Here is a 57671-nt window from a genome sequence, read left to right on the forward strand (position 1 = left end):
AAAACCGTTTGGGGGGGGGGGTGAACCCACATTTGGGTGTGTACCCCCCACCCCTAGAGCAGGATATTGTTGAGCTCGTTAGGCTGTGCGATTTTTAAGGTAGAACTGAATAAGACCCCGAGTCGATGAATCTTGCTGTGCAAGAACCTCCCGATCTCCACCAACGGCTGGAGCAAGCTGTAATGCAAGCTCTTTACCAAGTTCAACACCCCACTGGTCGAAGGAGTCAATACCCCAGACAACACCTTGAACAAAGGTGATGTGCTCATAGAGGGCGATGAGCTGTCCAAGGACAGAAGGTGTTAGGCGTGAAGCCATGATAGAGGTTGTTGGGCGGTTACCCGTAAAGACACGGGCGGGGACAATTCCTTCTGCGGTTCCTTCTGCGCGAACCTCTTCTGCGGTTTTACCAAATGCCAGCGCTTTAGTTTGTGCGAAGAAGTTTGCGAGGAAGAGCTCATGAACGTCTTGCTCACCATCACGAGTTGGGTGAATGGGGTTTGCAAAAGCAATAAAATCTGCGGGGATAATTCGGGTACCCTGATGGATGAGCTGGTAAAACGCATGTTGTCCGTTGGTGCCCGGCTCTCCCCAGAAAACTTCGCCGGTGTTGTAGATAACGGGCTGTCCGTCTGCAGTGACGCCCTTACCGTTAGATTCCATGGTGAGCTGTTGTAGGTATGCAGGGAAACGGTGCAAGTACTGGTCATAGGGGAGTACTGCGTGGGTTTCTGCACCCAAGAAATTGACGTTCCAGATGTTGAGCAATCCCATGAGTGCAGGAACGTTCTGAGAAAGTTCGGTGGTGCGGAAATGCTCGTCAACGGCATGGAATCCAGCAAGGAATTCTTCAAAGACTTGTGGGCCAAGGACGATAGTAAGGCATGTTCCAATGGCGGAGTCTACAGAGTAGCGGCCTCCTACCCAGTTCCAGAATCCAAAGGCATTTTCGGGGTCGATGCCGAATGCTTCCACCTTATCGAGTGCTGTAGAAACTGCTACGAAGTGGCGTGCTACTGCTTCACGGTTTTCTTTGCCTTCCAGTGCTCCGGCTGCTGAAAGTTTTTCAAGTAACCATTCACGGCATACGCGTGCGTTAGTGAGGGTTTCGAGGGTGCCAAAAGTTTTGGAAGCGACGATGAATAGAGTGGTTTCGGGGTCGAGGTCGCTGACGGTCTCTGCTGCGTCGGTGGGGTCAATGTTTGAGATGAAGCGTGCTTCTAGACCTTGTTGTGCATAGGATTTGAGCGCTTCATAGACCATGACGGGGCCAAGGTCTGATCCGCCGATACCGATATTGACGATGGTTTTAATGCGTTTTCCGGTGACGCCAACCCATTCGCCTGAACGAACGCGTTCAGCAAATGCATAGACCTTAGTGAGGACGTCGTGTACGTCTTGGTCAATATTTTGTTCGTCAACAACCAGTTCTGGTGTTGCTCCTTGTGGGCGGCGTAGAGCGGTGTGCAAGACGGCGCGGTCTTCGGTGACGTTGATGTGTTCGCCGGCGAACATTGCGTCGCGGCGTTGTTCTAGCTGTACTTGCTGAGCTAGCTGAGTGAGCAGTTCGAGGGTCTGCTCGTTGATGAGGTTTTTGGAGAGGTCTACGTGAAGGTCTGCCACTGTGAAGCTGAGTTTTTCTGCTCGCTGTGGGTCCTGTTTAAACCACCCGCGGAGGTTTGGTGTGAGTTCTTGATGGTGACGTGTGAGGGCTTCCCATGCTGTGGTTTGAGTGGGATTTACGATGTTGTTAGTCATAATTCTTATTTTCCTCTCTTGTGGGTGCTCTGCCTAGTTCTCAAGGAAGAAAAACTCATTTAGTGATAGGGGACATATTTTCCGAGGTGTTTTCTAATAGATAGTGAGCCTACTTAATAAATTATAAGTAATCTGATGATTTAGTAGATATTAATTCATATTTTCGATATGCTGGACGAGCTAGCCCTGTCCATACAGGGTTTTTTATTAACGAATAACATACACAGTTCGTAACCAGAGATATAAGGCAATAACACATATGGCTAAGACTGAAACTTCACTACCTGAGGGGGCTCCAGACTTACGCAAAGCAGACGTAAGTCAAGAAACCCGCGCCAATATGCGCGCCGGAAACCTCTCCGGTAAAGTATTCTGGCCCGCTGCCGTTATTATGGCGGTTTTTATCGGGTTCACACTCCTCTTCCCCCAAAAAGCTAAAGGAATTTTTAACGCACTACAAAGCGACGTTATTAACTACTTCGGCTGGTACTACGTCGCAATCATCGCATTCTTCGTCATCTTTGCGCTCTACCTCGGGTTCTCCCGCATGGGCGACGTCAAACTCGGAAACGACGATGACGAACCCGAATATTCCTTTACCACCTGGTTTGCATTCCTCTTCGCTGCAGGCATGGGTATCGGTCTGGTGTTCTATGGTGCAACAGAACCTCTCATGCACTACGTCACCCCACGCCCCGGCGTGAGCGGTAATGAACAACAAGTAGCACAAGCCGCAATGAGCCAGTCCTTCCTGCACTGGGGCTTCCACCCTTGGGCTATCTATGTCATCGTAGGTTTGGCTATTGCATACTCTGCACACCGTCTCAAATTGCCGCTATCTATCCGATACTCCCTCAAACCGCTACTCGGTGATCGAGTCAAGGGCGGATGGGGTGACGTCATCGACATCGTTGCACTCGTGGGAACACTCTTCGGTGTCGCAACATCCCTCGGCCTTGGCGTGATGCAGATTGCTGCTGGACTTGGCTACCTCAACATTCCTGCAGATAACGAGCTATGGCTTGTGGGAATCATCATCGTTCTTATGGGCATTACCCTCTTCTCTGTTGTGACCGGACTCGAAAAAGGCATGAAGCTCCTCTCTAACGGAAACCTCATGCTTGCAGCTATCGTCTGCATTTTCGTTCTTGTCGTTGGACCAACCATCTTCTTACTCCGAGAATTTGTTGGCTCCATCGGTAACTACCTCCAAAATATGGTCTCCATGACCTTCGATACCCTCGCACTATACGGCGATGAGGGCGAGAAGTTCCAAGCTGCATGGACCACCTTCTACTGGGGCTGGTGGATTTCATGGTCACCTTTCGTTGGTATGTTCATCGCACGCGTTTCTAAAGGACGTTCCGTTCGCGAATTTGTGATGGGCGTTCTGATCGTTCCAGCGCTCACCTCCTTCTTCTGGTTCTCCGTACTTGGTGGAACTGCACTGCATCAAGAGCTCTTCGAAAACAAGACCCTTCTTGAAGCAGACGGAAGTGTCTCTGCTCAAAACGCACTATTTAAGATGTTCGAAAACCTTCCAGCTGGTACTGCCCTTACTGTTGGCGCAGTTCTGCTGATTACGATTTTCTTTGTGACATCAGCTGACTCTGGTGCGCTCGTTCTGGGCATGCTCTCAACCAACGGTTCACCTGAACCCAAGACTTGGATTCGCGTGTTCTGGGTTGTCGTAGCAGCAGCTACCGCAATCGTCTTGATTCTTGTGGGCGGGCCAGACTCCCTCACGGCAATTCAAACCATTGCGATTTTGACGGCCTTACCATTCTCCGTCGTGATTATCATGATGTGTATCTCGCTCTATAAAGCATTGAGCTATGAGCACCGACTCTTCGTTCGTGCTCAGCGTCGTAATGCTCGAGAAGAAATTGCCGCAGAACTACACGAACGTATCGGCGAAACCGTGGATGAGATGGTTGCTGAAGGCGTCGAAGCGCAAGTTGAAGCGCACGTCGAAGCCCACATGGAACAAGCCATCGAAAATGCGGTCGATCAGGCTCTGGACCAAGCTGTTGGCCAAGCTGTTGACGCGAAGGTTGAAGCTGCGGTGGAAGAAGCCGTGGAAGAAGCTGTCGCCTCAGTCGTTGATGATGTGACGATGCAAGTCGAAGCAAATACTGCAGCTATCAAGAAAATCACTGATACACAGGCTCTTCGCATGGTAAGTGCCGAAGAAGTAGAAGCAGACCGCTCTGCTAAAACTTCTCGAAAAATGCCATGGAGCTCACGTAAAAAATAACACGTAGAACTCTACATAGAGCGCTCACCTAAAGTCAGGGCGGGTACCCATAAGAAAAACTTATGGGTACCCGCCCTGCGACTTTAAACAAAACTATGAGCTAAATCTTTTAGGGAGTTTTATCACCGTAGAGGGTATCTGAGTATGAAGACAGGTATGATGTCACTAAGCCCTCTTTACAGGGTGCTCATTTTTTGTGTGGGTACTACCAAATAAATTGTTCTTGAGTGGGCATCTTTTATTCCCTAGATTTAAGCGAGACTTATACGCATGTCTGAAAACACCGCTTCGCGCAGCGACCTGCGCAACGTAGCAATTGTGGCGCACGTTGACCACGGCAAAACTACTATCGTTGATGCAATGCTGAAGCAGACCAACGCATTCTCTGCACACGCTGACGTTGAAGACCGAGTGATGGACTCTGGTGACCTCGAAAAGGAAAAAGGCATCACCATTTTGGCAAAGAACACCACCGTGTTCTATGATGGCCCTTCTGCACAGGGTGAAAAAATTACCATTAACGTTATTGACACCCCCGGCCACGCTGACTTCGGTGGTGAAGTCGAACGCGGACTCTCCATGGTCGATGGTGTTGTCCTATTGGTTGACGCCTCTGAAGGGCCTCTTCCTCAGACCCGCTTCGTGCTACGTAAAGCACTAGCGGCAAAACTACCTGTTATTCTTGTGGTCAACAAAGTAGACCGCCCCGACGCGCGTATCGACGAAGTCGTTTCCGAATCCATGGACTTACTCCTTGGTCTTGCCTCCGACCTCGCTGATGAGGTTCCCGACCTCGACGCAGATTCCTTGCTGGATGTGCCTATCGTCTACGCTTCCGGTAAAGCTGGTGCAGCGTCGATGAACCAGCCAGCAGACGGCGCTCTTCCTGATAACGATGACCTCGAACCTCTCTTCGAAACCATCATCAACCACGTTCCAGCGCCAACCTATGACCCCACAGAGGTTCTTCAAGCGCACGTTACCAACCTCGACTCATCACCCTTCTTGGGACGTCTAGCGTTGTTGCGTATCTTCAATGGTCGCATCAAAAAAGGACAGACCGTTGCATGGGCACGTCAAGATGGCCAACTCAAGAACGTTCGTATCTCTGAACTCTTGGTTACTAAAGCGCTTGACCGCGTACCTGCTGAAGAAGCTGGCCCTGGCGAAATTGTGGCAGTTGCAGGTATCGAAGACATCACCATCGGTGAAACCCTCACCGACCCTGATAACCCTAAAGCGCTCCCACTGATTACCGTTGATGACCCAGCAATCTCGATGACTATCGGTATTAACACCTCTCCTCTTGCTGGTAAAGTCAAGGGTGCTAAAGTCACCGCGCGTCAGGTTAAAGACCGTCTTGATAAAGAGCTTATCGGTAACGTTTCTTTGAAGGTTCTTCCTACTCAGCGTCCTGACGCATGGGAAGTTCAAGGACGTGGCGAACTCGCGCTTGCTATTTTGGTGGAGCAGATGCGTCGCGAAGGTTTCGAACTGACTGTTGGTAAACCTCAGGTTGTTACCAAGACCATTGACGGTAAATTGCATGAACCTATGGAACACATGATTATTGACGTTCCAGAAGAGTTCCTTGGTGCCGTAACTCAGCTGATGGCAGCACGTAAAGGCCGTATGGAGAACATGGCGAATAACGGCACCGGCTGGGTTCGTATGGAATTCTCTGTGCCAGCTCGTGGCTTGATCGGTTTCCGTACCCAGTTCTTGACTGAAACTCGTGGTGCAGGCATTTCTTCCTCCTACTCAACTGGATATGAGCCTTGGGCTGGAGACATCGAATACCGTACTAACGGTTCGATGATTTCTGACCGTGCTGGTGTTGTAACACCTTATGCCATTATCAACCTTCAAGAACGAGGCACGATTTTTGTTGAGCCAACCTCCGAAGTCTATGAAGGCATGATTATCGGTGAAAACTCACGTGCCGACGATATGGAAGTGAACATCACTAAAGAGAAGAAGCTAACGAACATGCGTTCTTCTACTGCTGATAACTTTGAGAATATGACTCCGCCTAAGAAGCTCACCCTCGAAGAATCTCTTGAATGGGCACGTGAAGATGAGTGTGTGGAAGTTACTCCTGAAGCTATTCGTATTCGTAAGGTGATTCTTGATTCCAACGAACGTATTCGTGAATATCGTCGTCGTCACCGCGACTAATTAACACAGTATTTGGGTAGAGCTTCGCCTGTGGGATTGAAGTTTAACACCTTGTCAGTGAAGGGGTTACCATCAGTGATGGTAGCCCCTTCACACTATACCTGTACACGCTAGAATTACTACTGTAGGAGGGTTGAACGTATGCTGTCTCAAGAGCAAGACTCCACACCGTATTATCCAGAACAAGGCGACACAGTCCGCGAAGACGCTGTATTTTCTTTACTGCCTGAGGGGCTAGAGGTGCATGAAGCGCGTGTCCTTTTCGTTCATGCTCACCCTGATGATGAATCTACCTCTACTGGTGCAACAATGGGGTTTTTAGCAGATTCTGGTGCTCAAGTAGACTTAGTGACGATGACTCGCGGTGAATTAGGCGAAGTAATCCCGAGTGAGCTTAAACATCTTGAAGTTGGGCAGCAACAGTGCACTGATGGCGGTCAGGCTCTGGGAGAGTATCGTTCTGGTGAATTGCGTGAGGCAATACAGTCTCTGGGTGTTCATGAGCACCTCTTTTTAGGTGAAGGTGTTTCTGCTGGAAAAGATACGCCATCAGTCTTCTACGACTCTGGAATGGTATGGGGTGCTAACGGTCGCCCTGAAGCAAACCCGCAGGCTTCTTCTGGCTGCTTGACGAAAACTTCTTTAGATGTTCAAGTTCAGGCTCTAATGCGTGTGATTAAACATTATCGACCGCATGTTGTCGTGACATATGATGCTGGGGGAGGGTACGGTCACCCTGATCATGTGAGAACTCATGAAGTGAGCTTGGAAGCTGTCAAGAATCTTGAGGGCACTCCCGATGCTCCTTGCCTATTGTGGGGGTTGGAAGGAGACTATTCTTCTGAGGATAACCGAGTACAGGCTGTGATTGAGGGGTCTCTTGTGCGTAAACGTGAGGCTATGGCAGCTCATCGTACTCAGGTGATTATTACCGCTGAAGATAGCTATCAGTTCTCTAATTTGGTGACTCAAAAAATATCTGCTCGAGAAACGTATCGGCTCGTGTGGTCTGCTTCAACAGTAGAGCTGTCTTCCTCATCATAGGAGAAGAAAAGATGAAACAAACTAAGGTCAATTCGCGTTCGTTTTCAGATGAGGATCGTCAAAACGTCGATGTGTATCCGACAGCATTGAACTCCGTCATCACGGCAATTGCTTTAGGTGTTATTACTGGATTTATGGGGACGATGTATCATGCTTCCATCTGGTATGCGCCGAATGCTTCATGGTTTGTGCCGTGGGGGAGTTGTGTAGCTATTGTGATGGTGTTTTGTGCGAGTTTATGGAGTGCGTTGCGGTCTGGGGCTTCATGGGGCGGAGCCTTGGTTGGCATTGTAGCTTTTATACTCATTGGTCTTTTTGCTTTCGGTAAAGAAGGCTCGTTATTGGTGCTCTTGAACCCCCAAGTTCCGGTGGGAATTGCTGGTGTGATATGGACTTTTGGTGCTTTGGGTGCTGCTCTTATCGCTCAGCGTGTGGCACGTTCTTTGTCATAATTTTTCCAGCTGAAACTAAGCTAAGGCTAAGCTAAGTTATTTGATAAAGAAAATAACTCGGTGGTAAAAACTATGTCAGTTCCACCACTAAAGTCTTCAGTTTCGACTCAATCGGACTACCATAGGTAGAGGTTTTGCACTACAAGGTGCTTCTAAGAATCCGCCGTACCGGCTCAGAAAGGCTATTGCATGACTTACGTTATCGCCCAGCCTTGCGTCGATGTCAAAGATCGCGCATGTGTTGAAGAGTGCCCCGTAGACTGCATCTACGAGGGAGAGCGTACGCTATACATTCATCCCGACGAATGTGTAGACTGTGGCGCGTGCGAGCCCGTATGCCCCGTAGAAGCAATCTACTACGAAGACGACGTCCCTGAAGAATGGTCAGAATACACCGCTGCCAACGCAGACTTCTTCGACGAACTCGGCTCTCCTGGTGGGGCTGCACGTCTAGGACCAACCGGCAGCGATGTCGCGTGGATTGCTGGACTCCCGCCACAAAACCAAGACTAAAATAATTCTTATCAAGAGCTTCTGTGCGCAACCACTAGCGCATAGAAGCTCTTTTTTCTTGACCACAAAGATTTCTTGATATGAAATATCTTTTAGGCAGAGCCTCCTGCAACGATAAGATATGAGAACACCCCAAATACCGACCTATCTACTGAGGAAAAGTTCATGCCTACATTCGGTCTTAATCTGCCAGAATACCCCTGGGAACAACTCGCACCCTACCGAGAAATTGCAGAACAATATCAAGGTCCTCTTGTCAACCTCTCAATCGGCACGCCCATCGACAGCACACCCTCTGTTGTACGAGAGGCATTGGCGAATATGTCGGATGCACACGGATACCCCACCACACACGGCACTGTGCAACTTCGAGAATCTATCGCTTGCTGGTATGAACGCCGTCGTTCAGTAACAGGGCTGAACCCCCAACAAATTATGCCAACAGTAGGCTCAAAAGAACTGATTGCATGGTTGCCATTTCTTCTGGGTCTAAATACACAAGATGTTGTTGTACGCCCGCGTATCGCGTACCCAACCTACGACATCGGAGCACAACTAGCAGGAGCCCAACACGTTGCTGCAGACACTCTAGAAGAACTCGATGAGGGCACTCGTTCTCGAGTCAAGCTCATCTGGGTTAACTCACCGTCAAACCCTACCGGTGCAGTAACGTCTCTCGAGCAGATGCGAACATTAGTTGAACAAGCACGTGAGCTCGGTGCAATCGTTGCATCAGATGAATGCTACGCCGAACTTGGTTGGGGTCAATGGGATGCTCAGCGGGGCGGAACTTCTGTTCCCTCGTTGCTCGACCCTTACGTCACTCAAGGAAGTTTTGAGAACGTGCTGAGCGTCTATTCGTTGTCTAAACAATCTAATATGGCTGGTTATCGAGCCGCTTTTGTTGCCGGCGATGAGCAGCTCATTCTCAATCTCGTTAACTCTCGTAAACATGCCGGAATGATTGTTCCTGCACCGGTGCAATCTGCAATGATTGCAGCGCTAAACGATGAGCAACACGTCCAAGCACAAAAAGACTTGTATCGTGCTCGTCGCGAGCTACTTCTACCCGCTGTGCAAAACTTCGGTATTCAAGTCGAAGAATCTGAAGCGGGTCTTTATCTATGGGGTAGTGCCGGCGAAGATACGTGGACTACTGTCGAACGTTTTGCTCGTTTAGGTATCCTCGTAGGACCAGGCGTCTTCTATGGTTCTGCAGGGGAAGGATACGTGCGTATTGCTTTGACCGGAAGTGATGAGGACATCAACCATGCGGTAGAGCGTCTGCGTCGATAAATGTCATTTTGACTAGAAAAATACGCAACAAGCCCACATGAATGTGACTTATAACATTCTTACCTGTAGGGTGTAATAGAGATTACTTTTAGTGCTCTCGGTAGAAAAGCCACCACCATGGCATACACAGCTTCCCACAATATACAGCTGCTACCGAGACACCACAATTTCTCGATACACGGAGGAAAGAATGTCTGAAAACCATACCGCTGTGTTGCACTATAACGACACCGCACAGGAGCTAAGCTACGTCACCCCTACCGAAGGCAACGGCGCATTTGACATCGCAGGGCTGATGAAAAACACCGGTCAAGTCTCCTACGACCCCGGATTTATGAACACCGCAACCACAAAATCAGCCATCACCTACATCGACGGTGACGCCGGTATCCTACGATACCGTGGATACCCCATCGAAGAACTCGCCGAAAATGCCAGCTTCTTAGAAGTAGCGTATCTGCTCATCTACGGTGAACTACCCACCGTCAAAGAATACGAAGACTTTGACACCATGGTTCGCCGCCACACGATGGTACACGAAGACTTCAAAATGTTCTACGCCGGATTCCCACGCGACGCACACCCGATGGCAGTGCTCGCCTCCTCCGTCTCAACCATGTCCACCTTCTACGCAGATTCCCTAGACCCCTTCGACAAACGTCACGTAGAAATATCAACATTCCGACTTCTCTCTAAAGTCCCAACACTTGCAGCGTACGCCTATAAAAAATCTAAAGGCGAACCCTTCATGTACCCACAGAACAACCTCAACTACGCTGAAAACTTCTTGAGGATGTGCTTCGGGTTCCCCACCGAAGACTACGAAGTAGACCCCGTTAAGGCTAAAGCCCTAGACACCTTGCTCTTATTGCACGCAGATCACGAACAAAACTGTTCAACATCTACCGTGCGCATGGTCGGATCAGCACAAGCCAATATTTTCGCCTCCATCTCTGCTGGTATCAACGCACTCCACGGGCCACTGCACGGAGGCGCAAACGAAGCTGTATTGAACATGCTACGTAGCATCCAATCAGAAGGTATCAGCCCTGAAGCCTTCATGGAAAAAGTCAAACGTAAAGAAGACGGCGTACGCCTCATGGGATTCGGCCACCGAGTCTACAAGAACTACGATCCGCGTGCTCGTATCATCAAAAAAACTGCTGACGAAGTGCTCAATAAACTAGGTGGCAACGACGAACTGCTCGACATTGCCCGAAAACTAGAAGAAAAAGCACTAGCTGATGACTACTTTATCGAACGGAAACTCTACCCCAACGTAGACTTCTACACCGGACTTATCTACAAGGCCATGGGATTCCCCGAAGAAATGTTTACCGTTCTCTTCGCCCTTGGCCGTATGCCAGGCTGGATTGCCCAATGGCGTGAACTCATCCACGACCCCGAAATTAGAATCGGGCGCCCACGTCAAGTGTACGTTGGAGAACCACTACGGCACTACCCCGGAAGCCAAGAGAACCACTCCTAAACGGGACTAGCCGTTCCGTATTCGTATCAAGAGATAAAAGGTTGGGGGTCGATAGCATCAACGCTATCGACCCCCAACCTCTTAACGGAAGCAGATATAACGGGTCTTATAATCTCGTATTATTGCCCATAACCTTGAGGATTATTCTTCTGCCAGTTCCAGTGGTCATGTACCATCGTGTCAATATCACGACGAGCAGACCAACCCAAATCAGCAAGAGCAGATGATGGATCAGCAAAAGACACTGCCACATCGCCCGGACGACGTGCAACTATACGATAGGGGAGCTCCTTGCCACAGGCTTTCTCAAAGGCGTGAAGAACTTCAAGTACCGAATAACCATTACCAGTGCCTAAATTCCAGGTGCGTACCCCGCCATGAGTAGTGATGTAGTCAAGAGCCTTCAAATGGCCGTCAGCCAAATCAACAACGTGGATATAATCTCGAACGCCGGTACCATCGACCGTGGGGTAGTCATTACCGAAAACATTTAAGAATTCACGACGGCCCACCGCAACTTGCGCAATAAAGGGCACCAGATTATTCGGGATACCGGAAGGGTCCTCACCGATTTTGCCAGACTCATGCGCACCGACAGGATTAAAATAGCGCAAAAGAGCAATATTCCAAGACTCATCAGAAGCACCTAAATCACGGAGCATATCTTCAATATGTTCTTTAGTGCGACCATAACAAGACTGGGCGTCCATATTAATTTTTTCGGTTAGAGGCATCTCTTCCGGCTCACCATACACCGTAGCAGAAGAAGAAAATACGATAGAACGGCAGCCAGATTCTTCCATTGCGTAGAGAAGATTCAGCGTACCCGCCACATTCGTTTGGTAATACCACAACGGTTTCTCAGCAGACTCACCCACAGCTTTAAGCCCTGCAAAATGAATGACAGCTTCAGGCTTTTGCTCCGCAAAGAGTTTCTTCATCGCCGGCATATCAAGCAAATCAACCTGATGGAAGGCAACCTCTTTACCGCTGAGTTCACTGACTCTACGTAAAGACTCCTCAGAAGAATTCGCAAGGTTATCCATCACAACAACCTCATGACCAGCATTTAACAACTCTAAAACAGTGTGTGAGCCAATGTATCCGGCACCACCAGTAACTAGAATTTTCATTTTTCTCCCTCAATAGAAGTCTTCAACAACAGTCAACGAATCCGATCAAGACCAAACTCTTCTTTTAACTCTACTGTTTTTCTGCAATTTTATTCTCAGAAACTCTAGAAGACTTTGTACTACATCTGTAGCCACAACAAAGGACGAAACACCCCAAGCACCACCTAAGGCGTAGTATCAGATAAATACTACGCCTTAGATCAGCTCATGATTAGTTTGAATGTAAGTCCGCATTAAGCTGAACCGTATTATTCGCACGAGGTAATACCTCAATTGCACCAGAAACTGAATTTCGGCGGAACAAAATATTAGAAACACCAGATAATTCGGCAGCCTTCACCGTCACAGGATCTTGACCGGGCTGCAATAAGGTCACCCGAGAACCAGCTGTTACGTATAAACCAGCTTCAACGACACAATCATCGCCAAGAGCGATACCGACACCTGCCTCAGCACCAAGCAAAGAACGTTCACCAATGCTGACACGTTCGGTACCACCACCAGAGAGAGTACCCATCGTAGAAGCACCCCCGCCAATGTCAGAACCATCGCCAACAACGACACCTTGAGAGATGCGTCCCTCTACCATCGAAACACCTAAGGTGCCAGCGTTGAAATTGACGAATCCCTCGTGCATCACCGTAGTACCTTCAGATAGATGAGCGCCAAGGCGTACTCTATCCGCATCACCAATACGGACACCTGCCGGAACAACATAATCAATCATGCGAGGGAACTTATCCACGTGAGAAATCACAAGATTCCCACGAGCACGAAGACCAATCTGAAGATCTTGAATTTCACTGGCAAGCACCGGACCAAAGTTCGTCCACGCCACATTAGCTAACTGCCCAAATAGACCATCAAGATTAATGTTATTAGGGGCTACCAACGTATGCGATAGCAAATGTAACCGAAGATAAGCGTCAGAAGCATCAGCCGGTGCTTGATCTATATCAATACGTACAGAAACAATCTCGGTGCGCACATTACGAGACTCATCAGAACCAACCAACGGTTCTAATTCTGACCGAAGATCAACAGGAGTCTCTCCCAACGTCGGACGAGGAAACCACGTATCAAGGACAGTTCCAGCGTTTGCACCCTGACAAACAACTGTTGCGATACCAATTCCAGAAGCTAAACGTACATTATTATCACTCATACCCTCTAGTGTAGTTTGTTCTAGCGGTACGTTAAAGCCAGTATCACCGACTGAGAAAAGCTCACAGAGAACAACGTCAAAGATCTACAGCTGAGTAAGATAAAACCTATGAACGAAGATAACCGAACCGAACACAACACAAAGAGCAACGTCCTCAACATTTCCGGTGACGTGGCAGAACTAAGTGCTCAAATTATCGATATTTTTTCAGTTTCTAGCCATGAGCACGAACTCGCCGACGCCGTTGAAACCTCCTTGCGCTCGCTCGAGTATTTATCGGTCACTCGTGACGGTGACTCTATCATTGCTCGCACCCAATGGGGAAAGAAACAGCGAGTTATTCTTGCCGGTCACCTTGATACTGTTCCACTGCCTCAGACCCCAAATTCTAGAGGAACAGTACCCTCCCAATGGTGCGAAGAGAACGGGGTGAAAAAACTTTATGGTCGGGGCGCTACCGACATGAAATCAGGTGTTGCCGTACAACTGGCTTTAGCGGCAGCCCTACAACACGCCCAATACGATATCACCTATGTTTTTTATGACCATGAAGAAGTTGCCAGTGAACTATCCGGTTTAGCACGGTTAATGCGTCATCACCCTCATCTTCTCAACGACGCAGATTTCGCAGTTCTTCTTGAACCCACCCATGGAACTATTGAAGGTGGTTGTAACGGAACCATGCGTTTTTGGATTCATTGTCAAGGTGTCGCCGCACATTCTGGGCGGTCATGGGTCGGAAAAAACGCAATTCATGCAATGAATGATGTGCTGACCCTCCTATGCTCCTATGAAGCTCAAACTCACGAAGTTGAGGGGCTAGCTTATCGAGAAGGGCTCAATGCTGTCCAAATTTCTGGGGGAGTAGCCGGTAACGTCATTCCTGACCAATGCTCAGTGCACATCAATTATCGTTTCTCACCAAAACACACTCTTGAAGAAGCTACCACTCATATGCGCGAGGTCTTTGCCGGATACGAACTTGACTTTGTTGACCAATCTGCAGCTGCCCGCCCAGGACTTGACGCTCCTCTGGCGCAAGAACTGATAACTGCCGTCGGAGAAGAACCTAAACCTAAATACGGTTGGACCGACGTTGCTCGTTTTTCTCAGATGGGTATTCCTGCAGTGAACTTTGGGCCCGGAGATGCCTTACTTGCTCATACTGATGATGAACATGTTGACGTTGAAGAAATCTATCATTGCTTTACGAGCCTCAAAGAGTGGCTATCACAGAAATAGCTTCTTCTCTTTGGGCATAGAAAAAGCTTTGGTGTTGTCGGCGAAGTGATCGTCGATAACACCAAAGCTTTATGCATAAGAAGCTAAAAAAACTTCTAGGCTTTAGGCATCTTAAACATCTGAATGGTATCGGGGTTCGGATTATCAACCTCACCTGGAACACCATCAGATTTTTTAATACCTGAGGACGAACGTGAGCTCAAGAAACCAGATAGCCAGCTTGCAAACATCGTCAAAGCAAAGTTGATGATGATAAAGAGTACCGCTGCTAGGAGTAGGCTCTGGAGAATATTGCCTTCACCCGAACCAAATCGACGTGCTGCGGCAAGAAGCTCTGGGTAAGAGATGATATAACCTAAGGCAGTATCTTTGAGAATGACCACAAACTGTGAAAGCAATGAAGGCATCATCGTGAGCATTGCCTGAGGCATCAAGATATTGCGAAGAACCTGACCAGGAGTCAAGCCAATTGCTACGCCGGCTTCTCCTTGGCCTTTAGGGAGCTGTTTGACGCCTGAACGAAGTAATTCAGCGATGACTGAACCGTTATACAGTGTCAATCCGAGAACTACCGCAATAAAGGGAAGCTCTGAGGGAGAGAACACGGAGAAGCGTCCCAAGAAGAGCCAGAAGAAAATCATCATGATGAGTACGGGAACTGCTCGGAAGAACTCAACAACTACTGTGCCGATAGCACGTACAAAAGCGTTTTGAGCCAGACGCATATACCCAAAAATCATTCCAAAAATCACTGAGGTAATTACAGCGATAAAGGCCGCTTTAAGGGTTGAGATAATGCCGGGGATAAAGTACGATTCCCACGCACGATAGGTGAAAAGTTCTGTCCACTTTTCGGCTTCAAGCTGCCCTTGACGGTTCATGACCATAAGAACATAACCGAAGAACGCAAGCAACGCGATAATTGCAATGATGTTGAAAGCTCGTGTGAGCGCTCGACCGCGAGGGCCTGGAGTATCAAAGAGGACCGAAGTCGTTTGCTGAGTTTTCATCGTTTCACCGCCAATTTACGTGAGGACCATGTGGTCAATAAACCGATGGGAACAACGATGATGACGAATCCTGCTGCAAAGACCATGAAAATCACAAAAATCATGTCTGAGTTGAATTCAATCATGGATTTCATCATGCCCGATGCCTCTGCTACTGAAGCAACTGTTGCCACTGTAGAGTTCTTTGCAAGCGCAATCAACGTGTTGCCCAAAGGAGTGATGGAACCGCGTAACGCCTGAGGGAAGATGATATGACGAGCAGCGGGGAAGAATCCTAACCCAATGGCTCGTGCCGCTTCTGCCTGTCCGATAGGAACGGTATTGACGCCAGAACGGATGGCTTCACACACAAAAGCTGCATGGTATAGCGCCAAGACAATTACTGCGTAGAGGAAGAAGTTCATCTGAAAATCTGAAACCAGCTGTAGCTGGAACTGTGTCCACACGCCCAAAATAGCGAGGGTCATCAGAATAGTCAACGGCGTATTTCTGAAGATATGAACATACGCTGTTCCTGCTAATTGGAGCGAAGGTACCGGCGAAATTCTCATGAGAGCGAGAATGGAGCCGATAACAAATGATCCAATAGCTGCCCAAAAAGTGAGCTGTATATTAACCCAAAACGCACCAAGCACATCATAGGTGCTAAAGAGCGTGGAGAGCTGTTCGCTAAAAGTCACGTTAGTCTCCGTAAATCTAAGAATGAATGGTTAGGATGTGGCGCATGATGTGCCAAGGTGAGGAGGATTAAGCTCCTTGTTATAGACGAAACCTGAGTCACCGACGTTCTTAGCCAGTGCCTTTTCCCATTCGCCAGTTTCTACCATTTTGTTAATAGCTTTATTAATGGCTTCGCACTTATCGCTGCCTTTGGGCAGGCCCACTCCATAGCGTTCGTCGGTGAAAGTGTTGCCGACGAGTTTGAGGTGTCCTTTATTTGCTTTAGTGGAGCCGAGTCCAGCAAGAATGATGTCATCGGTGGTTACCGCATCAACCATTCCTGCGTTGAGCGCCACAACGCAGTCTGAGTAGGAGCCTTGTTGAACAAGCTGAACGCTTGAGGCAAATTTGTCTTGAATTTTCTTTGCCGAAGTTGAACCTGTTACAGAACATAGGTTCTTTCCGTTGAGAGAATCAGGACCTTTAATGTCGTTGTTATCTGCTTGAACGAGAAGATCTTGGCCTGCAACAAAGTAAGGGCCTGCAAAGTCGATAGTTTTAAGGCGAGATTTTGAGATGGAGTAGGTCGCAAAAATCATGTCTACCTGACCGTTAGTCAGCATATTTTCGCGGTTTGCTGAGGGCGACTCAACCCACTCGATACGGTCTTCTGGGTAACCAAGTTCTTGTGCTACGTAGCGAGCTACATCGGTATCGAAGCCGGTGTAGTTTTTGCCATCTTGGTAGCCTAGTCCAGGCTGGTCGTATTTGATGCCGATGCGTAGCTTATCGCCTTCTGATGAGTTTGCTGCACATCCAGAAAGAACGAGAGTAGCACTTGCTGCAAGAGCAAGAGTCTTCACGGCGTTACTTTTGAGGCGGTGAATGACGCTCATACTACCTCCTAATTAGTGGTTGAGAATTTTGGAAAGGAAATCTTTTGCACGCTCAGACTTGGGGTTGGTGAAGAACTCGTCTGGGGTTGCTTGCTCGAGGATTTCTCCATCTGCAAGGAAGACGATACGGTCTGCTGCTTTACGTGCAAATCCCATTTCGTGAGTTACAACAATCATGGTCATACCTTCACGTGCAAGGGATACCATGGTGTCGAGAACTTCGTTAACCATTTCTGGGTCGAGTGCACTAGTTGGTTCGTCAAATAGCATCACCTTAGGTTGCATTGCTAGAGCACGGGCGATAGCAACACGCTGTTGCTGGCCGCCAGAGAGCTGTGCTGGAATTTTATGAGCTTGGGACTCAACACCCACTTTGGTGAGTAATTCCATGGCTAATTTATCTGCATCTGCTTTGCTCATGCCACGAACTTTACGTGGACCAAGAGTGACGTTTTCGAGGATTGTTTTGTGTGCAAAGAGGTTAAAGGACTGGAAAACCATTCCTACTTCTGCACGTAGCTTTGCGAGTTCTTTGCCTTCTTCTGGAAGGAGCTTTCCGTCGATACGAATTTCACCGGAATCGATAGTTTCAAGACGGTTGATGGTACGGCATAGCGTAGATTTACCAGAACCAGAGGGTCCTAGCAGAATAATGACCTCTCCTTTGCCCACCTCAAGATTGATATTTTTGAGAACGTGCAAATCGCCATAGTGCTTATTGACCGATGTGAGCTGAACAAGCGAATCGTTCACTAGGTTCCTCCTGACGAAAGTAGATATGTCTGCAGAGAAAAGTCCCTATGTGATAAAGAGGGAATAGTCGTTGAGAATGCAGACACCTGAAATATACAGTTCTACCGTACACGGGCTTATGTAACTTGCATGTTACAGATGACGCTTATTGTTACGGCAGAGTTTTATTAAGCCAAAAATCGTGAGACTGAAAACAGTCACGGAATACAAGCTTAGAGCGGTCTGTCTCATCATGAGAAGCGCGCTTAAGATAGCTTAGAGTAAAACACATAAATTTTTTCTCAATGGGGGAGAAAAACGAGAGGAAAACGATGAATTATCTTCTAGTCGGAGTCACTTTTCTTGTTCTTGCTGTGACCATGATGGGTGTTGCAGTGCTTGGTAGCGACCGACTCTATCCTCTTCGTAAAACCCTAGTTCACATGGGAGAAGATGGAATTGATTTTTATCAGCATCCCTCTGCGCAAGTCGATGAACCTTCAAAAACTTTTGCTGAATATCAAGAGTTCTCTCGTGAAGAATTAATCACCGCACTTATTAAAACAGAACATGATAATCTCGCATTGCGAGACGCATTGGCTGAGAAAGAAGCCTCCTCCAGCCAATAATTAGCGCTATATGCCGAGAATTTTCTAACGTTAAACACTGCAACATCATGTACGAAAAATGAGGGACTTCACCTCGCTATGCATCAGCTCACTCATCGAATGAACACCTATCTACAGGCTTTTAGCGCATATCTGTATCTTCTATGCTACAGATTCTTCACTTATTGGCAGCACCTGCATTGGGGCGCCCAAGTCCTAAGTATTTTTGCGCTAAGCCGTCTTTGGGGCTGGGTTATTTTTAGCGTCGTCGGCGCGCAAGATCAATACACTCCATGGAAAATAGGGCCAATGTCCTATCTCGAATTTATCAGTATCTGGGACTCTGGCTGGTACGAACGAATAGCCCTCGACGGGTACCCTCATACACTACCCACGAATAGCGAAGGCACGGTGACCCAAAATACTTGGGCGTTCTATCCGCTCTACCCGATGAGCGTAAAATTCATCCAAGAACTTACTGGTAGCGCATACTATCCAACAGCTATAGCGCTAGCTACCGTATCGGGATTTATTGCCTCCCTTGTGGTATATCTCCTCTTTAACCGTTCTATCAGCTGGTGCAGACAGCATCGCCTACACCTGAATAACGGTTCTAGTCGTGCTGTAGAGTCTCCACACCATTTAGCGTTATGGGCTACCGCTGCTTTTGCGTGGGCGCCAGTAGCACCTATCCTTCAAGTGCCTTATGCTGAAGCGCTAAATATGGTGTTTCTTGGGCTGACTCTCTACCTCATAATGGCCCAACGATGGGCACTAGGGGCAATAGCTGGAATCCTCGCCGCTTTTTCTCGCCCAGTAGGGGTACCATTAGGGGCTTTAGTGGGAATATGGTGGCTTATCTGCATGTACCGTAGCTATCACCAAACACCACAAGCACATTCCACCGTCAGTACGTTACGTGGAGTTCTTATAAAACATCTCGGACAAGGTGTTAGCGCAATCAGCATATGTGCGGCTGCTATCTCTTGGCCTCTTATTGCATGGGCTTATACCGGAAGAATCGACGCATATACCGCAACAGAAACTGCATGGCGGCAGAGCCATCTTGTCCTATTTCAGCCGTGGATTGCTCAAAGCCAAGAATATTTTGGGTTAGCGGGTGTTCCTGTGCTCATCATGAGCATTCTCGGCTTTATTTTTCTGATGGCCTCGCGATATGCTCGTCGTGTATTACATCCGGTGCTTAACCTCTGGTGTTATAGCTACCTGATATATCTTCTGCTGTTCCTATACCCACAAAGTTCCACATTCCGGCTTCTCTTGCCGTTATTCCCCGTAGTTTTGGTCTTTATCGGGTTGAGTGGTTCACGAGCATATAGAGTTCTTTGGATCGTCGCTTCAGCTATCTTTCAAAGTGTGTGGGTTGGCTGGCTCTGGCATTGGAAAGAGCTACCTGGTGGGGGAGACTATCCACCTTAAAAGTTATGAACGCTGAGGAATACTACGATAACTGAGCAACATAACGAGACAATAAACCTCAGCTAGTTTATTATGGTTGCTGTCACATGAGTTTGAACCATGACCATGGGACTCATTATTAAGGAGTAAAAAGATGGCTGCCCAGAAACCACGCACCGGTGACGGACCTTTAGAGATTCTCAAAGAAAACCGGAGCATTATTGTTAAAATACCTCTTGAAGGAGGCGGTCGACTCGTACTTGAAGTATCAGAACAAGAAATTGAAGACCTCAAGAACTGTCTCAAAGATTTTGACCAACCCAGCACTTCATAAAAGCACCATATAACGCCGTACTGCCGTGAAAACTTCTTCGGTTTTCACGGCAGTTTTGTCGCCCGAACACTTTTGACAAAAATAACAGCTCTTGAACTGTTATGCCTCACCATGCTCAACAGCAGAGCGTATCGCTCATATTTTTCTGGGCAAAGATGATGAACTATGCGACGCTTGACGGTTTTCTTCCGAATTAACTGGTAATCTTCCATATTGTGTTCGGTATTAACGGAATGGAATTTATCGTCCTTGTAATCCTGGTGTTCGTGGTCATCGGGCCAGAACGCATGCCTGAGTACGCCCAAAAACTCAAAGAAGGCGTTAAATGGGTTCGCGCCATGGCGTTTGAGGCAAAAGACGACCTCAAAGAAGTCATGGGGGATAACCCGCTAGGCGACTTTGACTGGAAACAATATGATCCACGCCAATACGACCCGCGAACTATCGTGCGTGAAGCTCTCGCTGAAGACGATGAAGAACGCGCACGTCTGGCAGCAGCACGAGAAGCTGAGAACAAACCACCAGCACAAAATACTCAGCGTTTACCTCAAGGCGCATACGCACCTTTCGATATTGAAGCTACTTAAACCGATACCTTCTCACAATACTGTATTCGCTCTTATCCTCTAGCTAGGCAAAAACCCATCATCGCTGGCGAAAACCTTACTATTCTTAGAGAAGAACCTCCTTAGACGTTGAACGGTAACGGTTTACCATTCAAATTCCGCGCACGATGCGATAGTTGACGAGCAATACGGTTAATAGATTGAGCCGTTTCTGAGCTCGTATCAGCCCAGACCAGAGGCACACCGACGTCCCCTCCCGTCCGTAGAGAGACATCTAAAGGCACAGAACCAAGAAGCGGAACATCATACCCTAATGTCGCAGAAAGACGCTCAGAAAGCTTCACACCGCCTCCTGCGCCAAAAATATCAAGCATCGACCCATCCGGCATACGCATCGCTGCCATATTTTCAATAACACCAGCAACCTTCTGCTGAGTTTGAACACTCATCGTGCCAGCACGCTCTGCAACATCAATGGCAGCACTTTGCGGAGTAGAAATCAACACCAACTCTGCTGTCGGTAAAAGCTGAGCCATCGAAATAGCAATGTCACCCGTACCCGGCGGTAAATCAAGAAGAAGAATATCAATAGCGCCAAAATGAACATCAGTCAAAAACTGCTCTAAAGCACGATGAAGCATCGGACCACGCCACGCCACCGGCTTATTACCAGCAACAAACATGCCCATAGAAATGACTTTGACACAGCCAGAGCCCTGCCCCGAAACATTCTCTGGAACAGAGACCACCGGCGGAAGAATCATATCTTCAAAACGTGTCGGAGCTTGTTCAATACCAAAAAGACCGGGAATAGAGAAACCATGAACATCAGCATCAACGACCCCCACCGATAGCCCATCAGCTGCAAAAGATGCCGCAAGGTTAGCCGTCATCGACGACTTTCCCACACCGCCCTTACCTGAGACCACCGCATAGACACGAGTCAAAGAATCCTCAGCACTAAACGGATTCTTAGACTTATGCCCCAACGTACTCCGTAACTTTTGCCGTTGTTGAGGGTTCATATACCCAATATGAACCTGAACCTGCTGGACACCCTCGATAACAGATAACGCCTGCGTAATATCATGCTCAATCGTTGTCTTAAGCGGACAACCCTCAATCGTTAATAAAACGTGAATATGAGCAACGCCCTGCTCAAAGTACGCCTTCTCGACCATCCCAAGCTCGGTAATCGGGCGACGAAGTTCTGGGTCATGGACCGTACACAACGCCTCGTATAGTGTTTCGTCGATAGAAGACATCAATATCCTTAGAAAAATACAGAAAACAACAGAAGACTACTCGCCATGTTCTTGCGAAAGCTCATCGACATCTTTGACTTTAATCTGAGACAAACGTCGTTTAGGAGTGCTCATATCTTCCGTCACTATCTTCATAGACTGCGTTTCAGGGCTGTTCTCTAACCCCTGAGATTCTGAACGATCTAGAGCCTGCTGCAATTTTTGAAGTTCTTCCATCACATCACGCAACTCACTACGTACATAATCACGAGTTGCCACCTCACGAAGAGCAATACGCAAAGACGCAATTTCACGAGTAAGGTACTGCGTTTCTTCAAGATTTTGCTGATCTCGCTGACGGTCTTGAGCAGCAATCACGCGGTCACGGTCATCTTGACGGTTCTGCGCTAACAGAAGCAACGGAGCAGCATAAGAAGCCTGTAAAGATAACGCCAACGTCAAAAGAGTAAAGTTCAAGGCTCGAGGGTCAAACTGTAACTCATCTGGGGCTAGAGTGTTCCACCCAAGCCAGAGCGTACAAAAAATGGTCATCCACAAAATAAATTGTGGAGTTCCCATAAAACGAGCAATAGCTTCGGTAGCACGCCCAAAACGATCAGGATTCGGCTTCCCCCCGGTAGCGATACGATGACGAGCAGCTTGGGGAGTTGCTAGACGGTCATTATGACGTTCGCGGTTTTTCTCACTCAAAACGGCGACCTACCTTTCGAATGGGTGTGCCATCATCGTATGTTCTCCAGTCCTCAGGTAAGAGCGCATCTAGAACGTCATCAATAGTCACCGCCCCAACAAGACGCTGTGACTCATTAACGACTGGCAAAATAGTCAAATCATAGGTTGCTAATACACGAGAAATCTCTTCAAGACTGGTCATATCTGAGACTGGCTCAATGGAAGAATCTAAAAGATTACCGACCTGCTCACTGGGCGGATACCTCAACAGCTGTTGCATATGCACCATACCCAAATATTTACCCGTAGGAGTCTCTAACGGTGGTCTAGCAACGAGCACTGCCGCAGCCATTGCCGGAGGAATCTCCTCTTGTCGGATATGTGCTAAAGCCTCAGCCACAGAAGCCTCAGGGGAGAGAATAATAGGCACCGGGTTCATCAACGAACCGGCTGTTCCCTCTTCGTACTCAAGTAGACGGCGAACGTCTTCTGCTTCTTCTGGCTCCATCAGAACTAATAGCTGTTCACGTTGCGCATCAGATAGTTCATTGAGTAAGTCAGCTGCATCGTCTGGCTCCATCTCATCAAGAACTTGAGCCGCACGCTCAACATCCAGATGCGAAAGAATCTCAACCTGATCATCTTCAGGTAGCTCTTGCAAAACGTCTGCAAGGCGATCATCGTGCAATTCATGAGCGACCTCAACCATACGTTTATCGTTCATCTCATGGATAGCGTCTGCCAAGTCTGCAGCATTAGCATGCTCATGATTAGCAACGAATGTTGTCGCTGCTTGAGGTTCTAAATCAGTTGAAAGAATCGCCTCATCCCAATCAACAACAAGGGTAGCTTTTCGGCGACGTAGTAGCCCACCATTTTCTGGGATACGTGAGATGAATAGCTCTGAGATGAACCAATCACCGTTACGTCGCTGTTCCATTGCAACGTCTTCAACAGTTGCTTCTCCAGAACCATCTGTCAAACGAACTTTACGGTCAAAAATTTCTGCAACCACAAGCGCCTCAGAACCGCGCTGTTCGAAACGTCGAAGGTTGACAAGTCCCGTACAAATAATCTGAGCAGAATCGATAGAGGTGATACGAGTCATCGGCACAAAAATACGTTTTTTGCCGAGTACTTCAATCACAATACCCACAACAATAGGTTCTTTACCACGTTGCGAGATACTTCCTGCGGCGACGGCTAAAGGCCCAAAACTTCGTTTGAGCACAACAACATCGCGTAGACGACCAAGACGGTCACCCATAGGGTCAAAAACGTCCATACCAAGTAGGCGGGCAATAAAAATTTTATTTGGTGTTGTACTCACCCTTAATAGACTACGCGTTCTCACCAATTTTTGAAGAGACCATAGCCTATCTGTGACAAGAAACGGATAATCTTTAGTTCAAAACAGCTCTGAATACGACACTATGTAGGGAAAAATTTTCGCCACTTGCGATACTCGCCGTTTTTTCAGGAAATACTAAGGTGACTTCGCGAAAATATAGAGCATGGACGAACAAAACATATCAGCAATTCTCTCGAACACAGATAACCTTCCCGAAGGAATCCCCGTTGGAGAATACAACAACCGACAGCAACTCAACCAAGCACTCAACACCCTCAACAACGCCAACTTCCCGCTACGAACCTTATTCATTCAAGGAGAAGGACTGAAACAAATCGAGTTTCTTGGTAACAAACTCTCTTATCCGAAAGTTGCTTTAGCTTCTGCCGCTCAAGGTGCTTTCTTCGGTGCCTTCATCGGTCTTGCTACCGCATTATTGAGTAACGGAAACTTCGCCGCTAACCTACTATCTTCCATCCCATTAGGTATCGCTGTATGGATGATTTTTGGTGTTCTGTCTTATTCTCGAAGCAATAAACAAGGAAACTTCCAAACCCGAGCACAATTAGTTCCTCAAAAATATATTCTGATGGCTCACCCCAGCACCGCAGGACAAGCTCAACATATCCTCGGAGGCCCTCAACCTACACCAATGGCACCAGAAGGCCCTGTACCTTTTAGCCCGCCCACACCACCACAGAGCTTTGACGGAAACACCCTTCCTCCACACAAAACGGCTGAACCGATTCCTTCTCCCACCGTTAACAGCCCTCAAAAAGAATCTTCATCAAAATTTGGTTTGAGAATAGAAGACCCCGAGGAATACGCACAAACGATTCGGCAAGAACCACCAGCACCAGAACCTAACGAACGCATTGAACAAATTCGTTCCCAACAACGAACTGGACGCTATGGAATCCGCATCGAAAACCCTGAACAATTTCAAGAAGCAATCCGTCAGCCGGGGCAATCAACGCCACCTCAACCGCAACCTTCTAACACCAAACCTCACAACAACAGCGCTGGTACTCAAGAATAACTACCAGAATCATCTGAACTGGTGAGTTGAAAAGCTGAGGAACAACTGTCCATCACCATAAAACGGGGTGTGGGGTGTTTACCATATCTGGTGAACACCCCACACCCCGTTGGCATAATCCTCTGCTATGAACGCAAAGAATCCATCCACTGTTCAATCTCAGCAACAGTACGTGGAAGATCTGCTGAAAGATTCACCGGACCCTCTTCAGTGATGAGAATATCGTCTTCTAAACGAATACCAATACCACGGTATTCTTCACTAATAGCTAAGTCCTCTTCCTTGAAATACAACCCTGGCTCAATCGTGAACACCATACCCGGCTCAATGACACCATCAAGATACAGCTCACGTTTGGCCTGAGCGCAATCGTGAACATCAAGACCTAAATGGTGGCTTGTCCCATGAGGCATCCAACGACGATGCTGACCTCCCTGCTCTGACAAAGCAACCTCTGCCGATACAGGAAGCAAACCCCACTGTTCAAGACGCTCTGCTAAGACAGCAGTAGCCGCCTCATGAACCTCACGGAACCGGCGACCAGGAACAGCTACTTCAAAAGCCGCATCAGCAGCGTCAAGAACCGCCTGATAAATCTTTGCTTGCACTTCAGTAAAACGCCCGCTCACCGGTAGCGTTCGAGTGATGTCAGCAGTATATAGAGTGTCATCTTCTACGCCAGCATCAACAAGAATCAGCTTTCCCTCATCAACCGAACCATTATTACGAATCCAATGCAAAATAGTGGCATTATTTCCACACGCCGCAATAGTGTCATAGCCGAGATCGTTGCCTTCTTCACGTGCTTTTGCAAAGAAAGCACCCTCAACTACACGCTCACCACGATGATGGCCTACCGCCCGAGGCAGAGCACGAACCACATTCTCAAAGCCTTCAATAGTGTGCTGTACAGAACGACGAAGATTCTTGACCTCCACCTCATCTTTAACAAGACGCGCCTCAGAAAGAGCCTCTGTCAAAAGAGCATCGGTCTGGTCAGCTTTCTCTAAATCCACCCCCGTGTTATAACGAGAGGTATCAACGAGTGCGTCAATATTTAAGTCGACGTTACGCACAAGACGGATATTAATACCGCCAAGCGCCTGACTACCAGCATTCTTCGTGATAGCGACTTCTAACTCCGAAAGATCCGCGGTACGGATACCGTACTCTGCTTCCACCGCTGCGAGGGTAGGGCGTGGACCAACCCAGAATTCACCATAGCGAGGATCAGCATAGAACTGTGCGCTATCTCGTCCAGCAAGAGGCCGGAAATAAAGCGTCACCTCGTGATGCGAACCGTTATCTCCGTGGTTTTGCTCAACTGGTTCAAAAACGAGTACAGCATCAGGCTCTTGGTCTAGCCCAAGACCCGTTTGGTGCGCAAAGGCAGAATGAGGACGGAACCGGTAATCGGTATCATTAGAACGCACTTTAAAAGCACCAGCAGGAATCACAAGACGCTCACCAGGGAAAAGGCGTGAAATACGGGCGCGACGTTCAGCTGCATAATCTGCTACTTCTGCACGTTCAGGTAATGGTGTTTCATCGGGCGCCCAATATGATGCCATAAACTCAATAAAAGCTTCAGACTGGGGAGGCTGAGAGCGATTATTCACTCTTTGCTCAAGGGGCTGTTCATCTGTCATATCAGAAGATTTATGTTCATCAGTAACCATAGATACAACTCTAATACGTTCAGAGGTATCTATACACCTATCTTTGTCATAGACAAGCAACCTAAGATAGAAATATGTCATATGATTTGCATACTCATTCGGTACTATCAGACGGTACACAAAGCGTAGAAGAACTCGTCGCCGAAATTGCTCACTGCGGATTAACAGGTTTTTCCCTCACTGATCACGACACTACCGCAGGCTGGCAAAGTGCACAAAAATATGCTGATGACTGGGGACTAGACTTCTTACCAGGTATGGAAATCTCGTGCGCTATCGGCCCGCTTAGCGTACACCTACTAAGCTACGGACATCAACAAAACGATAGCGTCCTGAACGAACATATTACGCAGGCTCGCACCTCCCGCCGGACACGAGCTCAAAGAATCGTTCAAAAACTCTCTGAAACATACCCCATCACATGGGAAGACGTCTTAGCTCAAGCATCACCAGGAGCAACTATCGGCAGACCCCACATTGCAGACGCCCTCGTGAACGCAAACATTATCAAAACCCGCAGCGAAGCCTTCTCCGGATTACTGGCAGACCACTCAGCATATTATGTTCCGTACCGTGCCGTACACCCCGTTGACGCCGTCACCATGGTTAAAGCTGCCGGAGGAGTACCCATCATGGCACACCCCCGTGCTCGTATCCGCGGACAAGTTGCCTCTGCAGAGCTCATAGAACAGATGATTGAGGCCGGACTAAGCGGACTTGAAATCTATCATCGAGACAACAACGAAGAAGACCGCAACTGGCTCAAAAAACTTGCCCAAAAATATGACCTCATCATAACTGGCTCTAGCGATTACCACGGCGCCGGAAAGCCTAACCGACTAGCAGAAAACACCACACCACCCCAAACCGTCGAACGTATCAAAGAAATCATCCGGCAGAACCACCAGAAGAACACCCCACCTCAACACACCCAAACAATATAAAAGGCGGTGCCCATAACCCCTTGGGTTAAGAACACCGCCCCAATCAATACAGGCTAGTCTTGTGAATCACCATCATTAACGATACGTTTGCGCCGACGACGACGCGGAGCCTGCTCGCTCTCTACCCGGGTACGACGTCGTGAACGACCAGAAGCATCTTTCTCCACAACGGGGGAGTCTGAGCGCGTATTATCATGCTCTTGACGGCGAGGGCGACGCTGCCTTTGCCCATTATTCTGCGAACGACGAGAAGAGGAAGAACGTTCTGAGCGGCGCTCGCCTCTGCGCGGTGAACGTTGAGCAGAAGCATCAGAATCCTTAGGCTGAGCATGAGGCATCTTACCTCGAGTGCCTTCAGGAATATCAAGGTCACGGAAAAGATGCTCAGAAGAAGAATACGTTTCTACAGGCTCTGGAACACCCAACTCTAAGGCCTTGTTAATGAGAGACCAACGAGGGATATCTTCCCAATCAACAAGAGTAATTGCGGTACCAGTATGACCGGCACGGCCTGTACGACCCACACGGTGTACATAGGTTTTTTCGTCGTCGGGGCACTGAAAATTAATCACGTGAGTGACGTCATCAACATCAATACCTCGGGCTGCTACATCTGTAGCGACAAGGACATCAACGGTATTATCACGAAACGCTTGTAATGCTTTTTCGCGTGCGACCTGAGGCAAATCGCCGTGAAGAGCACCCGCACGGAAACCACGATTCTGTAACTCATCAGAAAGCTTTGCTGCAGAGCGTTTTGTCTTGGTGAAGATAATGGTACGTCCTCGCCCATTGGCGCGCAGAACTCGACCCACTAACTCATCTTTGTCGAGAGGATGAGCACGATAAATAACTTGACGGATAGACGCCTTTGTCAACGACTCATCTTCGGAAGACTGCGCTTGAATATGCATTGGTTTACGCATATAACGGCGTGCCATGGTCAGCACAGGCCCAGGCATGGTTGCCGAGAAAAGCATGCTCTGACGAATCTCGGGCAAACTCGCAAGAATTTTTTCAACATCGGGTAAGAACCCTAAATCAAGCATCTCATCGGCTTCATCAAGAACCACAATTTTTACCTGCGAAAGATTCATCTTCTGCTGGCGTTGTAAATCAATGAGTCGGCCGGGCGTACCAACAATAATCTCAACTCCGCGGTCAAGAAGTTTAACCTGCTGTTCATACGGAACACCACCGTATAACGTCACAACACGAACTCCCGCACCTGCTGCCGCAGCAGAGAGATCGTCACCTACTTGAACAGCAAGCTCACGAGTTGGAACAATAATTAGCGCTTGAGGGGAGCCAGGGGAGCGTAACGAATCCCAACGGGGATCTTCGGGGCCGATGACTCGTTGAATTGCGGGCAGACCAAAACCTAGAGTTTTGCCGGTACCTGTTTGCGCCTGCCCGATGATGTCATTGCCGGCGAGAGCAACAGGCAACGTGAGAGACTGAATAGGGAACGGATGAATGATGGAACGTTCAGCTAAAGCTTGGCAAATATCTTCGCGTAGTCCGTAATCGGCAAAAGTCTTGGGGTCTTGGTTCACGTATGTGTTTCCTGTAGAAAAGGCGCAAAAGCGCAACTATGGAGGTACGCCGATCGTGAGAGAACAAGTCACCTTATCTCAGCAGGTGACACTACTAAACATTACTGGTGGATAACGACCGGACAACCGTCTTATCTTAGCCATTCTAACAAAGCTGAAGAGAAAAAAGTGGAGAGCCTAAAAATATAGGCCCTCCACTATCGTCTACACCGTTTATATCAACGGCATATTATGCTGAGAAATTAAAGCCGACGCGACGCTTTGTCTCTGAACCAATTTCAACGAAACCGATTTTATCTCCAGGAATCAATACAACGTTACCCTTATCGTCTTCTAGCTCTAGAACCTCACCTTTATCCATGGCGCGTGCAATGAGCTGACGCAATTCAACAGGGTCTTTATCGGACTCGATAACTACTTCGCGAGGCATATTTCTAATACCAAATTTAACGTCCATAATTGCTCCTTAAACAACGGAAATTACCGGTCATGTCTCTAGACATTCTAAAAGGTGAAGACAAGAACACCTAGAAATATCACCCTCAGCGTACCACCCCTACGATAAATCACGCAGAAGAGTCCTTCTTGAATCTTCTGAACAAAAACCTTATAGAAGTGAAAAAGGCAGAGGACTAACCGTCATAGACAGAATCGTCATCAATGCAGAGTAGCCCTCCCCATGCTAAACGAAAAACGAGATTTTGTGCACGAGCAAGCTCTTGGTCCTGAGCACCTTGTTGCAAAGCATGTTGTACTGCTGATAGAGCCATCCCCGTTAGCGTACGTGAAATGAGCACTGCTTCTTGTGCGGCTAGACCAGAATTAGGCTCTAACACTTGCGCAATATGATTAGCGATATGTAGATGAAGGTCATCAATACGCTGTTGAACAGCTAAATCACTGTGAATATCAGATTCAAAAATCAGCCGATAACCCTGCAGATTAGTGCGCGTGAACTCGAAGAAAGCACCAATAACACGTTCTGTTCGCTCACGGTTATCTTGGGTGTCGTATAAGGGGCGAACTAGGCGTTCTGTGAGCTCTTTAATCTGTTCGTCTAGTACAGCAAGATATAGTTCTCGTTTTGATTTGAAATGCTGGTAAAGTACCGGCTTCGTGACATCGGCAGCTGACGCAACCTGATTCATTGTCGTTGTATGGTATCCCTGAGAAGAAAAAATACGGAGTGCACTTAATACCAGATGTTGTCGTCGTAGTTCCTTCGGCAGACGCTTGTCCCCTGAGGAATAATGCCGATCATGTGAATCTGGTTCTTGGAGTGGCTCAACGGTCACAGAACTCAACGCTTGTTCCTGAATCTATCTAAATAACGGACGAGTGATAAGGGCATAGACATCTACCGTGAATGGCTGATACCTCTGTATGAGAGATATCGTCCATGACAGTTAGGAGGCGTCCTTATGTTTTTGCTCCATCTGAAGATGAGAGGGCTCTGCGGTGTTTACCTCAATACCGTAGAGCGCTTCAAGAGCTGCAACGTAATCAGCTTCACGACCGTCTTTGGCTAAAGAACGTGCACGGACCGTAGGGGTGTGAAGTAGTGATTTCACCATACGCCGCATCGTAAGCTCTAACTGGTCTACGGCAGCACCACACCCATACTGGTTGCGAACCTTCTGCAGTTCATTGTCCAAAATAGACATCGTATGTTCCCTGAGAGCTACAATAGCAGCATCTACGTTGCGAGCCTTCTCTTGTACCGCAAAATGAGCAGCTTCATTGTCCACAATTGCGTGGGCAAGTTCAATAGAATCTTGAGTTTCGTTGGGGGCAGCCAGACGAACAGTCTCCAACGTAATCAACTCAACATCTGGCATATCTGCAACATCTGGAGCGAAATCTCTACTCAACGCCAAATCGAGAATAATGCGTTTCCCTGCAGGAACCTCATCAGCGCTCAACGGAGCGGCAGAACCAGAACACCCAATGAGAATATCTGCTTCTTTGAGAGCTTCGTGAAGAGCGCCCTCAGGAACAGCTCGTATGGAGCGCTTGTCGGCAAAAGTAGCTGCACGACCAGAGGAAGAATATACACTAATATTTTGGCAACCACGCTCTCTCAGAGCCGCAACTGTAGCACCAGCGTAAGCGCCAGTACCAATAATGAGTGCGCGACGGACATCCCACGCTAACTCTGATAGCTCATACGCTAAATCGAGAGCGACCGAAACAACTGAACGCCCTTGAGAACCAAGCAGAGTCTGCTGACCCACCTCTCGAGCAGTGCGAGCAGCACGATCAAAAAGCCGCACTAAATTACCGGTGGCTGTGCCTTCTTCGCGTGCAGTAGCAATAGCTCGACGTACCTGTCCGGTAATCTCTCGCTCTCCAACCACTGCCGACTCTAAACCAACCGCTACCGTAAATAAGTGTTTGACGGCCCCATGCTGAGTGAACACTTCAAAACTGCTTGCAACAAGTTCGTACGCTAAAGAAGACTGGTCGGCAATGCCACGATATATTTCCTGTGAAGTTTCTTCTAATATCAGCTGTATTTGCTGAGACGTTGCACCGGGGGATACAGCAAGCTCCCCATAAATCTCTAAACGGTTACACGTCGAAAGAACAACGCTTCCTCGAACCCGCTGCGCCGAAACATTTTTGAGCGCAACACTAGCACCGTTGGCCAATAATGCCACGGTGTTCAAATCTACAGTCTTGTGTGATGCAACGAGCGTAAATATAGTCACGACTGACTTATCATAAACATGTTTGCCCCTCAGACGCGAATAAAAACGGGAAATATCACTATTTTTCCTCGTAGATTCCCCTCTCAACCAGCAGATACCAGCAAAGAATGACATGGTGTCGGCAAACAATGCGCAATAATTTGGCACAATGGGAAACATGAGTAGCACTTTGAATCAACGAGAACTACTGAACACACACCAGCTAGATTCTCTTCCCACCACTCACCCACTCAAAACTACAGGCGTGGCAGAGTCACCAATGCTCAAAGCCCTCACCGGACAAAAAGGCTCACACCACCCCGTATGGTTCATGAGACAAGCCGGACGCTCCCTGCCCGAATACCGAAAAGTACGTGAAGGTATTCCCATGCTAGAGGCATGTTTAACCCCAGAACTTGCCTGCGAAATTACATTGCAACCCGTACGACGCCACAACGTAGACGCCGCAATCTTCTTCTCCGACATCGTCGTCCCCATGAAGCTAGCCGGCGTAGACGTAGACATCGTCCCTGGCAAAGGCCCCGTACTATCCCAACCAGTACGCACCGCTGAAGACGTCAAAAACCTCCCCGAACTCGAAGACTGCGCACTCGACCCCATCCGAGAAGCAGTCAGCCTAACCGTCAAAGAACTCGGCGACACACCGCTCATCGGTTTCGCCGGAGCACCATTTACCGTCGCCGCTTATATGGTTGAAGGCGGACCCTCCCGAGACCACCTACGCCCACGCACCATGATGCACTCAGACCCCGACACTTGGCATGCACTCGGACAATGGGCCGCCCGAACCGCAGGACAATTCCTTCAAGCACAAATCGAAGCAGGCGCCAGCGCCATCCAACTCTTCGACTCTTGGGCAGGGTCCCTCTCCGAAAGCGATTACCGCACCTACATCCAACCCCACTCCGCCCACGTTCTTCAGAGCGTGGCACATTACGGTGTTCCTAGAATCCACTTTGGTACCGGAACTGCACAACTGCTCAAAGCTATGCACGAAGCCGGAGCCGACGTCATCGGCGTAGATTACCGTCTCGACCTGACCGAAGCCCAACACCGTCTTGGTGGGGGAGTACCACTTCAAGGAAACATCGACCCTGCACTACTTAGCGCAGGATGGGACGTCCTCAAAGAACACGTAGACCACGTCCTCGCTGAAGGCGCTTGTGCCCCATCGCATATCGTCAATCTTGGACACGGCGTGCCACCAGAAACAGAGCCTGAAATACTCACCCGCCTCGTGGAATACATTCACACTCAAACTGCTCGGGAAGTAGCCTAAGAACAATGTCACCTGTCGATACTCGTTCCCCTAAAGAAACCGCAATCGTCGTCGGCGGTGGAATCTCCGGACTACTCGCCGCCCGAGAACTCGCTCAACAAGGACTCAAAGTCACCTTGGTCGAAAAAGAAGACCATCTCGGTGGTGCAGTAGGCGCACACCAACTCGATGGACTCGTTCTCGACTCCGGCGCAGAATCCTACGCAACAAGAACCACCGCCGTCAGCGAGCTACTCGAAGAACTCAATATCAGCGAAAAAATCGTCACGCCACGGCAAGACGGCTCTTGGCTTTGCCTCCCCAACGGGACACATAAAGCACCAAGAACAGGAATTCTCGGCATCCCCGGAGACCTCAACGACCCTGACTTCAAAAAAATTATGAATAGAAGCGGTCTACGACGTGCTAAACTCGACCGTTTCTTACCCGCCTCCGCAGGGGAAAACGCGCGTACCCTCGGCGACCTTGTACGCGTGCGCATGGGACAACAAGTACTCGACAGACTCGTCTCACCCATCGTTTCTGGCGTCCACTCCACACACCCCGACCACCTCGACATCGATTCTGTTGCACCAGGACTCAAAAAAGCGTTAAGCACCTACGGTTCTCTTGCTACCGCGGCAGCATCACTACGTAAAAGCTCCCCAGCCGGAGCACAAGTCGCAGGACTCATCGGCGGTATGCACCAGCTATCCGAAGCGCTCGTTGACGATATCCTGCGACGTAAAGTACGTATCCTCACCAGCTACGACGCCATCGCCGTCGACCGCGATCACTGCCATAACCTCTGGACACTTATCCAACGCCAACCCGAAATCGGCGAAAAAGCTGCCGCCATCCACGGAAAATACCTCGTCATGGCATCAGACGGGCCTTCAACTCTTCGAATGCTCGGATCACACCTGAACAACGCAGACCTACCCCAAATTTCAGCAGGACCAGAAGTCGCCCTCGTAACACTCATCATCGAACAACCAGAGCTCGACTCCCGACCACGCGGCACCGGAGTGCTCGTTAGCGAAGAAGTCACCTCAGTACGAGCCAAAGCGCTCACCCACGCCAGCGCTAAATGGGAATGGATGAGCGAAAAACTAGGACCACACCGACACGTATTACGCCTATCCTACGGCAGAGGACAAGACACCAGCCCACTACAAGAAGTCAAACTCTACGACGACCAACTCATCACCTTGGCCATCCACGATGCCCAAAAACTTCTTGACGTCTCCATCTCACGAAACCAGCTCCTCGCAGCAGACGTCGTGCGATGGAAAGGGGCCTTACCTACAGCCAGCCCCGAACACCGTACAACAGTACAAAGCTTCCGCAGCGCACTCACCGAACTAGATAACGTCACCGCTGTTGGCGCATGGCTCAGCGGAAACGGGTTAGCTGCCGTCACCGCAGACACCCGCAAAACCCTCAAAAACTTTATTGAACAAAACAACATCGGATAGAACCTCAACGCTACAACTACCTAACGCCACGAGATTCACCGTAAAACACACAACAACTAGGTTTCTCCCCATCACACCTGATAGAGAGGAACCTCTGAGGAAGGAAAACATGTCACACCAACATGGCTCACATGGAAACTACTCCCACACACACGGCTCAGACGCAACCTCATCAAAAATTCAAGGTCAAGTTCCGGGAGCACCAGCTGAAGGAGACGACAAACTCTACTACGCGCTATACACCGTATTTGCACGTACCGGAGCCACAAACACCCAAGCACAAACTCCCGAAGCTGAAGAAGAACTCAACCACGTAATCTCAGCTCTTGAAGAACAAGGCGTAACCATTCGCGGATTCTACGACGTATCAGCCATGCGTGATAACGCAGACATCCTCGTATGGGCTCACTGCGAAGTCCCCGAAGACCTCCAAGAAGCAATCCGCAAACTTCGCCGTACCAGCGTTTTCTCTGAAACAAAGATTGTATGGTCCACTATGGGCGTACACCGCGATGCAGAATTTACACGCCGCCACGCCCCAGCATTTGCACTCGGTAAAGAAGCACAAGACTGGGTCTGCGTATACCCCTTTGTTCGCTCCTACGAGTGGTACTACATGAACCCCGAAAAACGTGCTGAAATGCTCAAAAATCACGGCATGAAAGGCTACGACTTTCCCCAAGTACTAGCCAACACCATCGCAACATTCGGACTCAACGACTACGAATGGGTTCTCGCCCTTGAAGCACCCGAACTCGTCGACCTCGTCGACCTTATGCGTCATTTCCGAAACACTGAAGCCCGTCTACACGTCCGCGAAGAAACCCCCTTCTACACCGGACGCCGTATTCCCTCCCACGAAATTGCAGGAGTTCTTGCATGAGCACCCGACTACCACATGACGTAGCCCCCAACGTCACCGACCCCAACAACACCGCTAGCAACGGACCTGCCGTACTCGATGCAACAACCATCGAAACATTCCACGGCGAAGAAAACATCTCACGCCCTCGTAACAAAGCACCACAACCCTACGATATGGTGATTCTTTCATCCTTTGGTGGCCCTGAAGGGCAAGAAGATGTCATCCCATTCCTGAGAAACGTCACGGCAGGACGAGGCATCCCCGACGAACGACTCGAAGAAGTCGCAACACACTACCGCGCCAACGGCGGTATCTCACCTATCAACGAACAAAACCGTGCACTCTTGAATGCCCTTGAACAGGCCCTTCAAGAAAAAGGCCCACACATCCCCATCACATGGGCTAACCGTAACTGGAAACCCTACGTCAACGACGTAGTACAAGAAGCCTACGATAACGGTGCACGAAAAATTTTGGTACTTGCCACAAGCGCCTACCCTGGTTATTCTTCATGCCGTCAATACCGTGAAGATTACGGTATGGCATTAGAAAAACTTGAACTAGAAGGAAAACTTCAGATTGATAAAATCCGTCAGTTCTATGATGCACCAGGATTCGTACAAGCCTTCGTCGATGGACTTGTAGACGGACTACGAGAAGTTCACCAAAAAATTGCGCAGAACACCGACCCTGCTGCTGGAAACGGCGCTATTCGCATCATGTTCTGCACCCACTCCGTACCAACCAGCGCAGCGAACGAAGCCGGACCACGAGATGTCGACTACGAAGGCGGCTCCGCCTACGTCGAAAAACATCTTCAAGTGGCTCGACGAGTCCTCGAAAAAGTCTCTGAACTTGACTCAAAACTCCTCGAAAACGTTGATTGGGAACTGGTCTACCAGTCCCGTTCAGGCCCCCCATCGATGCCATGGCTAGAACCAGACGTCAACGACGCCCTAGAAGCCCTCGAAGGTCAAGTTGATGGCATCGTCCTCGTACCTCTGGGCTTTGTCTCTGACCATATGGAAGTCAAATGGGACTTAGACACCGAAGCTCTAGACACTTGTAAAAATCTCGGCTTTGAAGCGGTACGCACACCAACACCCGGAACTCATCCGGCCTACGTTGAGTCTTTGCGTCAGCTCATCCAAGAACGCGTACAATCTGCAAACTCAACACCGTTTACCGCACCCAAAGAGCCACTTTTCGGTGGTTGCTCTAACCGCGGATGGTTCGACGAATGCGACCCTCAATGCTGTAAACCAGCACGTGCTCAACAACATCGAGCAACGATTGCAACCTACCATATGAAGACTACGGAGGACTAAAACCTATGGGCTACACCGTTGGCACCCGAGGCTCGGCGCTAGCACTCACTCAAACAGGTATGGTTGCTGACGCCATCGGATGTATCTGCAACCAAAACATCGAACGAGTAACCGTCAAAACTGAAGGCGATATCCTGACCGGTCCGCTTTCACAGATGGGTGGTACCGGTGTATTCGCTGCAACGTTAAGACAACGAGTACTGGACGGCAGTGTCGACATGGCTGTTCATTCCCTCAAAGATTTGCCCACCCAGCCCTGCCCTGGACTCAACATTGCGGCAATTCCTGAGCGCGAAGACCCACGAGACGCACTATGCGCTCGCGATGGACTCACCTTAGAGACACTGCCAGAAGGTGCAAAAGTTGGTACTGGATCTCCTCGACGAGCAGCCCAGATTAAGGCGTTACGCCCAGATATCAATATCGTTGATATTCGAGGTAACGTGGGCACACGTCTTGCACGAGTCCCCGGTCTAGAACATTATGGCAATGCAGAAGCGGTAGGGGACTGCGATGCAGTTATCCTTGCGGCTGCTGGTTTGCACCGGCTAGGTTATGAATCTGCTATTTCTGAATATCTTGACGTTTCTCGTGTGCTTCCTGCCCCTGGGCAAGGTGCCTTGGCTGTAGAAATACGTGAACAAGACGTCCACAACAACACTGAGCTAGCTCAAGCTGTCGCTACCGTAGACCACCTACCAACACGTTACGCGGTTATCGCTGAGCGTGCTGTGCTACGTCGTCTAGAAGCAGGTTGTGCTTCGCCCATTGGAACATACGCGAGATATGAACAAGACCAGCTGATTCTTGATGCTGTAGTGGCTTCTGCTGATGGTTCTCAGGTGCTAAGACATCATGCAGCAACCGTACTTTTGAGTCAAGAAGCAGCTGAACAGCTTGGTATTCAAGTAGCAGAAGACCTCCTGCAAATGGGCGCTGACCGTTTAAACGGATTGAATAGTTAGTGTCCATGGCCAACGCAATGACCTCTACTCGGCTGCTCATCACTCGTTCGTTTGAACAAGCACAACCGTTTGTTGAGCTTTTGTCTCATACGTCTTTAGCGCCGGTAGAGGTCGATTGTGTCCCTATCCGCCAAGCTGTCGCTCATACACCAGATAGTGAGCTCATGAGCCGTCTGCCTCATGGTGGCTTTTCTTGGGCTCTTATCAGTAGCGCGAATGCTGTGCTTTCTTTGAAAAAATATGCTGTTGAATCTCAGCGTACGTTGCCTCAATTACTAGCAACAACAAAAGTTGCTGCTGTTGGTGCCTCCACGGCACAAGTTTTGGCTGATAACGGTGTTGTGGTGGATTACATTCCTTCGGTGATGGACGCCCAACATTTGGGGCAAGAACTTCCGTATGACGACGATCAACCTGTTCTGTGTGTTTTGGGAAAGACGTCACGGCCGACTCTCAACCATGTTCTAGCATCACGGAATATACCTACAGAAACGGTGATTCTTTACGATATGGAACCTTACCCCGCTACAAACCCGTTAACGCCGTTGAGAGCACCCGAAAAATCTTTTGCTTTGGGGCAGGTGAGAGAGCGTTGGCAAGAATATGCGGGTGTTATCGCAACGGCTCCTTCTCTATTAGAAGAACTCGTCACCTATATTTACGGTGAGGAATCTCCGGTATCTTTTCCCCCTCTTATTGCGATGGGAAGAACAACCGCATCTCATGCGCAGCGTTTAGGTTTGGATGTTTATATTGCGCCTGCTCCAACCCCTGACGGATTATGCGAAGCGGTTCATCATTATTTTTTGTAATTTTTTGGTTATCACGCAAAGAAAATACATGTTTTATGAGAGGAGAACTCCTATGACGGCACTCAACCTTCAGTATCGTCCACGGCGTCTACGCGCAACTCCTGCGTTGCGTAAACTGGTATCTGAAACACAACTACGCCCAGAGCACCTCATTCAGGTTCTCTTTGTGCGAGATGGAATTGAGGAACCTCAGCCTATCGCGTCTATGCCTGGACAATATCAGCACACGTTAGATTCTCTGCTAGAACAGGTAGAACAAGCCGTATCAGCAGGGATTCAATGTATTGATCTTTTCGGTGTTCCTCGTGAAGAAGACAAAGATGCAGATGGAACTCACGCATGGCTACCGGAGGGTATTTTAAACCGTGCTATTGCACAGGTTCGTCAACGTTTTGGGGATACCATTACGATTATGGCGGATACCTGTCTTGACGAGTTCACCAGCCATGGACATTGTGGGCCTCTTTCGACAGACCGGTTCGGTCAGCCGATTGTCGATAACGATGCCTCTGTACATGCTTATTCTCAGATGGCGTTGGCTCAGGCTCGTGCCGGTGCACATATTGTGAGCCCATCGGGCATGATGGACGGGCAAGTACAAGCAATTCGTCAGGCGCTTGATGCAGAAGGGTTCTACGACGTCGCTATTATGGCGTATTCGGCAAAATACGCTTCAGCATTCTTTGGTCCTTTCCGTGATGCTGTCGGTTCTTCATTAGAAGGCGACCGTAAGAGCTATCAGCAAGACCCAGCTAACCGTCGTGAAGGTCTACACGAAGTACGGCTAGATATTGAAGAGGGCGCAGATTTCGTTATGGTTAAACCGGCGATGGCGTACCTTGACATTGTGCGTGAAGTCGCTGATTTCTCTCCGGTGCCGGTAGCTGCCTATCAAGTTTCTGGAGAATATGCCATGATTGAGGCTGCCGCTGCAGCAGGGTGGGTCGACCGTGAAAAGATTGTTCTTGAATCGTTGACAGGTATTCGTCGTGCCGGCGCTGACATTATTTTGACGTACTATGCAACAGAAGTAGCCTCTTGGCTTTCATAATGTTTTGTAGACTAGAGAAAACATTACGCAACAGATATGAAGAAAGTTCTCACCTATGAGTAGTATCTCCGAAGACTTATTTAACCGTTCTCGTGCTGTCATCCCTGGGGGAGTGAACTCACCGGTTCGAGCCTTCAACTCCGTTGGCGGTGTACCCCCCTTTATGGTTGAAGCACAAGGCCCTTATCTGACCGATGCTGATGGCAGAAACTACGTTGATCTTGTGATGAGCTGGGGCCCTGCACTTTTAGGACACCGCGATTCGTCTGTAGTTGAGGCAGTTCACGAAGCTGTAGAACACGGTTTATCTTTTGGCGCCTCTACCGAAGCCGAAGCTGAACTTGCTGAGCTTGTTATTGAGCGTATCAACGCTGTGATTCCAGGAAGTATTGATCAGATACGTATGGTGTCTACGGGTACCGAAGCAACCATGACGGCTATCCGTCTAGCTCGCGGTTATACCGGACGAGATAAAATCATTAAATTTGCTGGTTGCTATCACGGACATGTTGATGCTTTACTCTCTGAAGCTGGTTCTGGCGTAGCAACCTTAGCAATGCCCGGTTCAGCAGGAGTAACAGCTGCAACAGCAGCTGAAACTATTGTTCTCCCTTATAACGATACCCAAGCAGTTCAACGTGCTTTTGAACAGCACCATGGACAGATCGCGGCTATTATCACCGAAGCAGCACCGTGCAATATGGGTGTGGTAACACCCGAGGCCGGATTCAACCGGTTCTTACACGATACTGCCCATGAGAATGGTGCATTGCTCATTTTTGATGAAGTCTTAACAGGTTTCCGTGTATCTTCTGCCGGCTATTGGGGATACACCACAGAAGATGAGGGAGGCTGGGCTCCCGATATCTTTACCTTCGGAAAAGTTATTGGTGGCGGTATGCCCATTGCCGCACTGGGTGGTAAACGAGAAGTGATGGAGTACCTTGCCCCGTTAGGGCCCGTCTATCAGGCAGGTACGCTCTCCGGTAATCCCATCTCTCTTGCTGCAGGCATCGCAACGCTCAAAGCCGCAACAGAAGACGTCTACCAGACTATTAATCAGCGTAGTGAAGAACTTCAAAAAGCTATCCACTCCTATGGCGAAAAACTTGGTTTAAACTACTCGATTCAACGCGCCGGAAACCTGTTCTCTCTATCATTTGGCACAGCTGAGCACGGTGTACGTAATTACGACGATATTAAAGCAAGTGAAACGTTCCGTTATCAGGCATTTTTCCATAGCATGTTGAACTCTGGGGTGTACCTCCCACCAAGTGCTTTCGAAGCGTGGTTCTTATCTGCCTCACATAACGACACCGCTATGGACCGTATTCTTTCTGCACTGCCTGAGGCCTTAGAAGAAGCTGCTCAGGCTCAACCTGCATAAATAATACTATTTAGGTTCTCTTCACTGAAAAAACCTTTGGGGTTGTATCCTCCACATCAGAGGATGCAACCCCAAAGGTTTTTTTGATGTTATATAGGTGATAACGTCTTCGCCTTATCGTAGATGATAGTCAATATTAAAATGACGAACTTTTTGCAAATCTCGGTTATAGAACCAGTTCTTATCCATGAGGAAACGAGCAAACACAAGCCCCATACCAATGGCGAAGAATAATAACCATACCTCTACCATCCCAACCGCAGCTTCTGCAATATCACCATCGGAGAGGTGAGCCATGGAACGATAGAACGTCACCCCGGGAACCATCGTGACAACCGCTGGAACAGACAACGAAACACGCGAATACTTTCGACGGTATAAGGGAGCAATAATCTCAGCAAGAGTCGCTGCCAAAAGAGCACCTGTAAATACTGCCAGTTGCGGGGCCAAACCCACATCAGTAGCAAGGATACGAAGAGGGTTCACCACAGCAGCAATAATTCCTGCCCATAAACAGCTCGTGGGCATTGCCGAGAAAAGCATTGCAAACCCATACGCTGCAATAAAAGACGCCGCAACTCGCAACGAATATAACGTCATAGGCGAAAACTCTAGGGGAACAGCTTTTTGCAGAGGAAGCTCAAACGTAAAAGCAAGAATCCACACCGCAAAAGAAGCACTTGCAAGTAACAACCCCACGTAGGTAAGCCGTCCAATAGCCGCCGAAAAATCAAAACGAGCTAAATCTAACATCGCGGTTACCAGCGGGAAACCCGGCACTAAAAACAAGATAGCAGAGATGAAACCTACAAGATGATCAGAAGACGTTAACCCTAAAGCAGTCAGCGCACTAACTGCGCAAATATATGTTCCTGCAGAGAACACTCCACATAAAAACCATATCGCAAGGTGATTAACCTCTTTGCTGAGCAGAAAAGAACGTAATAATTGTCCTAGACCTGAACAGAAGAAAACAATACTGCACTCAACAACACCACCATTATTGAGAAAAGCAAATCCCGCACATGCAAAAGCGGCAGCAAGAGAAAGCAACCATTGAGGGTATAGGTGCGGCAATCGTGCAATACGATCAATTTCCTGACCTGCTTCAAAAGGAGAAATCTTTTCAGGGAGGTTCGAGACAAAATCGCTGAGCAAATCAATACGATAAGCGCTAATACCCATCGCCCTCTGCTCACCAATTTCGGTACGAAAATTACCAGCAGCATAAGCAGTTGTGGTGAGCTCCGTAAACGTCACCTGCGAATGATGTTCCTCTAAACCTACAGCTCTTGCCAGACGTGCCATTGAAGTTTTCACACGGAAAGCACTAGCCCCCGACTTCAACATAAGCAAACCAAGCTTCATCACCACAGCAGACTGCGATACAAGATATTGATGTTGGCGTCGTGAAGAACCTAGATAGATACTATTAGTGGGCGGCTCTGCAGAGAGATTCTCAGACATCATGCACCTTAGAAAATATATTGAGTAAAAATATTTATGAAAACGCTCCGCACAAGAACGAACTAACCATGGCGTATAGGCCACGAACCATCAATGACTTGATTCTTACCTTGACGCTTGAGATATTCTTGAAACTCCGCAGCCTGCTCTTGCGCCCACAGAATCTGCTGCTGATGTAAGAACCTCGCATCTTGGGCAAGGTCGGGGAAAGAAGCTGCCATAGCCGTGAGCAGGCGTTCTGCTGCTATCGCATCATCCTTAGATGTATGAGCATTCTCTAAACTCACACCATATTCTTCGCTGAGCACCTCTAGAGTACGTTTGCCTCGTTTAAACTGATGAAAATGCTTATTCAAAACATAAGGATCTAGCACCGGCTCACACATCAACTCTGGGTACCCATACCGTTGCAGTTCATAATGCAATACCGAAAAATCATAGGCAGCGTTGAAAGCAATAACGGGGATACCATCATGAAAGAGAGAACCCAGAGCAGACGCCACCTGAAACACGACGGTAGAAGCATCCTGTCCATGTTCTTGCGCATATTCAGTGCTAATACCGTGAACTGCTGAAGCCTCTGCTGGGATATCAATACCAGGGTTCGCTAACCACTCTCCAGCGCGAATAACCTGTCCATCTGCCCCCACCAAAACCAAAGAAGCCGTCACAATACGTGCCGTACGAGGATCAACCCCCGTCGTTTCTAAATCAAAAGTTGCCCGAGGATTATCTAGCCAAGAAGTCATACTCCACACTATATCGCTTTTTCGATAAGCCCAATAACCCCACCCCATGTATCAGAGACTTACCGCTATCAAATGTGATAACACTCCTTCCACCCAAGACATATCGCAGAGCATCGATATCTTTTAAACCTCTGAGATACATCGTTCCCCCCCCATAACATAAAAATCGTTAAACTTATGGGGGAGAGGCTAATTACTAAAACCTCGATAAACAACGCAAGAAGGAACCCAAACGATGAGCAACACACCACGGATCATTCTTGGTGCAGCAGGAACGGGCAAAACCACCCAACTCCTTGAACACGCCCAAAACTACCTTGACTCTGGTGCCGAAGCTGATGGCATGATGTTCCTAACGCCCTCCCGTACCAGTGCTACAAGAATGAGAGAACTCATCGCCAACCACACTCAACGAACCCTCTCAACCGTACCAACTCGCGCATGGCAGTCCTATGCTTTCGACATCTTACGACGCGCCCAAATCCAAGGCCTACTACCGGGGGTAGAACTATCACCCAAACTTATCTCAGGGCCAGAACAAGACGTCATCATCTCAGAACTGCTCCAAGGACACACACAAGGTTACGGAAAAATAATTATTTGGCCCCAAGAGCTTAAAGAGGCCGTACACACTGAAGGATTCCGCCACGAAATACGCGACTTCTTCGACCGCATTGCAGAATACGCTATCGACACACAAGACATCGAAAACTATGCCCAACAGCTCAATATCCGTTCATGGGCTCTGATCGCTCAACTATATAAGGAATACCAACAGATTCGTCGTCTACGGATGCCCAATGCCTTCGACCCCGCAACCCTCATCCATGAAGCTCAACAGGTTCTGACCCGCAACCCAACCTTTCTCGCAGAAGAACGCGAACGTTTCAAACTCTTACTCATCGACGATTTCCAAGAGGCAACACCCTCCATCTATCGTCTACTCGAAACGCTCTGTTCACCTGAAACCTCACCAGCTCCAGCACCCCAAACAGTTATCGCATTATGCACCGATACTGTGGTTCAAGGTTTCCGTGGCGCTCGCCCCGATAAAGCAAAAGAGCTTCCTCGTATCCTTGGCGACTATGAGACCCTATCTCTCAACCTCTCCCACAGGATGCCCAAAGATATTGTTTGTGCCTATTCCACCGTCACAGAACGTATTCCGCCGGTTGCCCACATGCGATACGACCGTCAACCACAATGCGCACCAGCTGCCGATCCTACCGCAACCGCGGAAGAAACCTCTCAACAAGAACCTGCTCTGGACGGGTATCTTGTTCAGAACGTTCAACAAGAAAATCGACTGTTAGCACAGATGATTCTTGAAAAACACCTATATGAGAACGTCCCCTATCACCAATGCGCCATTATTGTGCGCAACACCGGCGCAATAGCACGTATTGAGCGTACCCTCATGAGCCACGGCATCCCTGTATCGAGCGCTCGCACCCTTAACGTGCTGAGTCAAGAACCTGCAGTACGCCCCTTCCTTGACGCATTAGCTATAGCGATACACCTATACGAACAAGAGCAGGACCTCAACAGTGATGCCCACCCTGTTAGTGAGTCTGGAATATCTACGGATATTATCTTGTCGTTATTACAGTCTCGCCTAGGTGGCGCTACCGCAATGGACGTGCGTCGCCTACGACAACAGTTACGCGCTGAAGAACTAAAATCTGGTGGAACACGCCCCAGCGATGAGCTGCTCCTTGAAGCGCTCTACCAACGTCCTCATATTGCTGCTAGGGGAGCAGACCGTGCCGTACACCGTATCCACCATGTGCTCTCTGCCGGTGTCAAAGCACTCTCACAAGAAGGAGCAACAGCTGAAAGCGTTCTGTGGGCGTTATGGGAGTCTTCAGAACTTGCCCACACTTGGCGTCAAGAATCATTAAACGGTGAAGGATTGAACGCGCAACGTGCTCACCGAGATTTAGATGCCATGCTTGGTCTTTTCGAGGCTGCCTCACGTTATACCGAGCAGATGCCTGGTGCGAGTGCCTTCCAATTCTTGAACTACATGATGGCTCAAGACATTCCGATGGACACACTGACCCGAACAACACGCGTACAAGGACACGTTGAAATATTGACTCCAGCTTTAGCTGCAGGACGTGAATGGGACTACGTTTACATTGCTGGATTACAAGAAGGTATCTGGCCGAACACTACTGTGCGCGGTTCTCTACTTGAGACGCATAAACTCACCGATATTCTTGATATCGGGTTAGACGCTGCACGACACATAACCTCCACTGATCGTGTGCGACAAACCCGTCACGATGAACTACGCATGTTTGCCACTGCGCTCTCACGAGCGAAGAAACAGGTTCGGTGTACAGCAGTGATGTCTGAAGACGAATTTCCTAGTGAGTTTTTTGACCTTGTTGTTCCAGGCTCTCATGAGGGACGAACAACTACTGAGGTTCGACGTCCGATGACTCTTCGTGCGCTGGTGGCAGAGCTACGTCAATGGGCAGAACAATATGAGCAAAACCCCGAACCCGCTCACCACGCGATACAGATTCTTCGCAAGTTCAACGACCTAGGACAAACACGCGGGTATATTGTGCCCGGTGCCTCACCTGATAGCTGGTGGGGGCTGAGCCCTCTCTCCTCTCAAGGCAGTGCCTTTGGAGAAGAGGCGCCTATTCCGATGTCACCTTCACGACTAGAGACGGTGCACCGTTCTCCGCTGGAATGGTTCGTTTCCGAATCACGCGCAGAAGCTGCTACCGATGCTTCACGTTCTTTAGGAAACGTTGTACACGAACTTGCAGAACAGTACCCTCACGGGCCAGGTTATGTTTTGGAAGAACAACTTGCTCAGACCTTCCAAAAAATGAATCTGCCTGATACCTGGGAAACTCAAAAAATCTATGAACGAGCACAAAAGATGGTACGAAAATTTGCCTCCTACGTGGCTGAGCTATCCCAACATCAGCGGGAATTGAGTAATGTTGAAGGCAGTTTTAAAGTTTTTGTTCCAGGAAAAACACGTAACGCGTTACTGGTCGGCAGAATTGACCGTTTAGAGAAAAATCAAGAAACTGGACGCTACGCCATCATCGATTTGAAAACGGGGAGAACTGCACCCTCTCAGAAAGAGAAAATACCTCGTCACCCACAACTTGCCGCTTACCAAGTTGCTTTAGAAGCTGGTATCGGTGAAAAACTTGCTCAGGGGGAAGACTCACCCGAAGCGAGATTTAGCGGGCTTACATCACGCTCTGGCGGTGCCTTCCTCATACAGTTAGGTACCGACACGAAAACTTACCGTGAACAGCAACAAGAGCCTCTCACAGAAGAAGATTTATGGGCAGTAGAGCTCATTCAACAAGCAGCAGAGCTTATCGCTCAAGAATATTTTCAGGCACGCCATACTTCAGCCCAAGCTAGTGGCTACGGTATCCAATGCAAACTTCCCGAAATCTGCCCGTTATGTGCTCGTGGTAGACAAGTGACGCAATAACGAAAAGAGACGATAAACATGACGGAAAAAACTCAAGAATACTTCAGCCCAGAAAAAATAGCCAAACTGCTTGGCAAACCAGCGCCCACCCCTGAGCAGTCTGAAATTATTCGCTCAGATTTACGCCCTTGTCTCGTTATTGCGGGTGCAGGCTCTGGGAAGACCGCGACCATGGTCGATAGAGTTATCTGGCTCGTTGCGAACCAAAAAGTGAGGCCAGAAGAAATTTTGGGAGTGACCTTCACCCGAAAAGCTGCTGGAGAGCTTCGTGAACGTATGCGTATCGCGCTGAATCAGCTACGTCATCAAGGCATCATCAAAAGAACAGATCAAGACGAAGAAATCACCGACCCTGTTGTCTCAACCTACCATTCATATGCGAAGAGTCTTGTCTCCGACTATGGTCTACGCCTTGGCATAGAACAAGATGCACAGCTCTTAGGTCAAGCTCAAAGTTGGCAGCTGATGGCACAGATTGTGGAGCACCTACAACCAGAGATTGCTTTAGAAGACCTCATGTCTAAAAGCACCATCATTAAAGATGCGCTGACTCTTGCCAGTGAATGTTCTGAACATCTTGTCACACCTGAACGTCTACAACAATGGTGTGAGGACGAAGAACAAAAAGTACGCAATATCAGCGGAAACAGAATCTCTAGTGAACAAAGAAATCTTTTAAAACGTCTTCAACAGCGTCGTTTTTATGCTGACATCATCCAAGAATACCGCAATGTTAAAAAACGTATGCAAGTGATGGATTACGGGGACCTTGTCTCTTTAGCTGCGCGTATTGCAAAAGAATTTCCAATGGTGTCAAAAACTGAACAAGAACGCTATAAAGTTGTTCTCTTAGACGAGTTTCAAGACACCTCCCACGCTCAAATGCAACTTTTCTCAGATCTTTTTGGACATAGGGCAGACCCCCAACACGAACATGCTGTGATGGCCGTGGGCGACCCGAAACAGTCCATTTATGGTTTCCGTGGGGCTTCTGACGGCCAGCTCTATAACTTCTACCAGTACTTTCCAACAGCCAACAAAGACACAAAATTCTTAACAATAGCGTGGCGTAATGATGTTTCGATTCTTACCTGCGCTAATACCCTCGCAACACCTTTATCAAAACCTGCAGATTGGTCAAGAGCAAAACCTCTGAGCAAACCTATTCCTCATCTTCAGCCACGTCCAACCGCAGAAGCGGGAAAAGTTCTCCTCGGTGGCTACAACTCAACCGAAGAAGAAGCCCAAGCAATCGCCCAAAAAATCTATGAAGAACGCCACAAACCAGAATATTCTGCGCTCAACGGCAGCATGCCAACGATGGCAATTCTGTGCAAAAAACGGGCAATGATGGAACCCATCCGCAAAGAACTTGAAGCGTTGTCTATCCCATATCAGGTGGTGGGTCTTGGTGGTCTGCTAGATACCCCAGAAGTCGTCGAAATGGTCTGCTACTTGAGGGTACTCTCTGACCCCGGGCGTTCTGACGCGCTCATGCGCATCCTCAGCGGTGCACGCTGGCGTCTAGGCACCCACGACCTCTTAGCGTTAGGGGACTGGGCACGGCATCTAGCACGCCGCCGTGAACACGCCATCAAAGAAGGCATCCGCGAAAAACTGACCTCGGACGAGACTCGCTCACCTGCCGGCGGTGAAGGCGACGAACGCCCCCTCAACACTGTTGAATCAATACTTTCTCGAGCATGCCTTGATAACACCGATGACGCTTCACTAATTGAAGCCATCGAAACGTTGCCTCCAGAAGAATGGGTATCTGCTCAAGGCCGTCAGCTGAGTACAGAAGGACTTAACCGCCTACAACGCTGCGCCGAAGAACTAACAGAGCTCCGTCAATACATGAACGAAGACCTCACCACACTTCTATACGAGATAGAACAGAAAATACTGTTAGACATTGAGTTAGCTGTCAAACCAGATACCAGCTCTCACCATGCACGGCGTAACCTCGACGCTTTCTACGAGTCGGCGGCAAACTATATGCTCACCGCACCGCGCCTTTGGGCAAGTCTTCGAGCAACACAAGAACAACCTCACAACTCCGAGAAAGAATCACCATCAACCTCACAAAAAATTTCACTCTATGCTGGGCTCAGTGGCACCAGCATGGTGAGCGGATTTTTAGCATGGTTAGAAGCCGCAGCCCAAGAAGAATCTGGACTAGAGATGATGGTTGATCCTCCTAGCCGAGAAGCCGTACAACTCTTGACAGTCCATGCCTCTAAAGGACTCGAATGGGACCACGTATATATTCCAGGACTATGTGAAGGGGACTTCCCCATCACAAAAGACCAACGCTGGACACAATGCTCCGATTCACTCCCTACTCCGCTACGTGGAGACAAAGACTTTATGCCACCGTGGATTAGCGAGTGTGAAAATACCAAAGAGCTCAAAGAATCACTAGAGATTTATCAAGAGCAAACTCTCGAACACACTACGACTGAAGAACGTCGCCTCGCCTATGTGGGGGTAACACGCGCTCGCTCACTACTCATGCTGACTCATGCGGTATGGAAAGGCAGTAACAAAACTAAAAATAAGGTATCTACGTTCTGGGAAGAGTTGTACAGACTGACCGAAGGACACTCTGGTGGGGCAGAAGATTTTGCTTTTGAGGTTCTTTCTACAAGTAGTGTTCCTGAAGAACAAAAAACAAACCCACAATCAGAGAAAATTTTAAGCGCATTATGGCCCTTTGACCCCATCGACGGACCTGTGACATGTAGCTGGGATTCTTTAGAAGAGCTCGAAGAAACTCCCGAACCAAAAATACGAGAACTACACCAACATACAAAACCATCACGCCGCCAACGGGTAGAGCATGCTGCCCAAGAAATAACGAACTCTATAGAAGAACACTCGTCGCTTGAAGCATCTGATAGCGAAAACCCACTCATCCGCCAATGGGGCGAAGAAAGTAAGCTACTTTTATCGCTTCTGCAACGTCAAGAGGAAGAAGACCCTCTTGGCATCCCTCAACACCTGAACACGTCAACGGTTGTGTCTCTCATTGACGATCCGCAGAAGGTCCTTGACAATACTTTGCGCCCAATACCGCAGCGGCCGACTATCTCAGCGCGCCAAGGAAATCTTTTCCACTCATGGATTGAAAATTATTATGAGAAACCGGCGACCTTAGAATTTGATGAGGAATACGCGGAAGAAGAGAATGACGAAATTATTCATTTTGAGAAGTTCACACAAAACTTCCTTGCAAGCCCTTGGGCGAACACTAAACCGTGGGCTGTAGAGTACCCTTTTGAAACTCCTTTAGCAGGTACTTCCGTCAGGGGTAGAATCGACGCAATTTTTAGGCATGAACAACCTGACGGTAGCGTACGCTGGGAATTAGTAGACTGGAAGACAGGGCGAGTTCCGACTACAAAACAGCTCGCACATCTTAACTATCAGCTTGCTGTATACCGTATTGCTTTCTCTCGACTTCACAATATTAATCTTGAGGACATCGATACAGCATTCTGCTATGTTTCGACAGGAGACATTATCCGCCCAGAAAAACTAGCAACCGAAGATGAGCTAGAAAAAATTATCCGTGAGAAATGGAACAGAACCATCAACTAACGTTCTATCTCTCATAAGAAACTGTGGGGTGCATACCACCGATGGTATGCACCCCACAACTTGTATCAGAACTTTTATTGCGGTGGTGCAATCTTAAGAAGACGCAACTCGCCAGAGGCAAGAAGCGAATCCTCAAGTTCACGAAGAAGCTCTAACGCCTGCTGGAACATCTCCTCATCTTCACGCTCTACAGCTCGTAGAAGCCACTGTGCTAACGCAAACTCTGCATAAAGATGGGCTCGTAAAGATAACGCAGAATCTGGAAGCTGCGGCATCTGCTCAATATATACATTGAGAACTTCTTCAGAGAACCGTTGGTCTTCACACCCTAAAAGCCATGAAAAATCAAGAGCCGGATCACCAACACACACTTCAGACCAGCCGGTTACTGCGGTGACTTTTTTCTGCTCTAACACAAGATTATCTTCGTTCAAATCGCCGTGAATCACACGCGGTCTAAACGACCACATCGCATCATCATCAATTTGTTCACGCCACCGTTGAATGAGCAAAGGCGAAATCTTATTGAGAGCCTCAACTCTATCCAACTCTGCACGACGGCGTTCTCGTATCTGCTCCGCCGAATACACCGGAAGATTTGCGTCCTCAATAATCGTCTCAGGCATCACATGAATAGTGGCAATGAGACGACCTAAAGCGGTCGCTAAGTTTTCGGTATCTTCTTTCGCATGAGAAGAAATCTCTGCCAACTCATCAATATCGTGCGGAGAACCGGGGATATGAGTATAAATGAATGTTTGCATACCGTTAACAAGAACCGACCCGACGATGGTTGGTACAAGAAACGGTAAACGTGCCCTGAGCCCTGCTGAAAAAGATTGTAAGATGACATGCTCAGCTTCAAGACGAACGCTTGCCTCGGGATTCTTCGGCGAACGCACACGCCAGCGCTTACCAGCAGAATCGATAATAATAGCTGAATCAAAGTCTGTCGTATCGTCGGCAGAAGGCAACGCCGCAACAGGATACAAACCTGGTACGCCAGCAGAAACAATAGCAGCAAGTTGAAGGGGAGTAACAGTCACATCACAAGAGTACAAGAGAAATGCCAACACCTCGAACGAACATCGCCAGATACTCTAAAATAGTGACATCTTTTATACGAAAACTCTATAAAACTATCAGCTATGCCACAGCGAAGAATGACAACAGCGCTTCTTCACAGTAGCTACTGTCAAAACACTGAACTACACTGGAACACAGAACCCACCATCCAATAACGATAAAACGCACAGGAGCCCGATGTCTTTTCTCCCCTTTTCTGCAGAATCGACAGCTAACACCCCTCAACACGTACCATACGGTGCTCCTGATTCCCAAAAAATTCTTGAAAACCTCGATCCCGAACAACGCAGAGTTGGTAGCGAACTTGACGGACCCATGTGCGTATTAGCTGGCGCTGGAACAGGTAAAACCCGAGCCATCACCCACCGTATCGCATATGGTATAGCTATTGGACGGTACGTACCTCAACGCGTTCTTGCACTGACCTTCACCGCACGAGCCGCTGACGAAATGCGTATTCGCCTCCGTGCATTAGGCGCTGACGGTGTTCAAGCACGAACCTTTCACTCTGCGGCTTTACGACAGCTCCGGTACTTCTGGCCAAGAGCTGTTGGCGGAACCGAACCAACCCTTATCAGCCATAAAGCACCCCTCATTAGCGAAGCTGCACAACGCCTTCGACTTAGCACCGATAAGGCAGCTTTAAGAGATTTCGCCTCAGAAATTGAGTGGGCAAAAGTCAACTTACATACTCCTGATACTCTCAGCACCGTAATAAGAGGACGCTCTCTACCTGCCGGATTAGACGAACAAACAATGGTGCGTCTCTTCCGTGCCTATGAAGAACTCAAAGATGAACGCAACATCATTGACTTTGAAGATGTTCTTCTCCTCACCATTGGAATCCTCGAAGACGACCCATCCATTGCTGCAGAAGTACATAAACAATACCGGCACTTTATCGTCGATGAATATCAGGACGTTTCACCTTTACAACAGCGCTTACTAGATGCTTGGCTGGGAGACAGAGACGACCTCTGCGTTGTGGGCGATGCTTCACAGACCATCTACACTTTTACCGGCGCAACCAGCCGATATCTTCTAGAATTTCGTAACAAATACCCCCATGCAAACATTGTTAAACTGGTACGTGACTACCGTTCAACACCACAAGTAGTTCATCTTGCCAACTCTTTGCTTAAAACTCGACGGGCCCTCCCCGACGCAACGCCTGGGCGGTGGGCAGAACCTCTAGAACTCATCTCACATAAACCACGAGGACCAGAGCCACAATGGTTTGGATACAACGATGACGAAGAAGAAGCACAAGGCATCGCTGAAGATGTTCAAGACCTCATCACCAAAGACGGGATTGCCCCCTCTGAGATTGCGGTGCTTTTCAGAACAAACTCACAATCTGCAACTATTGAACAAGCCTTCAACGATGCGGGGGTACCCTACCAATTACGCGGAGCCGAACAGTTCTTCTCTCGTCCAGAAGTAAAAAATGCCTACGTACAACTACGTTCAGCAGCAAGCTCTGCTGAAAGTGGATCTGTTATGCAGAACGTCTCCGATATTTTGTATTCTCTAGGATATACACCTAAAGCACCCAGCTCTTCGGGTGCTGTACGTCAAAAATGGGAATCACTGGCAGCACTTGTTTCTATGGCTGAACGTATGGAACGTGAACGTCATAAAGCTCAAGAACAGAACCCCGATTTACCTGATTTAACTTTGCAAGAATTTGTTGGACGCCTACACCAACGAATGGAACACCAAGACGCCCCCATCCTCAACGGTGTAACTCTGGCATCCTTACACTCTGCAAAGGGACTGGAATGGGAGGCTGTATTCTTAGCTGGAATGAATGAGGGGCTTATGCCTATTAGCTATGCCCAAGACGCAGACGACATTGATGAAGAACGCCGTCTGTTATACGTGGGTATTACACGTGCTAAAAGCTACTTGACGTTGAGCTGGTCTCGTTCACGAACACCGGGCGGACGAGGAAATAGACGCCGTTCACGGTTCCTAGCGCCGATTGCTCCCGTCCCTGAATAGGGGAGTATTAGAAGAAACATAAAATTTTATACTGTTTGATTATCTAGTACCTCTAAAATCTGTTTAGCAATAGCATTAATAACTGGAACTGCTACAGAATTACCGAATTGCTTGTAAGCTTGTGTATCACTGACAGGAATAATAAATTCTTCTGGGAATCCTTGAAGTCTACTAGCTTCTCGAGGAGTTAATTTACGAGGATTTTTACCATCTTGTTTGATTAATATTTCACTACCGTCTTTATAATATCGAGCAGAGATAGTATTCGTATAAGGGCTATTTTCATCAAATAACGAGCAGCCGAACCCATTGCCGTTTTCCTTGTGTTTAGCTTTTCGCCTTTGGTGCCCTTGCCATAACTTGTCAGATATGGTGTATTTATCTGATACATTATCTTCTAAGATTTTGCCAAGACGTGTTTCAATAAATAAAGGAGTTGGAAATCTAAAATCATTAAAGTTACCAATTTGTTCTTTATCGAACCCTACAATATAAATGCGTTCACGATTTTGTGGAAGGCCAAAATCTTTAGCTTTAAATAGAGTGCTATAAACTCCATAACCTAGATTACATAGAGTGTTCTCTATAGTCTGAAAGGTGCGACCCTTATCATGGCCTTTTAAGTTTTTAACGTTCTCGAGAAGGAAAGCTTTGGGTCGTTTTTCTTTGATAATGCGGGCAACTTCAAAGAATAATGTTCCCCTAGTATCTTCAAATCCAAGTTTTTTTCCTGCTTGGCTAAAAGCCTGACACGGGAAACCTCCTACTAAGATGTCATGGGAAGGAATAGAGTCTCCGGCAATTTTAGTGATATCGCCAAAGGGTGCTTCGCCATAGTTGGCTTTGTAGGTTTTTGCTGCAAATTTATCTATTTCGCTGCTAAAAATAGATTTGGTACGGCCTGTAAGTTGGAATCCTAAACGAGTGCCACCTATCCCCGCAAAAAGGTCAATCATGGTGTAGTCAGCGGCAGGAGGGTTTTGAAAAGGAATTTCTTCTGGGAAGTTGAGTATGTGGTCTAACTCTATACTGGAAGGTTTACACTCACCGTTTTCCCATCGCCTGATTGTCCTGTCTCCGAATTTAGGCAGACCTATAGCGTCTGCCAGTTCTTTTTGTGTCATATTGAGGCGAGACCGCTTACTCTTTATGAGAGCGGAAGGGTCATTATCTAAGTTGTTTTTTTCTAGTAGCATAGATTTCATGGGATAGTTCTCTAGTGGCTCAGTCTGATGATTGGGTGAATATTAGGGCAAAGTGTCCTCTTTCTGACACAATATTATCAAAAAATCTGGATATGTGAAGTGAGAAGTTAAGTGGAATTAGAACTCTATAAAATTTTTGTAAAAACTCAAAGGAAAAAGTATTTTAAAGAAGATATGCCTTATGACTTGGTGTACAGGAATTTTGAAAAATTAGGGTTAACCAATCAGTCTGTAGAATATTTTTTAAAAAATGCTAGTTCTGTAATTGAAAAACTTAGAAGTAACTCTTGGGATGAGTTTCAAGAAAAGGAACAAGAATTTACTTCAAAAATGCTGTCCTCCCTCTACTCTAGAGACGACATTAAAGGTATGGACGCTAGTGAAGCAATTTCTTGGTTTGTAGATAAATTTCCTATGCATATTTATAGTCTTAATCTTTCCAATACACAAAGTCGTAGAAGTAGGGCAGGGAAAGAATTTGAGGCAATTATAGAATTGATTCTAATTGGTGCTGATATTCCAATGGATAGTCAAGGAAATATTGGCAAAAAATTCTTCGAGGATAAAGATCTAGGAAAAATGGTTGATATTGTATCACCTGGTTCTAGCGAATATTCTATTTATAAACGTGATACTGTTTTGATTAGTGCTAAAACAACGTTAAGGGAGCGTTGGCAAGAAGTGCCTGAAGAAATGGGTAGAACGGGTGCTAGAGAAATGTTTTTAGTTACTTTGGACGAATCTATTAGCCAAGAAGTAATAGAGACATTAGATGAGGCTAATATTCAAGTTGTAACTACAAGGTCGGTAAAAGAAACAAACTATAATACTAATAACAATGTAATCACGTTTGAACGCCTTTTAGATATTTTGAAAGAAACCGCTAGTAAATGGGATGACTATAACTATCCACAGGATGTTATAAGGCAAAATAAAATAAATCTTGAGAAACAATTAAAAAGCCATCATAATCATAGTTTCGTGGAAGAATATTATAATCGCCGGATTGAAAAATTCTCAATATAATATAGGGGGGCAACGTGTATGTTGCCCCCCTATATTATTGGTGAGTTTTGTGCGTAATAAATATAATTCCTATTTCTCACTTACTGCAAGGTGCACCCGAATATGTAATAGATCAGGTCATTCACCATGAGCTATGCCATTTTGTAGAGCCTAATCATAGTCCTGCTTTCCGGATGCTAGAACGCCGTTACCCCCACTATGAGAAGGCAACGGCGTTCTTATCAGGAATAATCTTCGCTACGAGAAATGAATAATCATTTTACCTATGGATAAATCCGCTAATTTTGTGGCTTATCGTCATCTTCAGAGGTATCTTCTGGTTGGTCGTACCCTCCAGAAAGTAGCTTCTCTAAAGCAGCATCAAACTCATCTTCGCTGGCGGTCACTAATGCCGTACGAGATGCGTATGCTTCTGGGTTATCTAGCTCTTCTAAGGTGGGGAGCATCTCTGGTGCTTCCCATAACTGGTCTCGTGCTTCTAAACCGTGTTCTTGGGTGTAGTGACGCCAAAATTGTGCGGCTTCTCTATTCTTCCGCGGGTGTAGTTCAAGACCTAGAAGGGCTGCAAAAATATGTTCTGTTGGCCCACCTACTGCATGGCGACGGTTCATGACCTCAGCTAGCTGAGAAGACATCGGAAGGTTCTTCGTGGCATCTTCTGCGACGACGGTAACCCAACCCTCGACCAGCGCTAAGAGCATTTCTAAACGTTCTAGAGCAAGTTTTTGGTCTTCTGTGTTTTGAGGAGTGAAGATATTGCTTGAGAACGCAATTTGTAAGGCTTCTTGATCCATAATGTCAATCTGCTCTGCTTCTTGTTGCATGCGTTCAATATCAACGTGGATACCGCGGGCATAACGTTTAATCAAAGCGACAATATCTTCGCGAAGCCACTTGGCTGCTTTATACAATCTGGTGAGTGCAACTTCGCGTACAGCAAGATAAATCATGACTTCTTGCGGTGGAATCTCTAACCCATCGCCAAAGTCTTTAATAGCTGACGGCAGTAATGCTGAACGTCCTTCTGCCATGGGCAGACCAACATCTGTTGAGGAGACGACTTCTTGAGCAAGTCTGCCGATGGCTTGTCCAGCTTGGATGCCGAACATCATGCCACCAACACCAGAGAGAATATTCGTTTGCCCGCCGAGAAGATGTTTGATTTCTTCAGGGAGCTGTTCTGACATTGACTGGTTCATTGCTTCAGAAAGGCTGGTGGCAATAGGGCCAGCAATTTCTTGGAAAATATCAAAGGTGTTATTGACGTAGTCAGCTTTAGACCATGATTCTGTGGGGTACCCTGTAGGGCTAAAAGCGGTTGCGGGGTCGACCCATAGTTGAGCAAGCTGAATCGCGTCTGCTACCGCAGACTCCTGAGCCGTTGTGAGCTTTGGATCTTCCCCTTGAGAGACGGCTTGATGAGCGTGACTTTTAGCTAGTTCCCAGTTGACAGGTTCGTCTGTTGAGGCCCCGGCAGACATTGATGTGAGTCCTGAGAAGACTGCCGCAATTTGTGCGGGGTCGATGGGAATCCCCATATTTTTCATCTGTTCAGGGTCAAGGGGCCATTCTGCTGGGTTGCCTTGTGCTCCTGGAAAACCATTTTCTGAGAGTTTTTTGAAGAACTCTTCAAAAGGGTTAGAGCCGTCGTCAGATGGCATTCCCCACGGGTTATTGTTTGAAGTCATCATCATCTCCCAAAAATGAGTTAGTACGGGTTCAATCTCTACTGCATACTACGTTACCTAAGGAATATCGGTGGTGCGATGTTTTTAGGGGGTTAGATATCAAAGCGAGACATAATTCTATGCTAACTCAAAGACAACTGACTCTCTGCTGAGAATCAGTGAATCTTTGCGTCATATCACTGTTGGTAGGAAGAATACGGGTACTCTAGAACAATGCAGTTCCGAGAAAAAATGTTTTCCTTCGCTTCTTTT

Annotated in this window: 48 protein-coding genes and 1 pseudogene (1 of these 49 running past the window's edge); 29 read left to right on the top strand and 20 right to left on the bottom strand. The window is 48.0% G+C overall.

The genetic code is table 11. From position 1 onward, the window contains the following. Positions 1-78: 78 nt before the first annotated feature. Complete coding sequence (pgi, locus tag ACN08W_RS03300) at positions 79-1758, bottom strand: glucose-6-phosphate isomerase (protein WP_419108791.1); 1680 nt, start codon at positions 1756-1758, stop codon at positions 79-81. Positions 1759-2017: 259 nt separating this feature from the next. On the opposite strand from pgi, the gene ACN08W_RS03305 reads away from it, so the two are divergent. The 7 genes from ACN08W_RS03305 to ACN08W_RS03335 all read left to right on the top strand — a co-directional run bounded on the left by ACN08W_RS03305 (position 2018) and on the right by ACN08W_RS03335 (position 10987). Then, positions 2018-4015: a BCCT family transporter gene (locus ACN08W_RS03305; protein ID WP_419103596.1), complete on the top strand. Its 1998-nt coding sequence runs from the start codon at positions 2018-2020 to the stop codon at positions 4013-4015. Positions 4016-4285: 270 nt separating this feature from the next. Continuing rightward, positions 4286-6193: a translational GTPase TypA gene (gene typA, locus ACN08W_RS03310; RefSeq protein WP_419103595.1), complete on the top strand. Its 1908-nt coding sequence runs from the start codon at positions 4286-4288 to the stop codon at positions 6191-6193. A 141-nt stretch (positions 6194-6334) separates the two neighbouring features. After that, entirely contained in the window at positions 6335-7237 is a 903-nt protein-coding gene (locus ACN08W_RS03315; RefSeq protein ID WP_419108792.1) for a PIG-L family deacetylase, read from the top strand. Between the two features lie 11 nt (positions 7238-7248). Continuing rightward, a complete protein-coding gene (locus ACN08W_RS03320; protein ID WP_419103593.1) occupies positions 7249-7689 on the top strand; it encodes a hypothetical protein in 441 nt (146 codons plus the stop codon). A 189-nt stretch (positions 7690-7878) separates the two neighbouring features. After that, a complete protein-coding gene (gene fdxA / locus ACN08W_RS03325) occupies positions 7879-8202 on the top strand; it encodes a ferredoxin (protein ID WP_419101599.1) in 324 nt (107 codons plus the stop codon). 165 nt (positions 8203-8367) lie between these two features. After that, positions 8368-9498 (top strand): succinyldiaminopimelate transaminase, encoded by a 1131-nt coding sequence (dapC, locus tag ACN08W_RS03330; RefSeq protein WP_419108793.1) that lies wholly within the window; start codon positions 8368-8370, stop codon positions 9496-9498. A gap of 190 nt (positions 9499-9688) precedes the next feature. Further along, the gene (locus tag ACN08W_RS03335; protein ID WP_419103591.1) at positions 9689-10987 is read left to right on the top strand and encodes a citrate synthase; all 1299 of its coding nucleotides are present in this window, start codon (positions 9689-9691) and stop codon (positions 10985-10987) included. A 119-nt stretch (positions 10988-11106) separates the two neighbouring features. Here the strand turns inward: ACN08W_RS03335 and galE are convergent, their stop codons facing one another. Together galE and dapD are read right to left on the bottom strand one after the other, a co-directional pair. Next, complete coding sequence (gene galE / locus ACN08W_RS03340; RefSeq protein WP_419108794.1) at positions 11107-12120, bottom strand: UDP-glucose 4-epimerase GalE; 1014 nt, start codon at positions 12118-12120, stop codon at positions 11107-11109. 211 nt (positions 12121-12331) lie between these two features. Next, positions 12332-13285: a 2,3,4,5-tetrahydropyridine-2,6-dicarboxylate N-succinyltransferase gene (dapD, locus tag ACN08W_RS03345; protein ID WP_419107423.1), complete on the bottom strand. Its 954-nt coding sequence runs from the start codon at positions 13283-13285 to the stop codon at positions 12332-12334. Between the two features lie 108 nt (positions 13286-13393). On the opposite strand from dapD, the gene dapE reads away from it, so the two are divergent. Beyond that, positions 13394-14527, top strand: a complete 1134-nt coding sequence (gene dapE / locus ACN08W_RS03350; RefSeq protein WP_419108795.1) for a succinyl-diaminopimelate desuccinylase — start codon at positions 13394-13396, stop codon at positions 14525-14527. Positions 14528-14622: 95 nt separating this feature from the next. Here the strand turns inward: dapE and ACN08W_RS03355 are convergent, their stop codons facing one another. Genes ACN08W_RS03355 through ACN08W_RS03370 form a run of 4 tightly spaced genes read right to left on the bottom strand, consistent with a single transcriptional unit; the run spans position 14623 to position 17846 of the window. Beyond that, on the bottom strand, positions 14623-15537 hold the full coding sequence (locus ACN08W_RS03355; protein WP_419103587.1) for an amino acid ABC transporter permease: 915 nt from the start codon (positions 15535-15537) through the stop codon (positions 14623-14625). Then, positions 15534-16217 carry an amino acid ABC transporter permease gene (locus ACN08W_RS03360; protein WP_419101592.1) on the bottom strand — a complete coding sequence of 228 codons (684 nt, stop codon included), beginning with the start codon at positions 16215-16217 and terminating at the stop codon, positions 15534-15536. The genes ACN08W_RS03355 and ACN08W_RS03360 overlap by 4 nt, the downstream gene beginning before the upstream one ends. A gap of 30 nt (positions 16218-16247) precedes the next feature. After that, the gene (locus ACN08W_RS03365) at positions 16248-17093 is read right to left on the bottom strand and encodes a glutamate ABC transporter substrate-binding protein (protein WP_419103586.1); all 846 of its coding nucleotides are present in this window, start codon (positions 17091-17093) and stop codon (positions 16248-16250) included. A 12-nt stretch (positions 17094-17105) separates the two neighbouring features. After that, positions 17106-17846 carry an amino acid ABC transporter ATP-binding protein gene (locus ACN08W_RS03370; protein ID WP_419101590.1) on the bottom strand — a complete coding sequence of 247 codons (741 nt, stop codon included), beginning with the start codon at positions 17844-17846 and terminating at the stop codon, positions 17106-17108. 311 nt (positions 17847-18157) lie between these two features. On the opposite strand from ACN08W_RS03370, the gene ACN08W_RS03375 reads away from it, so the two are divergent. The 4 genes from ACN08W_RS03375 to ACN08W_RS03390 all read left to right on the top strand — a co-directional run bounded on the left by ACN08W_RS03375 (position 18158) and on the right by ACN08W_RS03390 (position 20773). Then, positions 18158-18454 (top strand): hypothetical protein, encoded by a 297-nt coding sequence (locus tag ACN08W_RS03375; RefSeq protein ID WP_419103585.1) that lies wholly within the window; start codon positions 18158-18160, stop codon positions 18452-18454. A gap of 78 nt (positions 18455-18532) precedes the next feature. Continuing rightward, positions 18533-19873, top strand: coding sequence for a hypothetical protein (locus tag ACN08W_RS03380; protein ID WP_419108796.1), 1341 nt, complete (start codon positions 18533-18535; stop codon positions 19871-19873). A gap of 133 nt (positions 19874-20006) precedes the next feature. Beyond that, entirely contained in the window at positions 20007-20186 is a 180-nt protein-coding gene (locus ACN08W_RS03385; RefSeq protein ID WP_419103583.1) for a DUF3117 domain-containing protein, read from the top strand. Between the two features lie 215 nt (positions 20187-20401). Further along, the gene (locus tag ACN08W_RS03390; RefSeq protein WP_419108797.1) at positions 20402-20773 is read left to right on the top strand and encodes a Sec-independent protein translocase TatB; all 372 of its coding nucleotides are present in this window, start codon (positions 20402-20404) and stop codon (positions 20771-20773) included. A gap of 101 nt (positions 20774-20874) precedes the next feature. Here ACN08W_RS03390 and ACN08W_RS03395 read toward each other — a convergent pair whose 3' ends face one another. The 3 genes from ACN08W_RS03395 to ACN08W_RS03405 are packed head-to-tail and all read right to left on the bottom strand — an operon-like array spanning position 20875 to position 24019. Continuing rightward, positions 20875-22017, bottom strand: a complete 1143-nt coding sequence (locus ACN08W_RS03395) for an Mrp/NBP35 family ATP-binding protein (protein WP_419108798.1) — start codon at positions 22015-22017, stop codon at positions 20875-20877. A gap of 36 nt (positions 22018-22053) precedes the next feature. After that, positions 22054-22707, bottom strand: coding sequence for a DUF1003 domain-containing protein (locus tag ACN08W_RS03400; protein WP_419103580.1), 654 nt, complete (start codon positions 22705-22707; stop codon positions 22054-22056). Continuing rightward, positions 22700-24019: a magnesium transporter MgtE N-terminal domain-containing protein gene (locus ACN08W_RS03405; RefSeq protein WP_419108799.1), complete on the bottom strand. Its 1320-nt coding sequence runs from the start codon at positions 24017-24019 to the stop codon at positions 22700-22702. Before ACN08W_RS03405 ends, ACN08W_RS03400 begins: the two co-directional genes overlap by 8 nt. A 184-nt stretch (positions 24020-24203) precedes the next feature. On the opposite strand from ACN08W_RS03405, the gene ACN08W_RS03410 reads away from it, so the two are divergent. Next, positions 24204-25079 carry a general stress protein gene (locus ACN08W_RS03410; protein ID WP_419107420.1) on the top strand — a complete coding sequence of 292 codons (876 nt, stop codon included), beginning with the start codon at positions 24204-24206 and terminating at the stop codon, positions 25077-25079. A 125-nt stretch (positions 25080-25204) separates the two neighbouring features. Here ACN08W_RS03410 and ACN08W_RS03415 read toward each other — a convergent pair whose 3' ends face one another. Next, complete coding sequence (locus tag ACN08W_RS03415) at positions 25205-26728, bottom strand: aminopeptidase P family protein (RefSeq protein ID WP_419107430.1); 1524 nt, start codon at positions 26726-26728, stop codon at positions 25205-25207. 104 nt (positions 26729-26832) lie between these two features. Between ACN08W_RS03415 and ACN08W_RS03420 the strand changes: the two genes are divergently transcribed. Next, positions 26833-27702, top strand: a complete 870-nt coding sequence (locus ACN08W_RS03420) for a PHP domain-containing protein (RefSeq protein ID WP_419108800.1) — start codon at positions 26833-26835, stop codon at positions 27700-27702. A gap of 53 nt (positions 27703-27755) precedes the next feature. Here the strand turns inward: ACN08W_RS03420 and ACN08W_RS03425 are convergent, their stop codons facing one another. The 4 genes from ACN08W_RS03425 to ACN08W_RS03440 all read right to left on the bottom strand — a co-directional run bounded on the left by ACN08W_RS03425 (position 27756) and on the right by ACN08W_RS03440 (position 31969). Then, a complete protein-coding gene (locus ACN08W_RS03425; protein WP_419108801.1) occupies positions 27756-29258 on the bottom strand; it encodes a DEAD/DEAH box helicase in 1503 nt (500 codons plus the stop codon). A 229-nt stretch (positions 29259-29487) separates the two neighbouring features. After that, positions 29488-29715 (bottom strand): DUF3107 domain-containing protein, encoded by a 228-nt coding sequence (locus ACN08W_RS03430; protein ID WP_419101579.1) that lies wholly within the window; start codon positions 29713-29715, stop codon positions 29488-29490. A gap of 175 nt (positions 29716-29890) precedes the next feature. Then, positions 29891-30553, bottom strand: a complete 663-nt coding sequence (locus tag ACN08W_RS03435; protein ID WP_419103599.1) for a TetR/AcrR family transcriptional regulator — start codon at positions 30551-30553, stop codon at positions 29891-29893. Positions 30554-30664: 111 nt separating this feature from the next. Continuing rightward, the gene (locus tag ACN08W_RS03440; RefSeq protein ID WP_419108802.1) at positions 30665-31969 is read right to left on the bottom strand and encodes a glutamyl-tRNA reductase; all 1305 of its coding nucleotides are present in this window, start codon (positions 31967-31969) and stop codon (positions 30665-30667) included. 157 nt (positions 31970-32126) lie between these two features. Here ACN08W_RS03440 and hemE point away from each other — a divergent pair, with 157 nt between their 5' ends. The 8 genes from hemE (at position 32127) to hemL (ending at position 41113) form a co-directional block, all read left to right on the top strand. Continuing rightward, on the top strand, positions 32127-33248 hold the full coding sequence (gene hemE, locus ACN08W_RS03445; RefSeq protein ID WP_419103561.1) for a uroporphyrinogen decarboxylase: 1122 nt from the start codon (positions 32127-32129) through the stop codon (positions 33246-33248). A 5-nt stretch (positions 33249-33253) separates the two neighbouring features. Continuing rightward, the gene (gene hemG, locus ACN08W_RS03450) at positions 33254-34705 is read left to right on the top strand and encodes a protoporphyrinogen oxidase (protein ID WP_419108803.1); all 1452 of its coding nucleotides are present in this window, start codon (positions 33254-33256) and stop codon (positions 34703-34705) included. Positions 34706-34814: 109 nt separating this feature from the next. Then, positions 34815-35588 (top strand): hydrogen peroxide-dependent heme synthase, encoded by a 774-nt coding sequence (gene hemQ, locus ACN08W_RS03455; RefSeq protein ID WP_419103559.1) that lies wholly within the window; start codon positions 34815-34817, stop codon positions 35586-35588. Then, on the top strand, positions 35585-36898 hold the full coding sequence (locus tag ACN08W_RS03460; protein ID WP_419108804.1) for a ferrochelatase: 1314 nt from the start codon (positions 35585-35587) through the stop codon (positions 36896-36898). The genes hemQ and ACN08W_RS03460 overlap by 4 nt, the downstream gene beginning before the upstream one ends. 5 nt (positions 36899-36903) lie before the next feature. Then, a complete protein-coding gene (gene hemC, locus ACN08W_RS03465) occupies positions 36904-37863 on the top strand; it encodes a hydroxymethylbilane synthase (RefSeq protein WP_419108805.1) in 960 nt (319 codons plus the stop codon). A gap of 5 nt (positions 37864-37868) precedes the next feature. After that, positions 37869-38675, top strand: coding sequence for a uroporphyrinogen-III synthase (locus ACN08W_RS03470; protein WP_419108806.1), 807 nt, complete (start codon positions 37869-37871; stop codon positions 38673-38675). Positions 38676-38727: 52 nt separating this feature from the next. Then, on the top strand, positions 38728-39726 hold the full coding sequence (gene hemB, locus ACN08W_RS03475) for a porphobilinogen synthase (protein ID WP_419103555.1): 999 nt from the start codon (positions 38728-38730) through the stop codon (positions 39724-39726). A gap of 55 nt (positions 39727-39781) precedes the next feature. Next, complete coding sequence (gene hemL, locus ACN08W_RS03480) at positions 39782-41113, top strand: glutamate-1-semialdehyde 2,1-aminomutase (protein ID WP_419108807.1); 1332 nt, start codon at positions 39782-39784, stop codon at positions 41111-41113. A 114-nt stretch (positions 41114-41227) separates the two neighbouring features. Here the strand turns inward: hemL and ACN08W_RS03485 are convergent, their stop codons facing one another. Both ACN08W_RS03485 and ACN08W_RS03490 read right to left on the bottom strand, forming a co-directional pair. Beyond that, positions 41228-42580, bottom strand: a complete 1353-nt coding sequence (locus tag ACN08W_RS03485) for a threonine/serine ThrE exporter family protein (protein WP_419108808.1) — start codon at positions 42578-42580, stop codon at positions 41228-41230. Between the two features lie 62 nt (positions 42581-42642). Then, positions 42643-43329, bottom strand: coding sequence for a 3'-5' exonuclease (locus ACN08W_RS03490; protein ID WP_419108809.1), 687 nt, complete (start codon positions 43327-43329; stop codon positions 42643-42645). 229 nt (positions 43330-43558) lie between these two features. Between ACN08W_RS03490 and ACN08W_RS03495 the strand changes: the two are divergent. From ACN08W_RS03495 to ACN08W_RS03505, 3 genes and pseudogenes are all read left to right on the top strand, one after another. Further along, positions 43559-44368: pseudogene (locus ACN08W_RS03495) on the top strand (UvrD-helicase domain-containing protein); the annotation flags it as partial. Between the two features lie 1623 nt (positions 44369-45991). Continuing rightward, a complete protein-coding gene (locus ACN08W_RS03500) occupies positions 45992-46807 on the top strand; it encodes a RecB family exonuclease (RefSeq protein WP_419108919.1) in 816 nt (271 codons plus the stop codon). 18 nt (positions 46808-46825) lie between these two features. After that, entirely contained in the window at positions 46826-50410 is a 3585-nt protein-coding gene (locus ACN08W_RS03505; RefSeq protein WP_419108810.1) for an ATP-dependent helicase, read from the top strand. Positions 50411-50484: 74 nt separating this feature from the next. Here the strand turns inward: ACN08W_RS03505 and ACN08W_RS03510 are convergent, their stop codons facing one another. Beyond that, a complete protein-coding gene (locus ACN08W_RS03510) occupies positions 50485-51456 on the bottom strand; it encodes a phosphotransferase (protein ID WP_419103551.1) in 972 nt (323 codons plus the stop codon). A 217-nt stretch (positions 51457-51673) separates the two neighbouring features. Here ACN08W_RS03510 and ACN08W_RS03515 point away from each other — a divergent pair, with 217 nt between their 5' ends. Continuing rightward, positions 51674-53500, top strand: a complete 1827-nt coding sequence (locus ACN08W_RS03515) for an ATP-dependent helicase (protein ID WP_419108811.1) — start codon at positions 51674-51676, stop codon at positions 53498-53500. 26 nt (positions 53501-53526) lie between these two features. Here the strand turns inward: ACN08W_RS03515 and dcm are convergent, their stop codons facing one another. Further along, the gene (gene dcm / locus ACN08W_RS03520) at positions 53527-54705 is read right to left on the bottom strand and encodes a DNA (cytosine-5-)-methyltransferase (protein ID WP_419107407.1); all 1179 of its coding nucleotides are present in this window, start codon (positions 54703-54705) and stop codon (positions 53527-53529) included. 111 nt (positions 54706-54816) lie between these two features. On the opposite strand from dcm, the gene ACN08W_RS03525 reads away from it, so the two are divergent. Together ACN08W_RS03525 and ACN08W_RS03530 are read left to right on the top strand one after the other, a co-directional pair. Next, a complete protein-coding gene (locus ACN08W_RS03525) occupies positions 54817-55731 on the top strand; it encodes a type II restriction endonuclease (protein WP_419107406.1) in 915 nt (304 codons plus the stop codon). A gap of 47 nt (positions 55732-55778) precedes the next feature. Next, positions 55779-55985 (top strand): M48 family metallopeptidase, encoded by a 207-nt coding sequence (locus ACN08W_RS03530; RefSeq protein WP_419107405.1) that lies wholly within the window; start codon positions 55779-55781, stop codon positions 55983-55985. A gap of 24 nt (positions 55986-56009) precedes the next feature. Here ACN08W_RS03530 and ACN08W_RS03535 read toward each other — a convergent pair whose 3' ends face one another. After that, positions 56010-57419, bottom strand: a complete 1410-nt coding sequence (locus tag ACN08W_RS03535) for a zinc-dependent metalloprotease (RefSeq protein WP_419107404.1) — start codon at positions 57417-57419, stop codon at positions 56010-56012. 213 nt (positions 57420-57632) lie between these two features. Between ACN08W_RS03535 and ACN08W_RS03540 the strand changes: the two genes are divergently transcribed. Further along, positions 57633-57671, top strand: partial view of a PDZ domain-containing protein gene (locus ACN08W_RS03540; RefSeq protein WP_419107403.1) — the 5' end (the start) only. It continues 1065 nt past the right edge of the window; 39 of the gene's 1104 nt are visible here — the first part of the coding sequence; the start codon lies at positions 57633-57635; its stop codon lies off the right edge, out of view.

The organism is Rothia sp. CCM 9419 (assembly GCF_048512815.1).
Classification (GTDB): domain Bacteria; phylum Actinomycetota; class Actinomycetes; order Actinomycetales; family Micrococcaceae; genus Rothia.

Bases quoted from the DNA above. Each gene is read 5' to 3' on its own strand.
- pgi (WP_419108791.1), bottom strand. From the start codon at position 1,758: ATGACTAACAACATCGTAAATCCCACTCAAACCACAGCATGGGAAGCC.
- ACN08W_RS03305 (WP_419103596.1), top strand. From the start codon at position 2,018: ATGGCTAAGACTGAAACTTCACTACCTGAGGGGGCTCCAGACTTACGC.
- typA (WP_419103595.1), top strand. From the start codon at position 4,286: ATGTCTGAAAACACCGCTTCGCGCAGCGACCTGCGCAACGTAGCAATT.
- ACN08W_RS03315 (WP_419108792.1), top strand. From the start codon at position 6,335: ATGCTGTCTCAAGAGCAAGACTCCACACCGTATTATCCAGAACAAGGC.
- ACN08W_RS03320 (WP_419103593.1), top strand. From the start codon at position 7,249: ATGAAACAAACTAAGGTCAATTCGCGTTCGTTTTCAGATGAGGATCGT.
- fdxA (WP_419101599.1), top strand. From the start codon at position 7,879: ATGACTTACGTTATCGCCCAGCCTTGCGTCGATGTCAAAGATCGCGCA.
- dapC (WP_419108793.1), top strand. From the start codon at position 8,368: ATGCCTACATTCGGTCTTAATCTGCCAGAATACCCCTGGGAACAACTC.
- ACN08W_RS03335 (WP_419103591.1), top strand. From the start codon at position 9,689: ATGTCTGAAAACCATACCGCTGTGTTGCACTATAACGACACCGCACAG.
- galE (WP_419108794.1), bottom strand. From the start codon at position 12,120: ATGAAAATTCTAGTTACTGGTGGTGCCGGATACATTGGCTCACACACT.
- dapD (WP_419107423.1), bottom strand. From the start codon at position 13,285: ATGAGTGATAATAATGTACGTTTAGCTTCTGGAATTGGTATCGCAACA.
- dapE (WP_419108795.1), top strand. From the start codon at position 13,394: ATGAACGAAGATAACCGAACCGAACACAACACAAAGAGCAACGTCCTC.
- ACN08W_RS03355 (WP_419103587.1), bottom strand. From the start codon at position 15,537: ATGAAAACTCAGCAAACGACTTCGGTCCTCTTTGATACTCCAGGCCCT.
- ACN08W_RS03365 (WP_419103586.1), bottom strand. From the start codon at position 17,093: ATGAGCGTCATTCACCGCCTCAAAAGTAACGCCGTGAAGACTCTTGCT.
- ACN08W_RS03375 (WP_419103585.1), top strand. From the start codon at position 18,158: ATGAATTATCTTCTAGTCGGAGTCACTTTTCTTGTTCTTGCTGTGACC.
- ACN08W_RS03380 (WP_419108796.1), top strand. From the start codon at position 18,533: ATGCATCAGCTCACTCATCGAATGAACACCTATCTACAGGCTTTTAGC.
- ACN08W_RS03385 (WP_419103583.1), top strand. From the start codon at position 20,007: ATGGCTGCCCAGAAACCACGCACCGGTGACGGACCTTTAGAGATTCTC.
- ACN08W_RS03395 (WP_419108798.1), bottom strand. From the start codon at position 22,017: ATGTCTTCTATCGACGAAACACTATACGAGGCGTTGTGTACGGTCCAT.
- ACN08W_RS03410 (WP_419107420.1), top strand. From the start codon at position 24,204: ATGGACGAACAAAACATATCAGCAATTCTCTCGAACACAGATAACCTT.
- ACN08W_RS03415 (WP_419107430.1), bottom strand. From the start codon at position 26,728: ATGACAGATGAACAGCCCCTTGAGCAAAGAGTGAATAATCGCTCTCAG.
- ACN08W_RS03420 (WP_419108800.1), top strand. From the start codon at position 26,833: ATGTCATATGATTTGCATACTCATTCGGTACTATCAGACGGTACACAA.
- ACN08W_RS03430 (WP_419101579.1), bottom strand. From the start codon at position 29,715: ATGGACGTTAAATTTGGTATTAGAAATATGCCTCGCGAAGTAGTTATC.
- hemE (WP_419103561.1), top strand. From the start codon at position 32,127: ATGAGTAGCACTTTGAATCAACGAGAACTACTGAACACACACCAGCTA.
- hemG (WP_419108803.1), top strand. From the start codon at position 33,254: ATGTCACCTGTCGATACTCGTTCCCCTAAAGAAACCGCAATCGTCGTC.
- hemQ (WP_419103559.1), top strand. From the start codon at position 34,815: ATGTCACACCAACATGGCTCACATGGAAACTACTCCCACACACACGGC.
- ACN08W_RS03460 (WP_419108804.1), top strand. From the start codon at position 35,585: ATGAGCACCCGACTACCACATGACGTAGCCCCCAACGTCACCGACCCC.
- hemC (WP_419108805.1), top strand. From the start codon at position 36,904: ATGGGCTACACCGTTGGCACCCGAGGCTCGGCGCTAGCACTCACTCAA.
- ACN08W_RS03470 (WP_419108806.1), top strand. From the start codon at position 37,869: ATGGCCAACGCAATGACCTCTACTCGGCTGCTCATCACTCGTTCGTTT.
- hemB (WP_419103555.1), top strand. From the start codon at position 38,728: ATGACGGCACTCAACCTTCAGTATCGTCCACGGCGTCTACGCGCAACT.
- hemL (WP_419108807.1), top strand. From the start codon at position 39,782: ATGAGTAGTATCTCCGAAGACTTATTTAACCGTTCTCGTGCTGTCATC.
- ACN08W_RS03485 (WP_419108808.1), bottom strand. From the start codon at position 42,580: ATGTCTGAGAATCTCTCTGCAGAGCCGCCCACTAATAGTATCTATCTA.
- ACN08W_RS03490 (WP_419108809.1), bottom strand. From the start codon at position 43,329: ATGACTTCTTGGCTAGATAATCCTCGGGCAACTTTTGATTTAGAAACG.
- ACN08W_RS03500 (WP_419108919.1), top strand. From the start codon at position 45,992: ATGTCACCTTCACGACTAGAGACGGTGCACCGTTCTCCGCTGGAATGG.
- ACN08W_RS03505 (WP_419108810.1), top strand. From the start codon at position 46,826: ATGACGGAAAAAACTCAAGAATACTTCAGCCCAGAAAAAATAGCCAAA.
- ACN08W_RS03515 (WP_419108811.1), top strand. From the start codon at position 51,674: ATGTCTTTTCTCCCCTTTTCTGCAGAATCGACAGCTAACACCCCTCAA.
- dcm (WP_419107407.1), bottom strand. From the start codon at position 54,705: ATGAAATCTATGCTACTAGAAAAAAACAACTTAGATAATGACCCTTCC.
- ACN08W_RS03535 (WP_419107404.1), bottom strand. From the start codon at position 57,419: ATGACTTCAAACAATAACCCGTGGGGAATGCCATCTGACGACGGCTCT.